This is a genomic window from Pantoea eucrina, from assembly GCF_020079945.1.
GTDB lineage: Bacteria > Pseudomonadota > Gammaproteobacteria > Enterobacterales > Enterobacteriaceae > Pantoea > Pantoea eucrina.
In genome coordinates this window covers 2,870,927-2,928,597 of record NZ_CP083448.1, presented here as the reverse complement: position 1 = coordinate 2,928,597, position 57,671 = coordinate 2,870,927, and the positions used below count along the sequence as shown (strand labels likewise).

The following is a 57,671-nucleotide window of genomic DNA, read 5'->3' as shown; positions in this document are numbered from 1 at the left end:
CGGCCCTGCAGCAGCAGATCGATCGCCAGCATAATCAGCACAACAACGGTAAAGCTGCCCCAGAGTAACGGTGTGCCTATCGATTGCATAATGGTGTCCTGTGCGAAAGTTAAAAAAAACGGCTCCGTCAGAAGACGTAAGCCGCTTTCATTACGCTGCAAGCGCTCCTCGCCTTCCGGCAAGGTCTCACTTACAACACAGAATCACTTCCGGGTTGCCTGACGACCGGATGCGCTACACATCGTAATGACGATCAATCAGCTGACAAGTTACTCCCCTTTGCTTAGAAAAAAATAGCGCAGCCGCACTCCGATGCAATGCAGGACCAGTCATATTTAGCAATATTTACACTTCCTGGCGATCGGCGGGAAATATCACGCCGGTCTGCTGGCGGATGGTGGTCAGCAGCGCTGCTGTCAGCCGCGAAATTTCAAGGCCAGGGTGTGCGGTCTGCTGCGTTTCCACCAGACTGGCAAACACCTCTGCTTCATAGCGCATCGTATTGCTGTGCTGCGGCTGCGTCAGATTCTGCTCAACACCGCTGCGTGGCAGTAGCCGCAGCTGCTGGCACTCTGCCAGTTTCTCAATAAGCAGCGAACCCTCCTCTCCCTGAATTTCGCTCGGAATAGCGGAGTTGCTGACTTTGGAGTGCAGCAGAGTGACGTCGAACTCGCCATAGTGAAGTATCACGGTGCCGTGCGCATCTGTGCCGCTCGCCAGCAGCGTGGCTTCAGCCGTGACGCGCTGTGGCGCACCCCACAGCGTGACGGCAGCAGCGAGGCAGTAATAGCCGATATCCATGATGGAGCCATTGGACCAGCGCGGGTCAAACGTATTCGGGTTTTCACCGGCAAGATAGCGCGGGTAACGGGAAGAGTACTGACAGTAGCTGAACAGCGCCTTACGCAGCGTGCCCAGCTGCGGCAGGGTGCGCTGCAGCTGCAGAAAATTAGGCAGGCTGGCGGTTTTAAAGGCTTCAAACAGCACAACCTGATGCTGTTGAGCGCAGGCGATCATCGCTTCGGCTTCACGCAGCGTGGAGGCCAGCGGTTTCTCGCAGATCACATGCTTACCGTGAGACATAAACAGCAGCGCCTGTTCGCAGTGCAGTGCATTCGGGCTGGCGATATAGACCGCGTCGATATCCTGGCATGCCGCCAGAGCCTCCAGTGAGGTGAACGTGAGCGGACAGGCGTAATCTGCGGCAAAGGCGTCAGCCTGCTGCTGGCTGCGTGAATAGACTGCGCTGAGCGTAAACCTGCCGCTCTCATGTGCTGCGTCAATAAACTGACGGGTAATCCAGTTGGTGCCGACAATGGCAAAGCGAATCACAGGTCTGCTCTCCTGACAAAATAAAGCCGCAGGGTAGCACGCGGCGGCAGGAAACCTGCCGGCACTATTTGATCCTGCGATCCGCATTCCAATATAGTGAGCCCCTGTGTCTGAAAGCCTGCGAACGGGAGAGCCGGGTGAGCGGAAGCAAACATGCATTAAACTGGACCACGCTGCTGATCGCCATTCCGGTGGGGCTGATGGCCTCGCTGGTGACGCTGGCGTTTCGTGGCATTATCGATGTGATTAACCAGCTGCTGTTTAACAGTGACCATGAGATCACCGTGGCGATGCACGTCTGGCCGTGGATCTTCTGGCCGCTGCTGGTGGGCGGCGGCGGCGTACTGGCGGGCTGGTTCCTGCGCTATGCCGTCGCAATTGAGCAGCAGCAAACGGTAAAAACAGACTACCTGGAAGTGATTAACGCCAGGCTGGATGCCGTGCCGACGCGCACCTCACTGTTTCGCGCGCTCTCTTCAATCGCCAGCATTGGCAGCGGCGCTTCAATCGGTAAAGAGGGGCCGATGGTACAGCTCTCAGCGCTCAGCGGCAGTCTGCTGGGACGCTGGCTGCCGGCATCGCTCAATCTGCGCAACAGCGACATTGTCGCCATGGCGGCAGCAGCGGGCCTCTCCTCGGTTTACCACGCGCCACTTGCCTCGGCGATCTTTGTTGCTGAAATTGCTTTTGGTATTTCAGCCCTGCAGCGACTGATCCCGCTGATTGTCGCCTCTGCGGTGGCGGTGATGACCATGTGGGCGCTGGGTTTTCGCAATGCGCTTTATCCGCTTGCCGATACGCTGTTTCAGATGGATGGAGTGAGCCTGCTGATGACAGTGCTGATTGGTCTGGTAGCAGGCGTTGCCGGCTGGCTGCTGATCGCGCTGATTGGCCGCAGCCGGCGGCTATTCAGCCGCGTGCGATCGCTGCCGCTGCGGCTTGGCGCAGGAGGCGTCGCTGTCGGCCTGCTGGCGCTGCTCTCCACGGATATTCTCGGCAACGGCTATGAAGTGATTGTGAAGATCATTGAGGGGCACTATGTCATCACCGGACTGCTGCTGCTGCTGCTGCTCAAAACCCTGGCGACAACCCTCTCCGTAGGCTCAAATGCCGTCGGCGGACTGTTTACGCCCTCGCTGCTGATTGGCGCCCTGCTCGGGGTGATTCTGGCGCAGAGCGCAGCCGCGCTGCAGCTGCCGGTGGGCGATACGCTGCTCTATGCAGCAATAGGCATGGCCGCCGTGCTGGCCGCTGTCAGTCAGGCTCCGCTGATGGCGATGCTGATGGTACTGGAGATGACGCTTAACAGCAGCCTGCTGTTTCCGCTGATGATCGCCTCGGTCCTGGCTTCAATGGTGGTCTACCGCCTGCAGTCCGCCAGCACCTATCCGGTGGTCAGCCATCACCTGAGCCGTTCTGAAGCCTGGTATGATTTTGACCATATGCGTGTCGACCAGCTGATTATTCCCGGTGCAGCGCTGCAGCCGGAAGAGTCGGTCGGACAGGCGCTGGCGGTCAGCTCGCTGAAGCGTGAACGCTATGTTTACGTACTGAATCAGGCGGGGCAGTTTCTGGGCGTGGTCTCCATTCACGAGATCTCGCGCAAGGTACTGGCGCAGGAGATCACTCTGGACTCGCCGGTCAGCACCGTCATGGATAGCAACTTTCCCTGCATTTTTCAGGGACAGAGCATGCGCGAAGGGTGGGAGGCATTTTCACGCGTGACGCTCGAGCGGCTGCCGGTGCTGAATAATCCGCAGGAGCGTCGTTTTATGGGCGCCCTGACCAAAACCAGTCTGATTCAGAAAGCACAGGAGTTTCTTTAAGCTGCGTTGCCGCGCATCGCCTGATCGGTCATCCACAGGCGCGCGTCAAATTCCAGCTGATGATAGTCAGGCTCCATATGGCAGCAGAGCTGATAGAACGCTTTGCTGTGATCTTTCTCTTTGAGGTGGGCGAGTTCGTGCACCACAATCATGCGCAGGAAAGGCTCAGGAGCAAGGCGGAAAAAGGTGGAGATGCGGATCTCCGCTTTAGCTTTCAGGTTGCCGCCCTGTACGCGGGAAATGGCCGTGTGCAGCCCCAGCGCATGCTTCATCACTTTGATTTTATTATCCCAGAGGATTTTGCTTACCGGAGGTGCGCTGCGCATATAGCGATTTTTTATCGCCTGCGTGTAGTCATACAGCGCGCGATCGCTGACCACATCATGCGTCTCGGGATAGCGCTGCTGCAGGAACGCGCCTAATCGCTGATGATCAATCAGCATTTGCACCTGTTCGAGGATATTTTCAGGGTAACCCTGCAGATAAATTAATGACATTGGGATTCCTGACGAAAGACAGTATACTGCGCCCCCCTTTTCAGGGCGAAAATTGCGCAAAGTGTACCACGCCGGAGATCCCATGAGCCAACTTGAACTGACCCATAGCACCCTTATGCTGGAGCGCTTTCCGCCGATGCGCGAAGAGAGCCCGTTACAGGCGTGGGATGCTGCCGATGAATATCTGCTGCAGCAGACGCTGCCGGAAGGTCCGGTGCTGGTGTTCAATGACAGCTTTGGGGCATTAACCTGTGGCCTGCAGGATCGGGAGATCTGGCACGTCAGCGACTCCTGGCTGAGCCAGCAGGCAGCCAGACAGAATCTGCGCTTAAATGGTTTGTCTGACGATCGCATTCACTTTATTGACAGCCTGAGCGCGCTGCCTGCGGCGCCTGCTGCTGTCTTAATCAAAATTCCCAAAGCGCTGGCGCTGCTGGAGCATCAGCTGCGTGCGCTGCGCAGCGTGGCCACGCCAGAGACGCTGATTCTGGCGGCAGCCAAAGCAAAAGATATTCATAACTCTACCCTGCAGCTGTTTGAGCGAATTCTGGGTGAGGGTAAAACGTCGCTGGCCTGGAAAAAAGCGCGTCTGATCTACAGCCGTTACAGCGCCCCGGCGCTGGCTGAGGCGGCGGACACTACCGTCTGGCCACTCGATGAGACGCCTTACCAGATCCATAACCACGCCAACGTCTTTTCACGCACTTCGCTGGATATTGGCGCGCGGCTGTTTATGCAGCATTTGCCACACAATATTGAAGGCGAAATCATGGATCTCGGCTGCGGCAACGGCGTGATTGGCTTAATGGCACTGGAGCAGAATCCGCAGGCTGAGGTACTGTTTTATGATGAATCTTATATGGCGGTCGCCTCCAGCGAGCTGAACGTCAGGGTTAACCGCCCGCAGGATCTGTCGCGCAGTCAGTTCCGCGTTAATAATGTGCTGAGCGGCTTTCCCTCCGACCGGCTGCATGCGGTGTTGTGCAATCCGCCGTTCCACCAGCAGCATGCGGTTACCGATCACCTGGCGTGGCAGATGCTGCGCGACGCAAAGCGCTGCCTGCAGTATGGCGGTGAGCTGCGCATCGTGGGCAACCGGCACCTCGGCTATCACCAGAAGATGAAGAAGCTGTTTGGTAACTGCGAACTGGTGGCGTCCAGCGCCAAGTTTGTGGTGCTGCGCGCGGTCAAACTGCGCTGATCACAGACTCAGCGCCAGCGCGGTAGCCTGTGCAATAGCCCGCCGCGCGTCCAGCTCCTGCGCCACATCTGCGCCGCCGATCACCCGCACCGGTTTGCCGCGTGCGGTCAGCTCGTCAGCCAGCAGGCGCAGCGGCTCCTGACCGGCGCAAACCACAATATTATCCACGGCCAGCGTGACCGGTTTACCCTGGTGACGCAGATGCAGCCCTGCATCGTCAATGCGCAGATATTCCACATCCCCCCACATCTCTACGCCGTGCGCCTGCAGGCTGGCGCGGTGGATCCAGCCGGTGGTTTTCGCCAGGCCCGCTCCGGGCTTCCCGCCTTTACGCTGCAGCAGCCAGATTTGCCGGCCGGGAGAGGGTGGCCGGGCAGGAACAATGCCACCGCGCGCCTGCAGCGTGCGATCGATTCCCCAGCGCTGGTAAAAATCCTCTGATGAATGGAGTAAATAGGCGGCCGTATCAAAACCGATACCGCCTGCGCCGATAATGGCGATGCGCTGACCCACCGGTTTTTTATGGCGCAGAAGATCCAGATAGCCGATCACGCTGGCATGATCGATGCCAGGAATAGAGAGCTGACGCGGCGTTACGCCGGTAGCAATGATAATTTCATCCGCGTCTGTCAGCTCTTCGGCACAGACCCGGTGGTTAAGCCGCAGCGTCACCTTCGCTGCCGCAAGCTGATGGCGGAAGTAGCGCAGGGTTTCGCTAAACTCCTCTTTACCCGGGATCTGTCGGGCGATACCAAACTGCCCGCCAATCTCCGCCTCCGCTTCATAGAGCGTTACTTGATGCCCGCGCTGAGCCGCCTGCAGGGCAAAAGCCATACCTGCCGGACCGGCGCCAACGACAGCCAGCTGCTTCGGCTGCGTGGCTGGTACAACCGGCATCAGAGTTTCGTGGCAGGCGCGCGGATTGACCAGGCAGGATGTCACGTTGCCTGCAAAAATCTGATCGAGGCACGCCTGATTACATGCAATACAGGTATTGATAGCTTCAGGCTGACCCTGCGCTGTTTTGGAGACAAACGCGGCATCCGCCAGAAACGGCCGTGCCATTGAAACCATATCAGCAGTCCCGTCGCGCAGCAGGGCTTCAGCCACGTCAGGGTGGTTGATCCGGTTGGTGGCAATCACCGGTACGGATACGCGTTCGCGCAGGTGGCGGGTTACCCAGGCAAAGCCGGCTCGCGGGACACAGGTGGCTATCGTCGGGATGCGCGCTTCATGCCAGCCAATACCGCTGTTGAACAGCGTCACGCCACACGCTTCCAGCGCTTCAGCCAGCATCAGCGTTTCATCCAGCGTGCTGCCGTGCTGCACCAGGTCGAGCAGCGACAGCCGGAAAATAACAATAAAGTCTTCGCCTGTGGCGTGGCGTACCGCCTGCGTCACTTCACGGACGAAGCGCTGCCGCCGCTGCACATCGCCTCCCCAGGCGTCAGTGCGCTGGTTAGTCTGCGCCGTCAGAAACTGATTAATCAGATACCCCTCGGAGCCCATGATCTCTACGCCATCATAGCCCGCCTGCTGTGCCAGACGGGCGCAGCGGGCAAAATCGGCAATCGTCTGTTCAATTTCTGCTTCGCTCAGCGCATGCGGAGTAAAAGGATTAATAGGCGCCTGGAGTGCGGAAGGGCCTACCAGCGCACGCTGATAGCTGTAGCGTCCGGCATGCAGTATCTGCAGCGCGATTTTTCCGCCCTGCGCATGGACCGCCGTCGTGATCTGACGATGCCAGCCGCACTGACTTTCATCGGTCAGCATCGCACCACCCTGTGCCACCACACCCTGCGCATTCGGCGCGACGCCGCCGGTTACAATTAGCGCCACGCCCTCGCGTGCGCGCTCAGCATAAAAAGCGGCCAGTCGCTCCGCCCCGTCAGGGTGCTCCTCCAGTCCGGTATGCATTGAGCCCATCAGAAAACGATTTTTTAACCGGGTAAATCCCAGATCGAGAGGCGTAAATAAGCAGGGGTAGTGCTCGATCATGATCGGGTACTCGAAAGTGGTCGGATGAGTTAACTCTAACGGTAATCGCGCATGATGGAAGAGGGGGACGCTGAGCTTGTGAGAGACGTCAAAAAAAGCAGGGCGGCAGGTTACGTACGAAGTATCAGCTTGTCTTCGTTACGCACGGGAAGGACCGGCGCGCCCTGAAAGGGCCAGAGTACAGGGCTAATGACTTAGCACTTTTTATATATCATCATGGATTCCTTTTTCCGGAAACGCCGGGTAATTATCAGACCGCGGCAACCTGTGTTCATCGCAACTCGCCTGAGTTTTAAATATTATAGCGGGAAAGTAATCTGGAAATAAGTCTTCAGATAGAGTCAGACAGAGAATTTATCATTTTAACCGCTATTTTAATGTTATTAATGATGCTTGTTAATCATAGCGCGCAGCTGAATGGTGCGATCGGATGAGTGATATATTTATTGCGCGCCAGCCCGCACAGTTAGCGGCAGCCAGCAGCCGGGGTGCCTCTTTTTCTGGATGGATTATCCTTTATTTTATTTGTGAAGCAGTTAATTCCATATCTTAATAATTTTTTATTTATCGGTTTTATATAATTACCTGAATAATCACATTGTGAAGGTGATTTTCCTGCTATTACCACTGAGTTAACTGAAAAGGTTAAACGATATAGCCCTTTTACCTGTCATATACTTTTAGAGGAGAGGCAGATTGGATTTAAACACTCAGCCAGTCCGTATTGCTGTTCTTGACGGTCATCCTATGATTCGTCTGGTTTTTGAGCTATGTCTGAAAAACCATCCCGATATTCACCTTGTTGCTGCCTGGTCTTCCGGCAGCGAGCTTTTCAGCGCGTTAAGTACGCACAGTGTTGATGTTCTGATTCTGGATTTCCTGCTAGGCGAGCGTGAAATTGATGGCCTGACGCTAATAAAGCAAATACGTAATCACTATCCGATGCAGAAAATGCTGGTTTTAACCTCTGCCGAAAGCCCGGCGGTAGCAAGAATGGTACTCCGGGCCGGCGTAAACGGGTTTATCGGTAAAAGCCATCCCTTTGAAGAGGTACTGGCGGCGGTCAGATCCGTTGCTGAGAATAACCTGTTTTTAGCCACGCACCTTGCTGAAGAGATCCAGACGCTGTATGCCATTTCCGGAAAAAAGGCGGACGATGATTTCTGTATCAGCTGTAAGCCGGTTCTTCACGAAAAAATAAGATTATTAAGCCCGCGTGAAGCAGAAGTGATCCGCTGCTTTCTTGATGGCATGAGCGTTTCACAGATTGCGGCCAAGTTCAGACGAAGCCGGAAGACGGTAAGCGGACAGAAGCAGTCGGCGCTGAAAAAGCTCGGCGTCCGTTCAGATTCGGAACTATTTAAATATAGCCGGGAGCTGCTGTCAGCCCGGTAATCGCGCAGGGCGGCCGCGCCCGAGCGCAGCAACCTGATAGCCAGTTCACGTTCCCGGTAACATCTTTTCTGTAACATCGTTCTGAGTGATGTTCATCACAGTTTTATCCTGTTTAACCCGTTTTTATAGTCGTCACATCATCAGACTCACAGGATAAACATGAATATTGAAACGCAATCCTGCGTTATTACCGGCAAAAAGCAGGTCAGTGTCGCACAGCAGCAGGTGCAATGGGATGGCTCCGGCACGCTGGTGCGCATTACGCGCGGCGGAATCTGCGGCTCCGATCTGCACTACTACCAGGAGGGAAAAGTGGGCAGCTTTGCGCTGCAAATGCCCATGATACTCGGGCATGAAGTGATTGGTTACGTCATTGAAAGCGACGATCCCCGCCTGCAGCCGCAGCAAAAAGTGGCTGTCAATCCGGCTAAACCCTGCGGTGAATGCAAATATTGTCAGCGCCAGCAGGAGAACCAGTGTACCGCCATGCGCTTTTTTGGCAGTGCAATGTATGTCCCGCACGTCGATGGCGGATTTACCCGGCACAAAGTGGTGGCGAGCAGCCAGTGCGTGCCTTTTCCACAGGATGCTGATGAAAAGGTGATGGTGTTTGCTGAGCCGCTCGCGGTCTGCATTCACGCCACGCATCAGGCTGGCGATCTTACCGGTAAGCGTATCTTTATCTCCGGCACCGGGCCAATTGGCTGTCTGATTGCCGCTGCCGTGCAGGCGCGTGGTGCTGCAGAGGTTGTCTGCAGCGATATCAGTGAACGTTCGCTGGAGATGGCGCAGCAAATGGGTGCCACGCAAATAGTTAACGCGGCAAGCGGCGATTTCACCGGCTGGATGGCGGATAAGGGCTACTTCGATGTTACGTTTGAAGCGTCCGGCCATCCGGCGTCACTGCAGCGCTGCCTGGAAGTTGTGTGTGCCAGAGGCACGGTGGTGCAGGTAGGAATGGGCGGCGCATTTCCTGATTTCCCCCTGATGACGCTGATTGCCAAAGAGATAAATCTGACGGGATCGTTCCGTTTTACGCATGAATTCAATACGGCAGTTGAGTGGCTGGCGCAGGGCGTTATCAACCCGCTGCCGCTCTACAGCGGGGAATACCCGCTTCAGGATATCGATGCGGCGCTGCAGTTTGCCAGCGATAAAACCCACGCGGCAAAAGTTCAGCTGACTTTTTAGGGAGATACTATGAACGCACTCTTTTCTCTGGCCGGCAAGCGTGTACTGCTGACCGGTTCAGCACGCGGTATCGGGTTTCTGCTGGCGCAGGGCCTGGGTGAAGCCGGCGCCGAAGTGATTATTAACGCGACCACAGCTGAAGGGGCAGAGCGCGCCGCCGCCGCCCTGCGCGAGCAGGGGATCGTCGCCCGGGCCAAAGCGTTTGACGTAACCGATTCCGGCGCGGTGCATCAGGCGATCGATGAAATTGAAGCACAGTGGGGCGCCATCGATATTCTGGTAAATAACGCCGGCATCCAGCGTCGGCGGCCTTTTCTGGAGTTTCCTGAACAGGACTGGCACGACGTAATTGCGGTAAACCAGACCGCCGTGTTTTTTGTCTCGCAAAAAGTGGCGCAGCAGATGGTAACGCGCCAGCGCGGCAAAATTATCAATATCGGTTCAATGCAGAGTGAGCTGGGCCGCGACACCATCACGCCTTATGCGGCCTCTAAAGGGGCGGTCACCATGCTGACGCGGGGAATGTGCGTCGAGCTGGCGCGCTACAACATTCAGGTTAATGCGATTGCGCCGGGCTACTTTGTCACCGAGATGACGCAGCCGCTGGCTGACGATCCCGCGTTTACCGGCTGGCTGACTAAGCGTACGCCTGCTGCGCGCTGGGGTAAGCCGGAAGAGCTGATTGGTGCCGCCATCTTTCTGGCCTCTGCCGCCTCAGATTTCGTTAACGGACATCTGCTGTTTGTCGATGGCGGTATGCGCGTAGCCGTGTAGTGCGTGGCCCGAGAGCCTGCCTGGCAACATTTTAAACAGTGGAGATTCAGAAGGAAGCGCCAATCTCGCCGCCTGGAGCCGCGGCTCTGCTGACGCTTAGCGCGCTTATCCACGGGCCGGCTGCTCACAGGGCAGCAAAGCGATTAACGACGGCGGATCCACGAAAAGCGCGACTGGTATCCACTACTGAAGTGGGTATTGCGCCGGTAGCTGGATCCCGCCTCGGCCATACAGTAGGTACATACGTTGACCGCATCAATCTGTGCCGGCCCGAGTCCGCGCTCTAGCAGGATGCTGCGCGCCAGCCCGGGCAGGCTGAACCACGCCCCCTGCTGCTGCGCCTGCGCCTGCGCACGTACCGCCTGCGGATTCACGGGTTGCTGATGCGTCCACTGCAGCGGCGGCAGATCGCTGCGCTGCTGCATCTGGCGGATACGATCCTCGCCCAGCTCATAACAGCAGGGGCCAATGGCCGGACCGATAGCGACGCAAAGCGTATCGATACTCGCGCCGCGTGCCAGCAGGGCATCCAGCGCGCTTTGCAGAATTCCGCTAAGCGTGCCGTTCAGCCCGGCATGGATCGCCGCCACCTGCTGCTGCACGGGATCGGCAAACAGCACCGGCAGGCAGTCGGCAGTATAAACCGCTACCGGACGGTTATCTTCAGCAATCACACCGTCAGATTCACAGCTTTTTGGCGGCCGGTTTTGTCCCGATAACACCACGCGGGCGCTGTGACGCTGATGTCCGTAAGCGGCAGCCTCAGGTGCAGGCAGACCCGCAGGCTGAAAGGCATACTCCAGCCATGTCAGGCTATCCAGCAGCGCTGAACGCGGACCGCAGATTTTACTCTCCATACTTCTCTCCTGTGACCTGAACGTAACCGGCGACTGCGCACAGCTTACGTTAACCGGTACGTTTTTACAGCGCTCCGGCAGATATCTTTCTCATCACGGCTAACGTCATGCGTTCAGCTTATAGCTGCCCGTATCAAAGCGCTGTGTTTCACGATGGCCTGCGCTGAGATTGCCGGGCAGAGCCGGAGTAACTGCATAAAAGAGTGGAACGGTAAATAATTTGACCACTGAAAAAACACCCGGCGGCGCAGGGGATTACGTTTTACCGTCAGAGCCACGCATATTTACATTTTGCGTTAGCTGCCAGGCGCTGGCGGCATTTCATGATATATAACCTGATTTTACGCCAGCGATGAGTGGATAATTTTGATGTTTTCCGGGTAATACAGATTATTGCGCTAAGCATTAATTTTAATAACTAAGAACTATCCTGGTTATAGTGCGATTATTAGCCAGCGCGGTGCACGCTGCTGCCAGATAATATGTATATTTTTGTCAGCCAGCTTCTTGCGTTATTTTTTATAGATTTTTATCCATTGAAATATAACCGCTTTAACTAATTATCCTCTTTTAAATATGCTTGCTTAAACTGACTTATTAATTACCTTTCCTGACTTTTATTTTACAAAACGGCTGCCGTCCCGCGGCGTTAAATAATAAAGATGCAACTTAAATCTTAAGCGGCTATAACCAATTTTTGTGAGGTGAAGCTGCTTTGTCTCCGCTGCGGAGGTTTACGGCCTCCTGCTCAGAGGGCATTTATTATCTGCAAATCAGATACGCAGGCATAAAGAGAAGATGATTGTGATGATACAAAAACCGTTATCAGTGAAATATCGCGGCGCCGTTTTACCCTGTCATGAGCACCGCTCAGGCTATGTTAAATACCCTCTGCGTCATCTGTACCGCAATCAGCTAAGGAGCATGTGCCATGAACGTTAAAACACTGCGGCAGGATATTCCGGCCGGGCTGGTGGTATTTCTGGTGGCGCTGCCGCTTTGCCTGGGCATTGCTCAGGCCAGCGGTCTGCCGCCTTTCGCCGGTCTGCTTACCGGTGTAATTGGCGGGCTGCTGGTAACCGCGCTGAGTCCGTCGCGCTTTGCGGTCAGCGGCCCGGCAGCAGGGCTGGTAACGATTGTGGTGGCGTCCATCCAGACGCTGGGCAGTTTTTCTGCTTTTCTGACCGCGCTGATTCTGGCGGGTGTCCTGCAGTGCCTGCTGGGCCTGCTGCGCGCCGGGCGGTTTATCGCGCTGGTGCCCGGCAGCGTGATTAAAGGCATGCTGGCCGCAATCGGCATTTTGCTGATTATGCAGCAGATCCCGGTGGCGCTGGGCGCAGCCGGAGAGGGCGGGCTGGGGGCGCTGATGTCAGGCAATGTAGCGTTCTCAGCCAGTGCTATTGGGGTAGCAGCCGCGGGCCTGCTGACGCTCTGGCTCTGGACCACGCCGCTGGTTAAGTCAGTCAGGGTGCTCAGCTGGATCCCCGGTCCGCTGGTGGCGGTGCTGATTGGCTGTATGGCAACCTTCGCCGGAGACCGGCTCTTTCCGGCGCTGGGCGACGGGTTACCGCGTATCGTACTGCCTGCGTTTGACAGCCTTAGCGCGCTGGCCGCTGAACTGGAAACGCCGGACTGGCTGGCGTGGCAGAATCCCGCCGTCTGGGTGGTAGCGGTTACGCTGGCGCTGGTCGCCAGCCTGGAGACGCTGCTCAGCCAGGAGGCGCTGAAAAAACTGCGTCCGCAGTATCCTGCTCCCTCGCCTGATAAGGAGATGTTTGCGCAGGGAATAGGTAACTTAACGGCAGGCTTACTGGGCGCAATGCCGATTACCGCCGTCATTGTCCGCAGTTCGGTGAACGTCAGCGTCGGTGCACAGAGTAAACTCTCAATTCTGATCCATGGCGTCCTGCTGCTGGTCTGTGGCCTGTGGTTCAGTTCGCTGCTCAACGCGATCCCGCTGGCCAGCCTGGCCGCTGTGCTGCTTTACACCGGCTACAAGCTGGCGACGCCGCGCCTGTTTGCTGAGCAGATCCGGATGGGGTGGGCGCAGTCGGTGCCTTTTCTGGCCACGATTGGCGGCATCATCCTGCTGGGGATGCTGGCCGGTATTTTCCTCGGGATCGCCGTGCAGATCCTCTGCAGCATCTATCAGAGCCACCGCAATGCGCTGCAGCTCACCCGCCATGACGATCACTATGTGCTGCACTTTCATCAGAACCTGACGTTTATGCATAACCCTAAGCTGCAGGGCGTGCTGGCAGAAATTCCGGAAAACAGCCTGGTGATTGTGGAGCAGGGTAACGCGGAATATCTCGATCCGGATGTGAAAGCGGTTCTGCGCGACTTTGGCGAAAATGCGCCGGAGCGGGGCATACGGCTGAGCCAGTGGCCGGTAGCCGTTAAGTAGGTGATTATGCCCGGCAAAAATCGGATATCACGGGTAGACGGTTTTTGTTCGGGCGCGGCATAATCGGCGGCAGAACGTCTGCAGGCCGGATGCCTTAGCCAGCCGAACAGGAGAGTAAACCCGAACCTGTTCGCTGAATTGGCACCGCACGATCTGATGTTCAATAAAAGGGGGTGCCACTGCAACGCGGCAACGATTTCAGGTTACAGGATGCGGATGAATGCGCGTTTCGCTGTTTGATGAACATAACGATAAGAAAAATGCTCTCACGCTTTTCTTGATTACGCTCTTTTTCTGTTTTCTTGGCAGCCACCTGCGGGTCCCTGAAGAGTTTTCACTGTTCTGGCCTGTTAATGCGCTGATTGCCGGGCTGATTGTCCGTCAGCCTTTTCTGCATACGCCCTCCACTTATCTTGTTGCTCTGGCCGCGATGATTTTTAACGACACGGTATTTTCAGGCTGGGCGTTTGCTGCTGTCACGATCAATATCGCCAATATTCTGTTTACGCTTGTCGCGGTCTGTATGCTGATCAGACCGCTGCAGACACCGGCTGCCAGCAGTCAGGTCGTCAATGCGATGCGCATTTTTCCCGCCTGTTTACTCGGGGCCGCTGCCTGTGCGACCTGGGGCGCCTGGGCGCAGGGCATCGATTTCAATGCGCGCTTTGTGGTCGCATGGGCTGACTGGTTCAGCGAACAGATCTCGACCTCGCTGATGCTGCTGCCCGTTATGCTGGCCCGCCCGCTGCGCAGCGTCTCTCTGCGTCAGCTGCTGACGCCGGCGACGCTGCTGCCGCTGCTCGCCGTGGTGCTGTCGCTGACAGCGGGCGCGCTGATTGGCGGCGCCGGCAGTCTGACCTTTCCGGTGCCGGCGCTGATCTGGTGTGCGATTGTGCTGCCTATGCCGGTCACCAGCGTGGTGATCCTGCTGACCGGTATTACAGAGATTGTGCTGGTTTCTCACGGCGTGATGAATATTCAGGGTAACGACGCGCTGTTGCCGATTGGCCACCTTACGTCGGCACGCCTCGGGGTGGCGACCGTTGCGCTGAGCCCGCTGCTGGTGGCGGTCAGTATGGACGCTATCCGTCAGCTTAATCAGCGTCTGGCGCTGCGGGCAAACGTCGATGTGCTGACGCAGCAGCTGTCGCGCTCCGGCCTGTATGAACAGCTGAAACAGATGCCGTTTTCTCTGCAGCGCCATACCGGCGTGATCATGCTGGATGTCGATTACTTCAAAACCATTAACGACAACTTCGGACACGACGCCGGTGACAGCGTGCTGGAAGAGATTGGGCGACGTATCCAACAGGTGGCGCAGCAGCAGGGCATGATCTGCCGCTTTGGCGGCGAAGAGTTTGTGATTGTGGTGTTTGATGCCGTGCCGGAACAGCTCTACCGGCTGGCGGAGTCCGTGCGCCAGGCGCTGGCGCGCGAAAAGTTCTGGATCAAAGGAAACAGCGTGACGGTGACGGCCAGCATGGGCCTGGCGTGGGATTGCGCGCGGCACGAGCGGGAGTGGCCGGAGGTGATCAACCGGCTGATTTCTGCAGCAGATAAACATCTCTATAGCGCCAAGCGCAACGGACGTAACCAGGTGGCGCCCGCCGCCGCGCTGAGCGCCAGTCATGTGGCCTGAGCGCCGCTTACATCGTGCTGGCTAAGCGCTGACGCTGCTGATGTCGCGCCTGCGCCAGCTCAATCAGGCGGCTGATCAGATCGCGATAACTCAGATCCGCCGCCTGCCACAGCTTGGGATACATGCTGATATTGGTAAAGCCGGGCAGGGTATTCACTTCGTTCACCACGATCTCGTCGCGATCCGTCAGAAACACATCGACACGCGCCATGCCAAAACATTCGAGCGCTTTGAAGGCGGCCAGCGCGGTTGCCTGAATAGCCGCGCTGTTTTCCCGGCTGATGTTTGCCGGCACTACCACCTGCGCACCGCTGGCGTTGATATATTTGGTGTCATAGGCGTAGAACGCATCCTGCACCACTACTTCTCCGCACGGGCTCGCTTCCGGCGCGTCGTTACCCAGCACCGCACACTCAATCTCACGCCCGTTAATCCCTGTTTCAATCAGGATTTTGCGGTCAAAACGAAACGCTAAATCGGCAGCAGCGTTAAACTCAGCGGCATCGGTAACTTTGCTGACGCCCACCGACGATCCCTGATTAGCCGGTTTGATAAACAGCGGCAGGCCCAGCTGCGCAATGACCGCTGCCGCGTCCAGCGTGTCGCGCTCTGCCTGGGTCACGCTGATCCACGGCGCAACGCGAAGGCCGGCATCACGCAGCAGACGCTTGGTAAAATCTTTATCCATGCTCACTGCGGACCCCAGTACATCCGAGCCGACAAACGGGACATCCGCCATGCGCAGCAGCCCCTGCAGTGAGCCATCTTCCCCCTGCGTACCGTGCACAATCGGAAAAATGACATCCAGATGAGGCAGCGGCTCCGCCTGCTCACAGCCGATAAACTGCGCCCGCTCGCCTCCGGGTATCAGCGCCACGGCTTCTCCCTCCGGGTGCAGCGCAATGCGCGCCGGATCCGTAGCGTTGAGCAGAAAGCGGCCGGCGTCATAGCGCCGCCAGCGGCCCTGTTTATCAATGCCCAGCAGCACCGCGTCATATTTCTGCGGGTCCAGCGCATCCAGAATATTTTTTGCTGATTGTAATGAGACTTCATGCTCAGCAGATTTGCCGCCGAAGACAATCCCTACGCGCTGTTTTGCCATTGTTTCTTATCCGATTGCAGTTAAGCGAGCAGCTAAGATAGCACGCGTATTCCGGGTCAGGGGAGCGCAAATCGCATCAGAACGGCGCGCCTGCTGCCGTGCTCGCGCTGTTGCAAAAAACGGTCAATCATCCCTAAACAGACGGGAAATCAGTTTGATTACGCGACTTTCTGTGCTTAAAATCGCGGCGGTTTACTTAACAGGAGCACTCTCTTGGACAACTGTCCCAAACGATCGCAAAAGGCGTCCGCGCTAAGATAGTGTTCCCGCTGTCTTAACCGCGCGTTGAGATGGCGTATTCCCTCCCGAATGGCCTCTGTTCATCTGCTGCCTCACGTGCAGCACGTCGCCCGCTGCGATCCATTCTTTCATTCTGAGCTGTTGTCAGCGTCTGCTGACATGCGGAGGATAAAATGGACTGGAAAATTTTCCTGCTGCGGGTGACTGCAGCACTGATTCTGGGTGCGCTGATCGGCAGCGAACGCCAGCTGCGGCAGCGCATGACCGGCCTGCGCACCAACGCGCTGGTCAGCACCGGTGCCTGCCTGTTTGTACTGATGACGCAGAGCGTACCTGGTATTGCCCATGACGCATCGCGCATCGCCGCCTACGTGGTCTCCGGCATCGGCTTTCTCGGTGGCGGCGTGATTATGCGTGATGGCCTGAACGTGCGCGGACTCAACACCGCTGCCACGCTCTGGTGCACGGCGGCAGTAGGGGTGCTGTGCAGCATGGGGCTGCTGCTGGAGGCGGCTATCGGCACCCTGATCATCCTGTGCGCTAACATTCTGCTGCGCGAACTGACGCGGAGCATCAACCGTCAGACGCTGGTGCCGGCCGCCGAAGCGGTGCAGCACTATACGGTGCAGATCACCTGCCTGGCGCAGGATGAGGTGCAGGTACGCAGCCTGATGCTGCACAGTTTAGGCAACAGCGATCTGCGCCTGCAGTCGCTGCAGAGTGAAGATATCGACAGCTCGTAGCGCATGATGGTCAGCGCCGAAGTGCTGGGTAAGCCCAATCTGACCCAGCAGCTGGAAAATCTTGTCAGCCGCATCAGCCTGGAGAAGGGCGTCAGTGCGGTGCGCTGGCAGGTGTGCGGTATGGAGCGCGATTAAAAGCGTCTGGTTTTACCTGCTTGTTAATTACATCGAGGAACTGTTCCATAAAACAACAGTTAAAAGATAGTGATCAAGTTAACTGCGCAGAGGTCTCATAACCTGGCGGAATGAAAAATACAATCGATTAATTTTCAGATAAATCTGAACAATGTTTTAAAAATCAATTTCAATGACTTAAGTCGAATTTTCGCTTTTTTTCTATATAAATCAATTATAAGAATTTAACCCACGCGGTTGATTTATTAATCCGGCCTATTTTATATTCACGCCATACCCCTAAGGAAGCAGAGGGGTTATCTGTTTTTTTCGCCATTTTTACAGGAGTAAATATGAGCAATTCTTATCAAAACGAGATCCCTAAAGCACGTATTAATCTGCGCCTTGACCTGCATACCGGCGAGGCACAGAAGAAAACTGAGCTGCCGCTGAAACTGCTGGTGACAGGCGATTTCAGCAACGGCAGAGATAAGCGTGTAGTTTCTGAACGCGAAAAAATCAGCGTCAACAAAAACAACTTTGACAGCGTGCTGAGCGAGTTTTCACCTGCGGTACATTACGCTGTACCAGACGCCGTCGCCGCTGACGGTAGCGAACAACAGGTCAGCCTGACATTTCGCAGCATGAAGGACTTCGAGCCGGAACAGGTTGCCCGTCAAATCCCGCAGCTCAATGTGATGCTGGCCATGCGCAACCTGCTGCGCGATCTGAAATCCAACCTGCTCGACAATGCGACCTTTCGCAAAGAGTTTGAAACCATTCTCAGAGATCCGGCCCTGAGCCGTGAACTGCGCAGCGAGCTTTCTGCCCTCGCCAGTAACCACGACTGAATTCTCCCCTTAACGGACTAATACGAGAGACAATCCTGATGTCAGTTCAGAATGAAACCCTGTCTGCGGGCAGTGCCGCCGTGCCGCAGCGCCCGGCAGCGGAGGGCGTTTACGCCTCGCTGTTTGATAAAATTAATCTCAATCCGGTCTCTGAACTCAGCGATCTGAACGTCTGGCAGGATAGTCAGGCGCTGTCAGACGCCTCGGCCGATGAGCGCGTTACCGCGGCCATACAGGTGCTGCTTACCCGTCTGAAAAGCAGCAACACACAGGTTGAGAAACTCGACAAGCATCTGCTGGATCACCACATTGCTGAGCTTGATGCGCAGATTAGCCGTCAGCTGGATGCAGTGATGCACCATGAGGCGTTTCAGAAGGTTGAGTCGGTGTGGCGCGGCCTTAAATCCCTGGTAGATAAAACCGACTTTCGTCAGAACGTGAAGCTCGACGTGCTGGACATATCGAAAGATGACCTGCGCCAGGATTTTGAAGATGCGCCGGAGATTGTCCAGAGCGGTCTCTATTTGCAGACCTACGTTGCCGAATACGACACGCCAGGCGGTGAACCGATTGGCGCAGTCATTTCAGCCTATGAGTTTGATGCATCCGCACAGGATATCGCGCTGCTGCGCAACATCTCTAAAGTGGCAGCCTCTGCGCATATGCCGTTTATCGGTTCAGCAGGTCCGGCGTTCTTCCTGAAAGACTCCATGGAAGAGGTCGCGGCCATTAAGGATATCGGCAACTACTTTGATCGCGCTGAGTACATCAGGTGGAAATCTTTCCGCGAAACCGATGATGCCCGCTATATCGGCCTGACCATGCCGCGCGTGCTGGGTCGTCTGCCCTGGGGCCCCGACACCGTGCCGGTACGCAGTTTTAACTACGCGGAGGAGGTGAAAGGCCCGGACCACGAGAAATATCTGTGGGTAAACGCCGCGTTCGCTTTTGCCGCAAATATGGTGAGAAGTTTCATCAGCAACGGCTGGTGCGTACAAATTCGCGGTCCGCAGGCGGGCGGCGCAGTAGATGACCTGCCTATTCATCTTTACGATCTCGGCACCGGCAACCAGGTGAAAATCCCGTCAGAGGTGATGATCCCGGAAACCCGCGAGTTTGAGTTTGCGAACCTCGGCTTTATTCCGCTCTCGTACTATAAGAATCGCGACTACGCCTGCTTCTTCTCGGCAAACTCCACGCAGAAACCGGCGCTGTATGACACGGCTGACGCTACGGCAAACAGCCGTATCAATGCCCGCCTGCCCTATATCTTCCTGCTGTCGCGTATTGCGCACTACCTGAAGCTGATTCAGCGCGAGAACATCGGAACCACCAAAGATCGTCGCCTGCTGGAGCTGGAGCTCAATAACTGGATAAAAACGCTGGTGACGGAGATGACAAATCCGGGCGATGCGCTGCAGGCTTCGCACCCGCTGCGTGAAGCAAAAGTGGTGGTGGAAGACATTGAGGACAATCCAGGCTTCTTCCGCGTGAAGCTGTTTGCGGTGCCGCACTTTCAGGTGGAAGGCATGGACGTCAACCTGTCACTGGTATCCCGGATGCCAAAAGCGAAAGCGTAAGGCGGCCATCCGGAATGAAAATTTACCGTCCGTTATGGGAAGAGGGCGCGTTTCTGACGCCGCAGCAGTTCCAGCAGCAGGCGATGTGGGACGCGCATGTGGCCGGTACCGTCGCAGGTATGACGCTGGCTCATCCATGGGGAGTGCTGTGTGCAGAGTTCGATGACGGCGCGCTGGCACTCTCAAAACTGAATGCGACGCGCATTGCCGTCCGCTTTACCGATGGCACGCTGGTTGATACCCGCCTGGCTGATGCGCTTCCGCCAGTTTGTGACTTAACGAACGTCACAGATCGGGATTGTGTGGAGGTGGTGCTGGCATTACCGCTCATCAACGCAAGCGGCGGTAATCTGGTCAACGATGCCGAAAGCGAGCGTCCGCGCCGCTGGGTCGCCGCCCGGGAGCGCGTGCAGGAACTGGCCGGTCATGAGATCACGGAGATTGCGGTGCAGCGTTATGCCCTACGGCTGCGGCTGGCGCATCAGGAAAACGCTGCATATCTGACCTGTCCGGTAGCCCGTCTTAAGCGCAATGCGCAGGGAGAGTGGGTACGCGACGCGGCATTTATCCCGCCCATGCTGGCACTGACTGCCTGTCCGGCGCTGGTTACGGGGCTGGGTGACCTGCTGCACCGCCTGCAGGCGCGGCGTCAGCATCTGATGCAGCTGCGCCGCGAAAGCAATGAGCGTATGGCGGACTTTGCCGTATCCGACGTTTCTCTGTTCTGGCTGCTGAATGCGCTGAACAGCGCCGATCCGGTACTGACAGAGCTGCACCACGCGCCGTCACGTCATCCTGAACTGCTTTATCGCGAGCTGGTGCGGCTGGCAGGCAGCCTGCTGACGTTTTCCCTCAGCAATACGCCGGATGAGATCCCACGCTACCGGCATGAGCTGCCGGAGCAGGTTTTCCCGCCGCTCTTTATGCTACTGGACACGCTGCTGGAGGCGAGTCTGCCTTCCCGTGTTATCGCCATTGAGCTGGAGAATCAGGGCGTACTGTGGAAGGGAAAGCTGCACGATGCCCGTTTGCGCGAAGGGGCCGATTTTTATCTCTCTGTTCGATCGTCTCTGCCAAATCACGAACTTCAGGCGCGTTTTCCGCTGCTGTGCAAGGCTGGCAGCCACGCTGACGTTTCTGAAGTGGTGAATATTGCCCTGAGCGGTATGACCATCCGCCCGCTAGCCCATGTGCCTGCGGCTATTCCGCTGCGCCTTGAGAACCAGTACTTTGCGCTGGATCTTTCAACGGATGCGGCGAAGGCGATGCTTGCCTCCGGCGGCTGTACTTTTTATACCCCGGAATCGCTGGGTGAGCTGAAGCTGGAACTCTACGCGGTGCTGCGCTCATGAATAATCTTAACAAACTGACGGAACGACTCTTTTTTCAGGGCTGGCTGATGGTAAGCCAGCTGCGAGGCGGGCAGCAAATTGAAAACGGAGACGCGCTCTATCGTGAGGCGGTTAACTGGGTCAAGTCAGCCCGTGAAGCGCTGTCAGAAGCCGGAGTCAGCGAGGCCAGCTGCGACCATATGTTATATGCCTTCTGCGTGTTGCTGGATGAGGCGGTACTGAACCGGGGAGTTCAGGATGATGGCTGGGCTCGCTGGAGCCGTGATCCGCTGCAGGTGCGTTTTTTTGGCTCCCTGAACGGCGGGGAAGCGTTATGGGATCGCATCCGTACCGTGCTGCATGAGCCAGCGCCGGAGATCGCTGTCCTGACCTGCTTTTACCGCACGCTGCAGCTGGGTTTCGTCGGGCACTATCGCGCTCAGGATGATGAACGCCGTGAGGATGTGGTGAATGCGCTGGCTGCGCGGGTGCCGCCGTTTACGCTGCCGGAAGATGCACCGCTGGTTATCCGGCCCGCAGGTCTGCGCACCGGACGCCGCGTTTACTGGCTGAGCTGGGGAGTGGCCGTGATGCTGCTCGCCGGACTCTGGTTCGTGCTGGAGTCAGCGCTGGCAGATATGGTGTCGCACATTGCGGGGGCGCAGTAATGTTCCGACCCGATTCACGTCAGGGCCTGGTGCTGCTGGGGAGCGGACTTGCCCTGCTGCTGGTAGTGGAGTACTGGGGTCTGAAGCCGCTGAACAGGGCGATGTTCTGCGGACTGATACTGCTGGTATCTGCGTTTATTCTGTGGCGGTTGCAGCGGTCCACCTCTGACAGTCACTCTGCTGCAGATGCCAGCCTGCCACCTGAAACCTGGCGCCGGCCGGTGATCCTCGTGACAGGAGACACCGCGCTGCTGTTTGGCGATCGGGACCACCATGAGAGCGGGCAGGGATGGTATCTGAACGTTCGCCAGCCCGGTGAGTTATCCGCGCTGGCGGAACGGCTGGCTCTTCACTCTCCGTCACTGATGCCGCAGCTGTCAGTAATGCTGGCAATCGTCCCCGGACTGCACACCTCCGCAGAGATATTTACACAGCAGCAGTGCGTGTGGCTGCGGGCATTTCTGCAGTGCCGCCGCGTGCTGAACGGACTGCCGCCGCTCCGGACGGTGATATGGAATTCGTCCGGGGATAGCGGCACATACTGGTTCAGCCTGACGGCCGACCATCCAGAGCTGCAGTTTCATCCGGACAAACGTGCCCGCCTTTCACTGAGTGAATGGGCAGCACAGGATGCGCACTCTGTTCACCACGCGCTCAGGCTGCAAAGCGTGATGCAGTGGTATGCGGGGCAGTTTGCCGCTTCGCACTCAGCGCGCCCCTGCCAGATCGGTCTTTGCCTGACGCCGTCGCCGGCGCTGGCGGACAACCTGTGGCAGCAGCATGTTGCCGGGCTGACCACGCTTTCATCTGAAAACAACGAATCCCCGCTTTCACTACCGCTGCCGGATCGCCTTCTGTCCGGCCTGGCGCGGCGGCCGGGTATCAGCCGCTGGCTACGCAAATTGCGCATAGCTGGCCTGATGCTGGGTCTGTTTCTGGCACTCGCCATGCTTTTTTCTTTCATTCACAACCAGCGCCTCACACGCAGCGTGACCGATCACCTTGACCTGTGGCGCAGCCTGCCTGATGACGCCATTGCGGCGAAAACCCTTGCGCGCAATGCGCTTATCCGCGATCGCGCGCTGCTGGATGAGTGGCAGCGCAGCGGTGAGCCGATGCGGTTTGGTATGGGGCTCTATCAGGGCATGCGGCTGACCGCACCGGTGAATGCGGCCATACACCGCTGGGCACCGCCCCCGCCGCCGGCCCCGGTTATCCGGCAGGTCGTACAGGGGCCAGAAACGGTGCGCCTTGACATCCTGTCGCTATTTGAATCGGGCAGGGCAACGCTAAAAACCGATTCCGGCAAGGTGCTGCTCCACGCGCTGGTGAATATCAAAGCCCGGCCCGGCTGGCTGATTGTGATAGCCGGCCACACCGACAGTACCGGCAGTGCACAAGGTAATCAGCTGCTCTCACTGAGACGCGCCGAAGCCGTGCGCAACTGGATGCGCGACACCGGCGACGTGCCGGAGAGCTGTTTTGCGGTGCAGGGCTACGGTCATGACCGCCCGCTTGCCGCCAACAACACGGCGGCGGGGCGCACGCGTAACCGTCGCGTCGAAATCAGTCTGGTACCGCAGGCTGACGCCTGTCACGTAGCGGACGGACCCACCCGGTCATCGCAGGATGATGGCCATTCTCAATCTGAAAAGGAGCAATACCATGGCAATTCCGGTTTATCTGTGGCTGAAGAATGATGGCGGAGCGGACATCAAAGGGTCTGTAGATGTGAAGAGTCGCGAGGGCAGCATTGAGGTGGTGGCACAGGAGCATAACCTGTACATCCCTACCGACAACAATACCGGCAAGCTGACCGGCACCCGTATTCATACGCCCTTTCTGCTCACTAAAGAAATCGACGCGTCAAGCCCGTATCTCTACAAAGCGGTAACCACCGGACAGACTCTGAAATCGGCGGAGTTCAAATGGTATCGCATCAACGACGCGGGTCAGGAAGTTGAGTACTTCAACACAAAGCTTGAGAACGTGAAGGTGGTGAAGGTGAATCCGGTGATGCACGACACCAAAGATCCGGCAAAGGAGAAGCACAACCATCTGGAGCACGTTGAGCTGCGCTACGAAAAGATCACCTGGACCTATAAAGAAGGCAACATCATCCACTCCGATTCCTGGAGCGAACGCGCTACCGCGTAACTGATTCACCCTGCTCAGGGCGTTGTGCTCTGAGCACCTGCAAATGGAGGCGTTATGTCGCATCTCGCTAACTGGGCGACCAACTGGCAGAAAGATCCGCGTTTCAGCAAGAACTATACGGAACGCCTGATTGAAAAAGCGTGCGCCATCGATTCTCAGCTTAATGATGCTTATTGCAGCGGTACGCTCAAGGTGATTGCCGGACCACACCGGAAAGCGGGGCCAAATGGCGGCGGTGATGCCCGCTGGCATATGACACTGCAACCGGATACGGGCAGCTCCTGCTGGCACGTCATTCTGGATAACAGCGTCACCCGGCCAATTGATATCAATAAAAGAGAGCACCTCGGCCACAGTTTTTAACCCCTCTGTGGCGACACCTGTCGCCACGTTCAGTGAGCGTTTTTACACCAGCGCTCAGCCAATCCTGTTTTTAAGCCTTATGGGCCTCGGTGAACGGCCAGGGGCGGTAGCGTGCCTGAAACGGAGAGAAAATATATGGAACATGCGTCTGCAGCGCTGCTGCGCCGGCTTAACCCTTTCTGCGCGCGTGCGCTGGAGGCCGCTGCCTCACTGTGCCAGATCCGCGCACATGCAGAAATCTTACCTGAGCACTGGCTGCTTAAACTGCTGGAGCAGGGAGAAGGGGACATCACGGTCATCGCGCGTCGCTACGAGTGGGACATGGATGACGTCTGGCAGGATCTGCTGAGCTTTCTCAACGATCGGCCACGTCAGGTGTGTGGCCGGCCAGCGCTGTCGGCCCGTCTGCACCATCTGCTAAAGGAGGCCTGGCTGGCTGCCTCGATGGCCGGGGAGGAGCGTATCCGCAGCCTGCACCTGCTGCTCGCCATGGCCGATCATCACGGGCTGATGTGCTGTGCTGCACTCTGGCCGGTTCTTACCCTGGATCGGCCCCGGATAACGGCGCTGCGCCCGCTGCTGGATGCGCAATCGGATGAAAGCCAGGCGGAGCCGCAGCGTATACCGGATATCACCGTTCAGCCGTCCGATCTTCCCGGAGAAAAAAAATCCGCTGCCTCAGAGGCGCTATGCCGCTTTACCCGCGACATGACTGCTGATGCGCGCGACGGCAAGATCGACCCGGTATACGGGCGCGATAATGAAATCCGCCAGATGGTGGATATTCTCTCCCGCCGCCGCAAGAACAACCCGATTCTGGTGGGCGAGCCGGGCGTGGGTAAAACTGCGCTGGTGGAAGGGCTGGCGCTGCGCATTGCCGAAGGCAACGTGCCGGAGAGTCTTAGCACGGTCAGCGTGCGCACGCTTGACCTCGGTATGCTGCAGGCGGGGGCGGGCGTAAAGGGCGAGTTTGAGCAGCGCCTCAAAACCATCATTAATGAGATACAGCAGGCGGAGCAGCCGGTGCTGCTATTCATTGACGAAGCGCACACCCTCATCGGTGCCGGTAATCAGGCGGGTGGCGCAGATGCGGCTAACCTGCTCAAACCCGCGCTGGCGCGTGGCGAGCTACGTACCATCGCGGCTACCACCTGGAGCGAGTACAAGCAGTACTTCGAAAAGGACGCCGCGCTGGAGCGTCGCTTTCAGAGGGTAAAAGTTGATGAACCGGATGATGAAACCGCCTGCCTGATGCTCAGAGGCCTGAAATCGCGTTACGCAGAGCATCATGACGTACATATTAGCGATGCCGCCGTCCGCGCGGCCGTTACGCTTTCCCGGCGTTACCTGACCGGACGACAGCTGCCTGATAAGGCAGTAGACCTGCTGGATACCGCGAGCGCCCGCGTACGTATGAGTCAGGATACGGTGCCGGAAGCCATCACGCGGTTACGTGCCCGCACGGACGCGCTGAACGTTGAAAAACGCGCCATTCTGGATGATGAAGCGCTGGGCGGTCCCGTCCAGGCAGGGCGCATGCATGACATTCTAAGCGAGCTGGCCCGCGCTGAGGAACGCCTTGAACAGCTGGAGCTGCGTTACCAGGCCGAGCGCGAAATGATGGAGACGCTGCTGGCCTGTCGTCAGGACGCGACGCAGAACGTCAGGCGTGGCACGTTACACTCTGCCCTGCAGACGCTGCAGCAGGGTGAGCCGCTGATCACGCTGGACGTAGACGCGCGTACGGTAGCGGGCGTCATTGCCGACTGGACCGGCGTACCGATCTCTTCCTTAATGAAGAATGAGCAGACGGCGCTGCTGACACTGGAAAAGACGCTGGAAACCCGCGTGGCAGGCCAGCCGGCAGCGCTGAATGCCATCGCACAGCGACTGCGGGCGTCGAAAACCGGCCTGACCGCTGAGAACGGCCCGCTGGGCGTGTTTCTGCTGGTGGGCACCAGCGGAACTGGTAAGACAGAGACGGCGCTGGCGCTGGCTGACACGCTGTACGGCGGCGAAAAGTCGCTGATCACCATTAATCTCTCCGAGTACCAGGAGGCGCATACGGTGAGCCAGCTCAAGGGCTCGCCGCCGGGCTACGTGGGCTATGGTCAGGGCGGCGTACTGACCGAAGCAGTGCGCCAGCGCCCGTATAGTGTGATCCTGCTTGATGAGGTGGAGAAAGCGCACCGCGACGTGGTTAACCTGTTTTATCAGGTATTTGACCGGGGCTTTATGCGCGACGGCGAGGGACGGGAAATTGATTTCCGCAATACGGTTATCCTGATGACCTCCAATCTCGGCAGCGACGCGCTAATGCGGTTGCTCAGTGAACAGCCGGACGCCAGCGAGGCGGATCTGCAGCAACTGCTGCGTCCGATTATCCGCGACCATTTCCAGCCGGCACTGCTGGCACGCTTCCAGACGGTAATTTACCGCCCGCTGAGCCGTGACACGATGCGTATCATCGTTGAAACGAAGCTTGAGAAGGTCAGAGATCGCCTGCAGCGTCACTACGGCCTGCATACGGATATCACAGACGCGCTCTGTGATGCCCTCACCGCCGCCTGCCTGCTGCCGGATACCGGCGCGCGCAACGTTGACAGCCTGCTCAGCCAGCAGATTTTGCCGGTTGTGAGCAGGCAAATCCTCGCCTGGCAGGCGGCGGGCTCTTGTCCGCAGCAGCTATCTATGACGTGGACAGAAGATGAAGGTTTCGTGCTGGTGTTTAGAGAATAGTAACTTATGGACAGTACAAAAAAGATTGCCAGAGATATGCTTGATGCGATTAATCTTGATGACTCAGGACTATTGGTGAATTTCACCAAAGGATTTATTTCTTTTTCGGTGAGCATGGCTTACCTGAGTTATGATTACATAGATACTGAACATCGCAGAAATAACAGTAACGATAAATATCGGATAGCAGAGTTAGTTAAGCGGGGCGTTTTCAGAAAAGAGGTTGTTGAGAAAATCGTCAGCGTTTTTATTGATGATTTTACTTCAAGAATCAATTTTGAAAAGGTAAGGGATGTTGCAGACAAAACTGGCGTTAATATTATGGGCCGATTGTCTTTCTCCCATCTGACAGGTGTCAATCTGGGACGTGCTCTGACAGCTAATGCTACAAATGCTATATTCTCTGGCACGATAATTGGCTCACTATTATACCTTGGTAGCGAAGCATCGAGAGCAATTTATACATCAAGAAATCTTGAGTCAGCTAATCCGGTCATTTACTCCAGACTAAGACGCATGGGTAATCTGGATTTACTCTATTTTGTTGTTAAAGATACTGTTGCTCCCTTTGAAAGAGCCTGCAATATACATAAAGAAAACCCTCTTGAGTTTGACGAGTTATGTAGACATTTTTTTAATGGTTTAAAAGGTTAATTTTATCTGCCTGAGAGTATGGTAAGAGGAGTCATGAAAAATTCTTTGATAAAACGCATAGGCTTAACTTTGGCATCACTCGCTGTCAGGGCAATAGGCTCAATGCTGATGGCGACAGGTTTGGTTATGTCAATCTGGTATGTTTTCTTTTCAACTAGCGATTATCGCTATGTCATAATTGCTATTTTGTTCTTGCTGGTATATGCAGGTTATAGTTTGATTAAATTTAGCTTTGAAAAAATGCATAATGAATTTGATATTCACTATTAAGTTTTTCTCATGCGGAAATTTAATTATTTAAACACTTTAGCTGACCTGCGTTTTTCCACTGGCTATGAAAGCACACAGGCACCCCCGGTGGGAATTGATCTTATCATGGAGGATAAATGGTCCCTTATAATAACCTCATTAAATCTTCTCCGCTTTCACTCAATCGATTTCATCTGGAAATTCCTGACTGCCTCTTTCAAATGGATGTCGAAGAATTTGATGCTCAGGAGGGGTTGAGTGAAATCTATCGCTATACAATCAGGTTTACCAGTGACAAATCAAATATTCCTTCTCAGAAAGTGCTACGTAAACATATCTGGCTGTATATGTACGACATGCCAGGTGCGCGGGATAAAATGCTGCCTTTGAAAACGCGAAAAACTGTGCATGGCATTGTCACAGGTTTTCGACGCCTGCAAAGCTCCGTCGATCAGGTTTTGTATGAAGTGGAGATAAAACCCTTCATTGCATTACTTGATAAAAATTTTCGCACTCATCGTTTTTTTGTTAATAAATCCGTTACTGAAGTCGTTTCTCAGATATTAGCAGAGCATGGACTGGAGAGCTGGCAATATCAATTCAGCCTGAAGCGGGATTATCCGAGGCGTGAACAAATTAATCAGTATCAGGAAAGCGACCTTGCTTTTATCCAGCGGATATTAGCTGAGGTCGGGATTTTCTACTATTTCCGGTTGCAGGAAGAAGTATGTACTGAGGTTATTCATTTTGGCGATAGTCAGGCAGCATTTGAAGCGGGAAAAGTATTACTGTTCACCACACCCTCAGGCATGGAGGATGGAGGCATCGACTCAGTCTGGGGCTTAAACCAGCAGCATCATATTGTACAAAAAAGCGTGACGACGAAAGATTATAATCATCGCACAGCTCAGTATATTTTGCGTTCTGAAGAAGCAGATATGATGCGGGGGGATGGCGACAAAATAAATTACGGGAAGGCTTATCATTATCGCGCCCGACATCTTCAGGCAGGCGATAAAATGTTTCCCTCCGCAGAAACCGCCAACTTCTATGCGCAACTCGATCACGAACGGTTTCTGGCTGCTCAGTCTGTTATCGTGGGTACAAGCAGCGATCCTGGCCTTGCTGCAGGGCAGGTTATTACTGTAACCGATAATAATATTCCCCCTTCTTTGCCGGAACAGCTTCTCAATCCACTTGTTATGATCAGACTGGGGTTTGTTGCCAGCAGAAAGTCAGCAATGCGCGTAACGCTTAGCGCCGTTCCCTATAGTGAAACCCTCTGCTGGCGTCCCGATTTACTTGAACGCCCAAAAGTCAGCGGCACCATGACGGCGCGCGTGACCAGCGCAAAAGATAACGATATCTACGCCTGGCAGGATGCAGCGGGATTATACCGCGTGGTATTTGACGCCGACGAGGAGAGCCGGGAGCGCGGTCTGGAGAGCATGCCGGTGCGCCTGGCGAAACCGTACGGCGGCGATATGTACGGCTTCCACTTCCCGCTGATACAGGGCACCGAGGTAGCGATAGCGTTCCGCGAAGGCGATCCGGACCAGCCTTATATCGCGCATGCGTTACACGATTCAAGGCATGTCGATCACGTCACTGAAGAGAACAGCACGCGCAACGTCATCCGTACGGCAGGCTTTAACAAGCTGCGCATGGAGGATAAGCGCGGTGAGGAGCACATCAAGCTCAGCACGGAGTATGGCGGGAAGACGCAGCTGAATCTGGGGCATAACGTTGACGCGAGCAGGGTTCTTCGTGGTGAAGGGGCTGAACTGCGGACGGATAAGTGGGTAACCGTTCGTGGCGGAGCCGGTGTATTCATCAGTGCAGACAGCCAGCCATATGGCAGCAATAAAATGCTCTCCATGAAAGAAGCTGAGGCACAGCTTGAACATGCGTTGAGTATTGCCAGAAGCCTGTCAGGTGCGGCAGAAGGTGCACAGGCATATCCAGCGGATATTCAAAGCCAGAAATTAATGACAGACGCACTGACAGAACTGGTACAGCCGGGGATGGTATTGAATGCACCGCAGGGAATAAGTATCAGCAGTCCGGAAGGCGTACGCGTCTCCTCGGGAAGCGCCAGCGTAGGGATCGTAGCGCAAAAAAATGCTGATATCAGTGTGATAAAGCGCTTTACGGTAGCGGCAGGTGAAGCCATCAGTATGCTGGCACGTCAGGCTGGTATGAAACTATTTGCGGCGAAAGGAAAAGTTGAAATCCAGGCGCAGGATGATGCGCTGGACGTCATAGCGAAGAAAGATGTCACCGTAACCACCACCGAAGGTAAAATTAATATTACAGCAACAACGGAACTGGTCATTAACTGCGGCGGTGCTTACATCAGGTTAAGTGACGGAAATATTGAACTGGGCTGCCCGGGAAATATTCTGCTGAAATGTGCCAATGTGCAGAAAATGGGAGCAGCTTCTGTAGACACTCCTGCTCCTGAATTTCAAAAAGGCTATGGCGGTGTTTACTCCCTGACTGACGAAGCAGGCAATATTATCCCCCGGACTGAATATAGGGTAACAACTGCTGATGGGCAGGTATTCCATGGAGTGTCAGATGACAGCGGAAAGACGTTGCCGATATATACCGCAATGCCTGGGAAATTAAAAATTGAGATCCTTGGCACTGGCAATTCAGTAGCAGGGAGTAAATAACTATGCCTGATTATCATGCATGGGAAGCCACTGAATGCGAGCATTTTACTGATGTAAACATTTCAGAGAAAAAAGTTGTCTGTAAGCGTAAGCCTGTTCCAGGAATAACAATTATTATTGGGGTTTTCTTTGATGGTACGGGAAACAACACATTTAACACTCAGAACCGCATTCTGGAGTCATGTTCTCATCTTGATGTTGGAATGAAGGCAGAAGATGCAAAAGCTTGCGCCAGGAAACTGGGCTGGAATGTCAGCAGTGCCGGAAGTTATATTGGGTATTATTCTAATATCCACTGGCTGAATACGCTTTACGCTACCGATGACGAAGTGATTGAGGGGCAGGCAGTTTATCAACGAGCAGTCTATGTACAGGGCATTGGTACTGTCAGAGGTAGTAGCGATAGCTCGATAAGTATGGCGACAGGCGGCTGGTTTTATGGCGTAGTTGATAAATCTGATGAAGGCGTCGCTCTTATCACTGAGCAAATTTCGAAATTCCTGGAGCTTAACCAGGAAGTAAATTTTGCAATTGAGAAAATTCAGTTCGATGTTTTTGGATTTAGTCGTGGAGCAGCAGCAGCCCGCCACTTTGTAAACCGTGTAAGAAACGACGATAAAGCCATACGGCTGGCAATAGCTAAAGGGCTGGGCGGTCGAAATCACCATGGTAAACCTGCAGGAGAAACCCGCTTTCTGGGGTTATTTGATACTGTGTGCGCGGTAGGTACGGTAAGTAATTTATTTGATGTACATAATGGTGTGAACCCTGGCGTTGAGCTGGATTTACCTCCGGGTATTGCACAGAAAGTCTTTCAAATTACGGCGATGCATGAGTGCCGCTACAACTTTAGTCTTAACAGCATCAGGGAATCGTGGCCGGAACTGGCCCTGCCAGGCGTGCATTCAGATATCGGCGGTGGCTATAACCCGAGGGAAAAAGAATATCTTTACCTGACCAAACCCCGGAACGAAACTGTTAATGAAGGTATTTCTTCTAAAATGACCAATGTCTATCGGCGTTCAGTGGCAGAAATATCCGATCTCAATAGTAATCCATTGTTAAGTGCAATAATTCCGAACGGTGAGGTAAAGACAGAGACCTGGTATGACTATCTGGTCAACGAGGATAAAAAACGTGGTGGCACCCTACAAAAACGTGTTGGGGCGGCAATAACTATTGAGAGAGTAGTGACTAATGACTGGAGCAAAGTGAGTTTACGGGTAATGCTGGACGCGGCTCAGGAGGCAGGAGTAATGATGAAAGAAATTGAACCTACAAATGAATATTTGAATTTACCGGATGATCTTATCTTCTTATGCCAAAAAGCAATTGATCAAGGAAAGGAAGTAAGAAAAGGCAATCACCCAATGCCATTTGTCTCACCAGAACTAAAATTGATTGGAAAGTATATTCACTGCTCCGCTCACTGGAACCCTGTAGTTGTTAAAGATGTCTGGCTGGACGGGAAGAAAGTAAAAACTATCTATGGCGCTGTCAAATCATCTGATTTGTTTTTTTATATCAATCGTCCGAATCCCGGCTGGGTTCGCGCTGTGTGGAATATGCAGGGAGGAAAATCATGAGATTAATTACCAGACCAATTCAGCTTTTATTGCTTGTGTGTACTGCTACCGCCTGTACCAGCAATAAACCTGACAGTTACAAGACTCCCTGGGAGAGGTGGTATTTTGCTTTTACCACCCCTAAATCTTTGCCGGCACAGGTAACACTGTTAAGGCTGCTGGACATAGATGGCTATGCAACTACATATCGGACTATTGATCAACCTCGGGGTATCAGCACAGGACGCTGGAGTGAAAAGAATTCAGCAGGAAATACGCAATTTAACCAAGCCGAAAGATTGCCGCAAATAATGATATTTTGCTGGGACTCAATTATAGATAAAAAAATTTACCAATCCACTCTGTTTTTCACTCAGGATACATGGAAAAAGATGATTAGCCCTTACCCTGACGTTCTGAAACCAGGAAAAAATGCATACCGACAGACGATGCTGATAGGTCTGGCGCCTGAGGGGAAAGTCCGCGTCTGGCTGAGGCAATATGGTCATTCAGATATTCCATTAATCGATACAGAAATAATAACTGTTTCAGGTAAAGAACTAGATATGTGCAAAGGTGTCACAGGAAGTGATTTTTCCTATGGTTACAGCAATGAAACAAAAGCGTTTATTTCAAATAAAAAATACCCTTATGGCTCTTGGTAAATTTGATTAAATGCGGTTTGATTATTCATTCAATATATTATTATTTCTTAGCGCTCAGCCTGCGATAATAAGGTGAGGGTGAGTATGAAAAATACATCTAGGTTAATTTCGTTTTTCTTAATTTTGTTTTTTACTATTTCTTGTGCCAGTAGTAAATCTGACAGCCTAAAAACTCCCTGGAAGAGGTGGTATTTTGCTTTTACCACGCCTAAATCTTTGCCGGCTCAGGTAACATTGTTAAAGCTGCTGGACATAGATGGCTATGCATCTACATATCGGACTATTGATCAACCTCGGGGTATAAGCACAGAGCGCTGGAGTGAAAAGAATTCAGCAGGAAATACGCAATTTAATCAGGCAAAAAGATTGCCGCAAATAATGATGTTTTGCTGGGATTCAATAATTGATAAGAAAACTTACCAATCCACTCTGTTTTTCACTCAGGATACATGGCGAAAGATGATTAGCCCCTATCCTGATGTCTTAGATCCGGGAAAAAATGCATACCGACAGATTATGCTGATAGGTCTGGCGCCTGAGGGGAAAGTCCGCGTCTGGCTGAGGCAATATGGTCATTCAGATATTCCACTAATCGATACAGAAATAATAACTGTTTCAGGTAAAGAACTGGATATGTGCAAAGGTGTCACAGGGCATCCAGATGGATATGTATACTATGGGGATGCTCCTGATTTTATTAAAGATAAAAAGTATCCTTATGGGATCTGGTAAGTCACTATATTTTAAATAAAATTAGTCAGGCAGCTTCCTTCTCATCTAAATGTATTTTCTTATGAAATCATAAAATAGATTATTTATTATTTTTATCTCTGCTTGTTTATTTTCTTCAACAACCATTGCCGATACCATATCAACAACCAGGGCGGACGATGCAAATAAAATAGCTAAGATGTATCATTCAGGCATGGGAGTTCCGCGGGATATGAAAAAAGCCTTCGAGTTCTACCAGATCGCTGCTGAACTCGGAAACACGGATGCTCAGGTTGATTTAGGTGATATCTATTATTACGGAAAAGAAACCGCGCAAAGCTACGAAAAGGCGAATTACTGGTATGAGAAAGCAGCGAAAAATGGCAATGCCACTGCCCAGATGAATTTAGGCTACGCATACCTCAATGGTGAGGGAGTTGAAATGAACTATGCCAAAGCCAGAAACTGGCTTGAGATTGCAGTAAAACAAGGCCAGCCTTCGGCGATGTATCACCTGGGCACGATATACTTCGATGGCAATGGGGTTGCTGAAAACAAGGAGCTGGCCGTCGAACTGTTCAAAAATAGTTGCTCTAAAGGTGATTACAATGCGTGTGATAAGTTGAAAGATATTAAGTAAAAGAACTAATAAAATTATATGCATAATGAAATTTATATGCGGAATTAAATATGGGTCTCAATATGTCGAAAGGTTTTGTTTTGCTGGGTGATAAAACCACACATGGTGGACAGGTCATTTCCGCCTCATCAACAATAGTAATCAATGGAAAGAGTGTCGCCCTTGTTGGCGATAAAATAAGTTGCCCGATAAATGGCCATGGCATTAATGCTATTATCGATGGCTCGCCAGAATGGATATCAGATGGTAAAACCGTGGTTGTTAATGGTTGCCACTGCGAATGTGGCTGTCAGGTTATTTCCAGTGCGATGGATTGCGCAGTAGGATAAATAATGAGTTGGGAGCGTCAAAAGTCAACAATATCAGCTAAGCCCGAAGAGCCTTCATTCACCCTGTGGATAATGGCAGGGATTCTGGCACTGGTTGGGTGCATACTATTATTTGTTCTGCATGCTAATAAACTGGCAGGGGTACTTCAAGCATATAATCTTTGGGCTGCCACCTCATTTCCTGCTGTTATCTGGATATTCTTTCTCTGCCTGCGCAGCTGGCTCTACAGCAACGCGTTTAACAGACATGAATTTGAATTAAATGAAGCAGAATTTGCACAACAGCAGTGGGAAGAGTGGGCTGGCCGCAACATCGCAGTTCTGCACAGCGGTGTTATATTGCCTGCAAATCTGACATCTAAAATTCTTTTGGCTTCTCCGCCAACGCTGGAGCAAAGCACATTTTTATCCCGACGAATCGCTCTGCACACTCCTGAGGCGCACTTTTCTGTTTTGCTTGCAGGGGTAAATCAGGCTTTGGCAACGTTGCCTTCAGGTATCGTACCTGTCGTCACACTGCTGACCGACTTTTCCGATGATATGCCTGCGTTGCAGGCTGCATTTATGAAGGCCTGGCAGAGAACTATTCCCGATCGCCCGAGCCCCCGGTTGACCATTCTTAAGTCAAAGTCCTTCCTTTCACTGGATGAGCGAATTCGGGCACCTGTGCTGGATGTAGAAATAATCCTGATTCATCAGACTCAGGGAGGAGATGCGTATAGTGATGCGCTGGCTCTTCTTATGTTGACCTCCGATGATGTAGTCACGAAATTCAACCTCTCTTTTAACGCCCGTATTTTGCGTCCAATGACACTTGATAGGGCGATATCAGAAACGTCGCTGAATACGTTTTTCTCAACGCAAACACAGGCCTGTTCAACGGTCAGTATCGTTGGTGACAAAGTGGATTGGGGTAGTGCATTTTTTCGTTTGCTCAATTCAGCCAGAGAATATGGCGGTTGCTGGAAACCTGAACAGCTCCACTGGCTGGAAAAATATGCCGGAATAAGTGGCCCTTTCTCTCCATGGATATTGGCTGCTGTAGCCAGCGATATCGTCAATATACAAAAAGCGGACTGCCTGATGCTCTCAAAGGATGATGAGCAGAAATTTATTAATACGGTGCAAACAGGGAATATAACTAATGAAAACAGGTGACTCTTTATGGCGCGGAGAGTGGGGCCGGCTGGGATTCTCCGCCCTTATTGCAGGAGGGATTGTCTGGCTGATATGGCACTTTGGCGACAGGATTGGGCTGCATACTACGCTTATGAAAAGTCTGGTACTTGCCGGTGCGTTATTTCTGTTGATGATGCTTCGTCATAGCAGAACAATGAGTCTGGTTATTCAGCAGAGCTGGCATCGCTTAGAGGCTAAGCGAAAGAATGCCCTTCCTGCTGATGAAAGCCGTGTTGCACAGACCGTACCACGCAACGTCACCGTTGATGCTATCCGCCTCACCCTGCGCAACTTCCACGGTCGCCGCTGGGCAGGTAAAACGCGCATCCTGCTGATAACCGGCGCAGTTGATGAAGTGGAACAATTAACCCCTGGGCTGCCGGATCAGCTCTGGCAGGAAGACCGTGGCACGCTGCTGTTGTGGGGGGGCGATCTCAGCGCACCTGCTGACATTACCTGGCTGACGGCGTTACGCAAACTGCGCCGCCGTCCGGTTGATGGAGTAGTATGGGTGACCCGGGCATTCGACCAGCTGTCAGCGCCGGGACTGGAGCAGCGGCTGTCGCTGCCTTCTGAGAGCACCATGGCTCCCCCGTTTTATGCCATTCGCGCCCGGATGGATGCGCTGGGCTGGAAGCTTCCGCTATATGTCTGGTCCCTGCATACGCATGCCGGTAAGCCGGAAACTCGCATCACGCAGGCCACTGGCTGTCTGCTACCTGCCGGCTGTCATAGTGAGGCTTTAACAGAAACGCTGACTGTCCTGACGCCGGTCCTCATCTCGCAGGGGCTGCAGCAAACCTGTGGTGAGGTAAACCATCACTTTCTTTTGACACTGGCTGACCAGCTCAGCCGCAGATCGGAGAACGTGACCGCGCTCCTCTCAGTGATGTTCAATCCTTCCAGCCCACTATCGCTTGCGGGGCTGGTGTTCAGCCAGCCTTCTGCGGGGGCCAGGCAAGCTGCTATGCACCACTGGCGCATGGATAAGTGCTGGGATGTTCTGCCTGCGTCAGTCCAGATGCTTCCTGCAGAGCTTCGTCCACGTAAGCCGGGCATTCCATGGCAAAAGATAATGGCATCTTGTGCTTCTCTGGCAATGGTGGGCTGGGCTGCGTGGATATGCATTGCATACATAACTAATTACAGACAGATAGCGGATGTAAATGCCCAGGCCGCGCTTGCCGTCAGGCCGAACCAGTCGCCTGAACAACGTATGAAAGCGCTAACTGAACTTCAGCATGCGCTGGCTCGCCTGGAGCATCGCTCAGAACATGGCGTGTCATGGTATCAGCGCGCCGGGCTTAGTCAGAACGAAAAACTGCGTTCTGCTCTGTGGCCCCGCTACCTTGAAGCAGCTCAGCCCCTCCTGCGCGACGCTGCCGCAGCCTGGCTCACCGGTGCACTGCAGACGTATGCCGCACTCCCGCCTGACAGCCCGCTGCGTGAAACGCAGTCAAAGCAGGCCTATGTGCATCTCAGACTCTATCTGATGCTGACGCGTCCTGAACGTATGGACGCCAGCTGGTTCAGTCAGACGCTGATGCAGAACCGGACACAGCGGCAGGGGCTGGATGAGGCTTACTGGCAGGGAGCCGGGGAGACGCTGCTGGCCTTCTATGCAGAGCATCTGATCACTCACCCCGAATGGGCGCTGAAAGCAGACCCGGATCTGGTCGGGCAGGTACGCACCCTGCTGGTGCGTCAGATGGGGGTAACCAACAGTGAATCGCGGCAGTATCAGCGGGTGATCTCCAAAGTAAAACACCAGTACGCCGATATGCGGCTGGCCGATATGACCGGCGATACGGATGCCGCTCGCCTCTTTATCACTGATGAAATTGTGCCCGGCATGTTCACCCGTCAGGCGTGGGAAGAGGGCGTTAAACCTGCCATTGAAAAAGTGGCGCGTGAGCGGCGTGAAGAGATGGACTGGGTACTGAGTGATGCACCGCCGCCTGCAGGTGAGGCGGCTTCGCCTGAGGCACTGGAGACGAGGCTCGCCAGCCGCTACTTTGCCGATTACAGTGCAGCCTGGCTGCACTTCCTGAATAGTCTGCGCCTGCAGCCCGCGCCGACGCTCTCAGATGCTATTGATCAGCTCACGCTGATAGCGGACGTCAGGCAGTCGCCGCTGGTAGCGTTAATGAACACGCTCAATGTGCAGGGGCGTACCGCACAGAGCGGCGGCGCGATGAGCGACTCGCTGGTGAAATCTGCACAAAACCTCTTTAACCGGGAGAAGCGCCCGGTGATTGATCAGCGCAGCGGCCCGCAGGGGCCGCTTGATGCCACGTTCGGCCCGCTGCTGGCGCTGACCGATAATCAGAGCAGCAGCACGATGAACCTGCGCACCTTCCTGACGCGCGTAACGCAGGTGCGCCTGCGCCTGCAGCAGATCACCAGCGCGGCAGATCCGCAGGCGATGACGCAGGCGCTGGCCCGAACGGTATTTCAGGGAAAGAGCGTTGACCTGACGGAGACACGCGACTACGGCAGCCTGGTCGCCGCCGGACTGGGGCAGGAGTGGAGCGGGTTCGGGCAGACGGTGTTTGTGCGCCCGATAGAACAGGCGTGGCAGCAGGTGCTGATGCCGGCTGCAGGCAGCTTCAACGCACAGTGGCAGCAGGCCGTAGTGAATGAGTGGAACCGCGCATTCGGCGGCCGCTACCCGTTCAAAAATGTCAGCAGCGAGGTATCACTGCCGCTGCTGGCGAAATATCTGAATGCGGACACCGGACGCCTTACCCGCTTTCTGCACGCTCGTCTGGGTGGCGTACTCCATCGCGAAGGGATCCGCTGGGTACCGGACCGCATTAACGCCCGCGGACTGACATTTAATCCCGCTTTTCTGCAGGCGCTTAATCAGCTCAGTCAGATTGCTGACGTGGTATTTGCCAGCGGTCATGCCGGCCTGCATTTTGAGCTGCGTCCGGGAACGGCAGCAGACGTAATGCAGACTGACCTGATAATCGACAGCCAGAAGCTGACCTACATGAATCAGCAGCCGGTCTGGCGGCGCTTTATCTGGCCTGCTGACACCGACGCGCCAGGCGCATCGCTGAGCTGGATCAGCACCAAAGCAGGCACTCGTCTGTACGGTGAGATGCCGGGCAGCTGGGGGTTGATCCGCCTGCTGGAAAAGGCGCACGTCAGCGCCAGACCAGGGCTGGGCAGCAGCTGGCAGCTGACCTGGCATGCCCCCGACGGGCGGCCGTTAAACTACATCCTGCGTACCGAAGCCGGCGAGGGGCCGCTGGCGCTGCTGAAGCTGCGCAACTTTACGCTCCCGTCCGATATTTTTCTCACCAGCAGCACCCAGAACCCGCCTGGTAACGCTGAATTCATTGAGGAGGAGTGATGCCTCTGCAATCTCTGATTAGCGCCTGCGGCATGGATGCGGAACCGCTCCGCGCGCAGGCTGCTGAGCATATTCTCTTATGGGAGCACTGGTTGCAGCCTGTAAGCACCAGCCATCCTGCCGGTGAAGACCCGACCTATACCGATACGTTTCAGCGGATGCAGGAGGAGATGAACCGCCTGTCCGGCACGGATATGGCACTGATCTGTTCGCTGGCGGAGCAGATACTGACTTCGGAAGCGAAAGATATCCGCGTAGCGGTCTGGTACTGCGTGGCCCGCCTGCAGCAGGATGGCGAAGAGGGGTTTGCTGAGGGACTTGCCTTACTGGCGGGCCTGCTGCAGCGCTTTGGTGACAACCTGCATCCGCAGCGGACGCGCAGTCGCGAGGCGGCGCTGAATTTTATATCCAGCGCGCGCGTGCTGGATACGCTGACGCTCTATCCGGAGGTGACGACCGCCACGGCGCAGCGCACCGTGGCGGCGCTGCTGGCTATTGATGACATCTGCAGGGCGCAGGGCGGCACCCATTCCGCAGGGCTTTACAGCGCGCTGGAGTCCCGGCTGCTTAACGCCGGTGGTCCTGATGCGATAGTGCCGCTGACGGCAGCAGACAGCCTGCAACCAGACGCGTCTTCAGCCTCAGCTGCGCCAGCGCTGGCTGCCATCAGCTCCGGGCGGGAGCTGATGGAACAGGCGCGAACGCTGGCAGCTTATCTGCGCGAGCAGCCAAATGGCGCGCTGGCCGCACACCGGCTGATGAAAACCCTCCGCTATGACACGCTCAGTCAGCTGCCGCTGCTGTCAGGTAACGGCAACAGTTGTGTGACGCCACCAAAATCTGACCAGCGCGCGCTGCTTAAACGCCTCTGGCTTCAGCAGAGCTGGGCCGAGCTGGCTGAGCAGGCGGACAGTCTGTTCAGTCGGGGAACAAACCACTTCTGGCTTGACCTGCAGTGGTATCAGCACCAGGCGCAGCTGCGATCGGGACATGCGGAGTTTGCGGCTATTGTGCAGGACGATCTGAAAGGGCTGCTCTCCCGCCTGCGCGGACTGGAAACGCTGGCCTTCAGCGACGGCATGCCGTTTGCGGATGAGGTGACGCTGAGCTGGATCCGGCAGCAGGTCATGATAACGGAGAGTGCGTTCGGACCCGATCCCGCCGCTGCGGCGAGCGTGCCGGAAGATGAGGTGCTGTTGCTGGAGAGCGAGGCGACTGAGCTGGCAGACAGAGAGGGCATTGCCGCTGCGCTGACCTGGCTGCAGCAGCGACCCGGTATCCACTCTCCGCGCCAGCAATGGCTCCTTCGCCTGCTGATGGCACGGATTGCTGAGCAGTCTGGTCGGCAGGAACTGGCACTGCAGCTGCTGGGCGCGCTCGATGCTGGCGCAGAGAGTATGACGCTGGCGGAGTGGGAGCCAGCGCTGTTATTTGAAGTCAAGTCCCGCCGGCTGAAGTTACTGCGTGCCCGCGCAGGCCGGAGTGAAACAGATAAAGCCCGCCTGCAGTCTGACATGGAACAGCTGCTGGCCGGGCTGGTGACTATCGATGCGGCGCGAGCGTCAGTACTCTTTTCTTAATAGGGTCTGACCTCTTTCTTTAATTTAAATATAAATGGTTCAAAGGAATGATGACATTAACTGAAACACAGAATATGCAGCCGACAGGCTTTCATTATTTTGATAATACGTTTGTCAGCAGGAAAGAAATAAAAGGCGTCATCAATCACGCAGAGCTCATCAATTTAAAAGGCGCTCAGCTGAGTAAAACTGCCAGTCAGTACGAAATTGAATTGTGGACCGATAAACAGGTCATCAATATTCATGCCGGTAATATTCTGACCAATGTGGTTTTTACCCCGGTTGCGGCTGCAGCGGACATTATTTTCTTCCCGATATCGCTGACGTTTCTCCGGTTTATGACTGGTCTGGGTGCGTTCAAATAAGAGAGGCTCGTCAGAATATGAAAGACTTAACGCTGCGCTATTACGATATTGAAATGCGCTATTTGCGCGACGCCGCAAAAGAGTTTGCCGAAACTCACCCTGACCGCGCTGCTATGCTCAACCTGGATCGTGCCGGAACGCCGGATCCGTTTGTGGAGCGCCTGCTGGAGGGTTTTGCCTTCTCGGTAGGACGGCTGCGTCAGAAGATCGATGATGACCTGCCGGAGCTGACCGAAGGCCTGGTCAGCATGCTCTGGCCGCACTATCTGCGTACCATTCCATCGCTCGCAGTGGTGGCACTGACGCCGGACCTGCCGAAAATGAAGATGGCAGAGACGGCGCCGGCAGGACTGGAGATCTTTTCCCGTCCCGTGGGGCCTAAAAATACTGTGTGCCGCTATCGCACCACGAAGCCGGTCACGCTTAACCCGCTGGCGGTCACCGGGGTTGCTATGGGCACTGAGCCGGATGGGCGCTCTGTGCTGCGCCTGCGCCTGACCAGCAGCGGGCAGGCGGACTGGAGCCAGTGTGACCTGCGCCAGCTGAGCCTGTGGCTGGGAGAGGATCTGCCCGTGGCGACGGCACTGCATCAGAGGCTGACCCGCTGCCAGGCGGCGCTGTACATTCGCGAGGCGGGGCAGCCGGAGCGCAGGGCCTTTGACGGCTGGTTCAGCCCCGGCGGATTTGACGAGGATGACCGGCTCTGGCCAAAGGGGGAGAGCGCTTTCAGCGGCTATCAGCTGCTACTGGAATACTTCACCTTTCCTGAGAAATTCCGTTTTGTGAATCTGAATGGGCTGGAGACGCTCGCGCTTCTGCCCGGGCTGGCATACGTCGATATCGAGGTGGTCTTCAGCGAGCCGTGGCAGAGTGATCTACCGGTCAAAGAGAGCTCTCTGCGCCTGCACTGCGTGCCGGTGATTAACCTGTTTGCACTGGAAGCCGATCCGCTGATTGTGAACGGACTGGAGAGCGAGTATCTGCTGCGCGCAAAGCGCCTGCAGGATGGGCACACGGAAATTTACTCGGTGGATACGGTCAGCGGTTCAGGACTGACCGGTGCGGCTGAGTATGTTCCGTTCACCAGCTTCCGGCACCGGGGCGGCATGATGCGTCGTCTTGCTCCGGAACGTTACTTTCATACCCGCGTGCGCCGGGGCGTCACCGGCCTGCATGACACCTGGCTGATCCTCGGCGGTCAGCAGTGGGAGAAAGACGATCTGCTTTCCCGCGACACGCTCTCGCTGCGCATCACCGGTACCAACGGCCAGCTTCCGCGTCGCGCGCTGCAGAGCACGCTGCTGGATCGCTGCGAACAGGTGCTGCAGACGCCGGTGACGGTGCGCAATCTCACCCGCCCGACGCTGCCTGCTTATCCACCCGCTGAGGACCGCTTTCACTGGCGGGTGCTCAGCCATCTCGGCTCTGGCTTTATCAACATGATGAACAGCGCGGAGGTGCTGCGCGGCACGCTGGCGCTCTATAACTGGCAGGATGATGAACGCTGTAACCGCAGGCTGGAGGCGATCCTTGACGTGCAGCAGCATCGTCTGCAGCGGTTTGAGTCGGGTTATCTGCTGCGCGGTCTCGATGTTGAAGTGACGCTCGACAGCAGCGGTTTTACCGGTGACGGCGATATCCACCTGTTTGGTGAAATGCTTAACCGCTTTCTGTCGCTGTATGCGGACATGAATCAGTTCATTCAGCTTTCGCTGATAGTCCGGCCTGAAGGAAAATGTATCCGATGGAAAGAGAATCACAGTCAGCGTCTGCCCGGCTGATCGCACGGCTGGGCGACCAGCTTTCCCATATAAATTTTTACCGTTTTTGCCAGCTGCTGGAGAGGTGCGATCCTGAAGCGCCGGTCCCGGGCAGCGTCTGGCAGGTGCGACACGAGCCGGTACGGTTCAGGCCGCACCCGGGCATGGGATTTCCGGCCGGCGAAATTCGCGCGGCTGAAACCGCCGGGTATCCGCACCTTCCTCCCACGGTACGCATCAATTTTATGGGGCTGTATGGCACGGCATCTCCGCTGCCGACGCACTATCTCGACGATATCGTCCGGCAGCGTGAAGGGCATGAGGCGCTGCAGGATTTCCTGGATATCTTCAGTCACCGGCTGACTACGCAGTTTTATCGTATCTGGCGCAAATACACCTATCCGGCCACGTTCGCCGCCGGCGGCACCGATGAAACCTCTCAGTACCTGCTGGGGCTGGCTGGCCTGGGAATAGACGGCTGCGCGCAAAACATCGCCACGCCGGTTTCGCGCTTTCTGGCGCTGCTGCCGGTCATGATGTTGCCTGGCCGGACCGCAGAGGGTCTCTCCTCGCTGGTGGCGCTGCTGGCACCGGATACGCGCGCGCAGATAGTGCCGTGGGATCCGCGTCGTATTCCCCAGTCCTGCCGTTTACGTCTGAGCACGCAACAGCCGGTCAGCCTGATGCGTCGTCCGGTCATGGGAACGCATGCCACCGACGTTAACGGACAGGTACTACTGCGACTGCTCACCGATAACCCGGAGGAGATGCGCGGCTGGCTGCCCGGCGGACAGTTACACGGCGATCTGATGGCGCTGCTCCACGTCTATCTGGGAGCAAAGCTGGATGCACGGCTGGAGCTGTGCGTTGACCGCGCCCTGCTGCCGGATGCGCAGCTGAGCTGCCGGAGGGAAGCGGCACAGCAGCTGGGCCGCACCGCGGTGCTGCCTCAGCGGAACCTTAACGCCTCGCATAAACCCGATTTACTCACTATACCGCTCGGGCGTTATCAGCGTATCCGGGAACAACCTTCAGGGACTAAAACAGATGAACAGGGCGACTACCGCTGGTAAAATAGTTATTCCTCTGATGCTGGCGCTGAGTGCCAGCGGCTGCGGCCTGACGCAGAAAGTATCCGAAGGCACCGCGTCCGTCACAAAATCTCTTTTTTACAAACAAATACGCACCCTGCACCTCGACTTCCGCGCCCGCGAAGGCGCCAACCGCAACGCGCAGGGCGCTGCGCTCTCAACCGTGGTGCGCATCTGGCAACTCAGCGACCGTCAGGCCTTTGACGCCTCCGACTACCCTTCACTGTTAGCAGCTGACAGTCAGGTTCTGAAAGCGGATCTGCTGGCGCAAAAGGCTATCCGGGTGCGCCCCGGCGAATCGGTCAGTATTGATGTACCCATGGAGGAGCGAACAGCGTTTGTGGCGGTGGCCGGGCTGTTTCTGTCGCCAGATACTCAGGATGAGACGTGGCGAATACTGCTGACCCGCGCAGACCTCCACCCGGACAAAGCCAGGGTGATTGAGCTGGGTGACGGCACGCTGACGCTGGTAGCGGAAAAAGGGGAAAGACTCTGATGCAGCCTTCACTTTACGACATGCTTTACGGCAATTTCAGCGGCGGCCTGGATCTGGATGCGGTGAGCGAACGGGAACAGGTGATTTTGTCGGTGCTGGATAACCTGCAGCGCATTCTGAACACCCGCGCCGGCGCCCTGGCTCATCTGCCCGATTATGGCCTGCCGGATATGACGCTCATCCTGCAGGGGCTGCCCGGCACTGCACATCAGCTGGTACATATTCTTTCTGACGTATTACTGAAGTATGAGCCCCGGCTGAAACAGGTTGATGTGGTGATGCTGGAACAGACGCAGCCCGGTGAGCTGCGTTATGCCATTGATGCCGGACTGGACGTCGTAGGTATGGTGCGCTATAGCACTGACTTTATGCCGGGAGGAAAGGTACTGCTGCGGCATCTGCGCCAGCAGAACGTGATGCGTTAAGCCATAGCCACCAGCCAGATAAGATCGCCGGCCTGGCGCTTCGCCTTTACCTTCCCGCTAACACTCTGATAACGGACCTGCTTCCGGCAGGTCTGCGGATAACTATGACCTTTTCATCTCAGAAACCGCACGTGCTGATGACCGGCGGAGACCCTCGCCTGCATCCCGAATTTATTTGTCTGCAAAACGAAATCAAGAAGCTCAGCCATCCCGCCCGGCCCGATATTAACTGGCTGCAGGTGATGGAGAGCTGCACCCGGCTTTTCGGACAGGCTGGAGCAGATCTGCAGTCTGTTTGCTGGTTTACGCTGGCGCTTTCTCATCTTGACGGCGCTAAGGGGCTGCAGGAGGGGCTCAGGGTCACGGAGGCACTGATGTGCTCACGCTGGCAGACGCTCTGGCCCCACCAGCCTGCAGACCGGATAGCGATCCTGAGAATGCACTTTCAGCGTCTGCAGTTTCTGTTACGCACCTGGCCGGCGGAGAAGCCTGATACGCAGATCGCGCTGAAGGCGTGCGCCACATATCTGGATCTGATTGAGCAGCATCTGGCGCAGGCGGGCCTCAACGCCGCGAGCGGTATCCGCCAGCTGTGCGATAAAGTCAGAACAGCAGCCGAAAACGCGGAGACGTCACCGGGCCAAAGCGACATGGCGACCGCACGCAGAAGCCGCCCGCGCGAGCCGCTTTCCGGCCCGGATCCGGCAACGGCAACGCCTCCGACCTTTATCATTCATCCCGAATCAGAGCCTGAACAGACATCATCAGGGCGTTATATCAGGCCTTTTATCGCCGGCATGGCCGCTATGCTGGTGGTTGTTGCAACAGGCACAGGCGGCTGGCTTTATGCCCGCCAGCCCGGTGAAAATACGCGTATGCTCTCTGCTGCCGTACCCGCGCTTCCTCATTCGCTGACGGAAGAGCAGCGGGCAGGCATCCGGCAGGATCGGCGTATCAACGCAGCAGAGTGGATCAACACGATCAAAACACAGTCTGAACGGCTTGATGCCGCCGGGATTGGCAGGACAGGAAGCTACGGCGCCGACGTTGCGCTGCTGGCCGGCTCGATCTGGCCGGCTGAAGAGTTAACGCGCCGGCTGCTGATGGACGCGCTCGCCAGGAGAGAGGCGATGACAGCCTCGCCGGAAGCGGCAGGTGCCTGGCAGCAGGGGATGGAAAAACTCAGCCTGCTCAGTGAAAAGCTGAATGCGCTTGATGAGAAACGGGGGCGTTACCTGACCGTCAGCGAGCTGAAGTCAGCAATATTTTCCACACAACAGGCATTCAGCCTGCATATCCCCGCTGAAGAGTGGCTGCGCCGCTATGAAGATTCTGCCTCTCCGGCCGGGGAGGCGCAGTTTAAACGGGCAATCAGTGAACTGCAGGCGCGATACGACATGATTCGCCTTCGCAGGGCAGCCGCATTGAGAGGCTCAGCGGCACAGGAGAGCGGATCTTAAATAAAACCGACGATCTGCTTATTATCAGCGAGTGAATGACAATGATCCCGACTGATCTACCCCGACATGCTGCACTGGCAGTGAGCGCTGCGCTCATCGTTATTTTTATCGATTTCGTCCGGTGCTTCTCCGGGTGATGTGATAAATCTGACTGGTACAGAGAGCCTGGGTGAGAACAATCTTTACAGCATGCCATAAAGATTTTCACAACAGTAATTCAATCGCTGGATCGTCTTTTCTCGCATTAAGTGGGGAAGTTCTGATATGGCATTGACTCCTGCCATCGCCATTTTGCCGCCACTCTAAAATCAGGAAACAAAAAAGCCACCCTGAAAGGTGGCTTAAATGTATGATTTTCATCATTAAATTTGGTGGCCCCTGCTGGGTTTGAACCAGCGACCAAGCGATTATGAGTCGCCTGCTCTAACCACTGAGCTAAGGGGCCAGTAGTGCGGGGATTATAAAGTATCTGGCAAAGGCGATCCAGCGTTCACCGATCGGTTGATGAAAATTAGCACAATGGTGAGTGATTGATATTAATGAAAAAATCAGCGTACTGCTGTGACAGGAGTGATTGCCACAGCAGTTTGAGCGTTTTTTTACTGCACAGGCGGTAAAAGAAATCGTTAACTCGTTGGGCGGCTGGCGCAGGGTTTTCACTTATCGCAATCGCCATGCTTTCCCCATCCCGCTGAATAACCTACGCTTTAAGCACGTTTACCAGGTATTCAGAGGCGTATGCAACCCGACCACGACATTCGCGATATTCTCTCGCACGATCTGCAGGTGCTGTTCTGCGGCATCAATCCCGGCAAGTCATCTGCGCATACCGGTTACCATTTTGCGCATCCCGGCAACCGCTTCTGGAAAGTGATCTATCTGGCTGGCTTTACGCGCGAGCTGCTGAAGCCGGAGCAGGAGCGGCGGCTGCTGGAGACCGGCTGCGGCATCACCGCGCTGGTTGAGCGTCCCACCACGCAGGCGAGCGAGCTGAGCGGCGATGAGCTGCGCGACGGCGGGCTGCGGCTGCAGGATAAAATTTTACGGTATCAGCCGCGGGCGCTGGCGGTGCTGGGCAAGGATGCGTATCAGCGTGCGTTCCGGCAGCGTAAAGTGGAGTGGGGCGAGCAGCCGCAGCCGCTAATGGAGACGCGCATCTGGGTGCTGCCAAATCCCAGTGGCCTTAACCGCGCTTCACTGGAGGAGATGGTGGCAGCGTATCGCCAGCTGGCGGATGCGCTGGGTCTGCCGGAGCGCGGGCAATAAAAAACCCCGGCGTGCCGGGGTTTTTGTTTTCCTGCAGACGATTAATCGTCGAGGAAGCTGCGCAGCACTTCCGAGCGGCTCGGGTGACGCAGTTTGCGCAGCGCTTTGGCTTCAATCTGACGAATACGCTCACGCGTTACGTCAAACTGCTTGCCCACTTCTTCCAGCGTGTGGTCGGTGTTCATATCGATACCAAAACGCATACGCAGGACTTTCGCCTCGCGCGCGGTCAGGCCCGCCAGCACGTCGTGGGTCGCAGAACGCAGGCTCTCAGAGGTAGCAGAGTCCAGCGGCAGCTCCAGCGTGGTATCTTCGATGAAATCGCCCAGATGCGAATCTTCGTCATCACCAATCGGCGTCTCCATGGAGATAGGCTCTTTGGCGATCTTCAGCACCTTGCGGATCTTATCTTCCGGCATCAGCATACGCTCAGCCAGCTCTTCCGGCGTCGGCTCGCGGCCCATCTCCTGCAGCATCTGGCGCGAGATACGGTTGAGCTTGTTGATGGTCTCAATCATATGCACCGGAATACGGATGGTACGCGCCTGATCGGCAATAGAGCGGGTGATCGCCTGACGGATCCACCAGGTGGCATAGGTTGAGAACTTATAGCCACGGCGATATTCAAACTTATCAACCGCTTTCATCAGGCCGATGTTGCCTTCCTGAATCAGGTCAAGGAACTGCAGGCCGCGGTTGGTATATTTTTTCGCGATAGAGATAACCAGACGCAGGTTAGCTTCAACCATCTCTTTCTTCGCGCGGCGCGCTTTCGCTTCGCCGATCGACATGCGACGGTTGATGTCTTTAACCTGTTCGATGGTCAGGCCGGTCTCTTCCTCAATCTGCAGCAGCTTCTGCAGCGAGCGCATGACATCTTCTTCAACATCTTTCAGCTTTTCAGACCACGGCTTGTTCATCGCCAGGGCTGCTTTAAACCAGCTCTCACTGGTTTCATTACCGGTGAACAGCGTAATGAAGTTCTTCTTCGGCATTTTGCACAGTTCAACGCACAGCTTCATGATCAGGCGCTCTTGCGTACGCACGCGCTCCATCATTTCACGCATGTTGTTTACCAGGTAGTCGAACTGCTTCGGCACCAGGCGGAACTGCTTGAAGACTTCAGAAAGGTTGTTGATTTCGGCAACGGCATCAGCGTGGCTGCGGCCTTTCGCCTTAATAACGGTGCGGGCTGCTTCATACTGGGTGCGCAGCTCAAGGAACTTCTCGCGCGCCAGTTCCGGATCGATAGAGTTGTCGTCGTCGCTGCTGTCGTCGTCGTCGCTCTCTTCATCTTCCTCTTCGTCGTCATTGCGATCTTCTTCAGACAGCTCAGAACCAACGTGGGTGGCAGTGGGGGCGAGATCTTCTTCAGCGTTAGGATCGACAAAGCCGGTGATGAGATCGGACAGGCGCGATTCGCCCGCTTCCACACGATCGTACTGATCGAGCAGGTAGGTAATAGCTTCCGGATATTCGGCAACAGAGCACTGCACCTGGTTGATACCGTCTTCGATACGCTTGGCGATGTCGATTTCGCCTTCGCGCGTCAGCAGCTCTACGGTACCCATTTCACGCATATACATGCGCACCGGATCGGTTGTGCGCCCGATTTCAGATTCAACGCTGGATAAGACCTGCGCGGCCGCTTCTGCAGCATCTTCATCTGTATCGGAGCTGTTCTCATTCAGCATCAGATCATCGGCATCAGGGGCTTCTTCCACCACCTGGATACCCATATCGTTGATCATCTGGATGATGTCTTCGATCTGATCGGAGTCGACGATATCTTCCGGCAGATGGTCATTGACCTCAGCATAGGTCAGATAGCCCTGCTCCTTACCACGGGTGACAAGCAGCTTAAGCTGTGACTGCGGGTTTTGCTCCATAAGACGGTATCCACACTTCTGTTAATTAGATTGGTGTCGGTCGGCAGCGAGCCAACTATAACAGTGAAGGCATTATGTTTTTGCCGCTGCCTTCAACGCGGCCAGGGCTGCAGCCCCTTTTAGTTCGGCACTTAAGCCGCTTGATATTCGGTCTGAAATCGTTGTGCTCCGGTTCCGCTTATATGGCGTGTAAACCGAAAGCCGCAGGCCAGAACGGGGAATACTCCGCCATTCTGGCCTGGCTGAATCTTATTTTTTCGCTAATGCCTGGCTTAATGCCCAGAATTCGCGCCGCTCAGCGGCACTGAGCCCTTCGGTGCGCTCACGCGCAATCAGCGCTTCCAGGCGCTGCTCCAGCGCAGCATCATATATGCTTGCCAGCGAGTCCTGAAACACCGCTTCGGCTTCCTCATCCACTATCATGTGGTTCCAGGTGGCCAGTGTTTCAAGGGGCTGGCTAAAATTTGTCCCGCGATATAACTCTAGTAGCTGTCCGGTCGTCAGGCCAGGATTCTCTGTGCAGCGGCTGACCAGGTCAACAAACAGCGACAGGCCGGCAAGTTTTGACTGCGCCAGCCCGTCAAGCGTGGGCACAATCGTCGCAAACTGCGGATTCTGCACCAGCAGCGCAATCAGTACGCGCATCGTGGTGCGCTTCAGCGGCGGCGCGACGGGCGGCGTCGCGTTTTCTGCCGCCTTTGGCATCAGCTTGTCTAACTGGTTATCGTCCAGAATGCCGAGTTTATTACCCAGCGTCTGGCGCATATAGATCCGCAGCGTTTCGCCCGGGATCTGACTAATCAGCGGCAGAGCGAGCGTCGCGAGCTTGGTACGACCATCGCGGGTGCTCAAATCCACTTGTGGCATCAGGCTGTCGAACAGAAACACCGAGAGCGGCATCGCCTGCTCCATGCGTGCTTCAAACGCTTCTTTTCCCTCTTTGCGCACCAGCGTATCGGGATCTTCGCCATCAGGCAGAAACATAAAGCGTAGCTGACGCCCGTCATTCATGTAGGGCAGGGCGGTTTCCAGCGCGCGCCAGGCGGCTTCGCGACCGGCCCGGTCGCCGTCATAACAGCAGATAACCGTGTCAGTCGAGCGGAACAGCAGCTGAATATGTTCAGCCGTGGTGGAGGTCCCCAGCGACGCCACGGCATAATCGATGCCGAACTGTGCCAGGGCGACCACATCCATATAGCCCTCCACCACCAGCAGGCGCGCCGGCTGAGGATGGTTTTTTTGTGCTTCATACAGGCCATAGAGCTGGCGGCCTTTATGGAAAATCGGTGTTTCCGGCGAGTTCAGATACTTAGGCGTATCATTACCCAGCACGCGTCCGCCAAAGCCAATCACGCGACCACGCTTATCGCGGATCGGGAACATCACGCGATCGCGGAAGCGATCGTAGCTGCGGCCTTTATCGTTGGTGACCAGCATGCCCGCTTCCATCAGCGACTCGCGGTCTTCCTGCTGCTCTCCGAAACGCTTCAGCACGTTATCCCAGCCGGCGGGTGCATAGCCAATCGCAAAGTGATCGATCACCTGCTGGCTGAGCCCGCGCGAGCCTAAATAGCGCTGGGCCGCCTCTGCTCCCGGACTGCGGAAGCTTTGCTGATAGAAACCATCCAGTTTCTCCAGCAGCTGGTAAAGACTCTGACGCTGATGACGCTCAATCGGGCTGGGGCCGCTGCCTGTTTCGTACGGCACTTCAAGGCCGTGCTGGGTGGCAAGTTCCTCAACGCTTTCCACAAATTCCAGACGATCGTGATTCATCAGGAAATCGATAGCGTTGCCTTTGGCACCACAGCCAAAGCAGTAGTAAAACTGCTTTTCACCGCTGACGGTAAAAGAGGGGGTTTTTTCGTTATGGAATGGACAGCACGCGTGATAGTTCTTACCCTGCTTTTTCAGCTTAACGCGGGCATCGATAAGATCCACGATATCCGTGCGGGCAAGTAAATCATTGATAAAAACGCGTGGAATTCGTCCAGCCATAAGCCCCGATTTTTTTCAGCTCTTAAACGGCAACAAGCCGCGCTTCCTTTCGGAAAGCACGGCCTCTTACTTGACTCTGTCTGCGTTTAACACGCGGCGGAAGCGAACTTCCGAAAGAAATTAGTACAGACGAGTGCGGCGTGCGTTTTCGCGAGCCAGTTTCTTGGCGTGACGCTTAACTGCTGACGCTTTAGCGCGCTTACGCTCGGTCGTTGGTTTTTCATAAAACTCACGACGACGAACTTCAGCCAGAACGCCTGCTTTCTCGCAGGAACGCTTGAAGCGACGCAGTGCTACGTCGAATGGCTCGTTTTCACGTACTTTAATTACCGGCATGTAACTCTCACCTCGATAAAATTCGGTTTTTGCTGCTGACTGCGGCGTCAGCACATCTCAAAATGGTGCAGCATTTTACTCCAGCCGGGGCCAGCTTGTAAAGCACCATGGACAATTTAGAACCAACAGGAGCGTTTGCCTGTGCGGCTGCCGGTTTTTTCAGGCCGTGGAGTATAGCGCACTCTTTGTGCGGCAGAAAAACACTTTTTCCCGTCAAAGTAGTCCGGCGGCAGATTTGCCTGTGCTACACTGCGCGCCGCAAGAAGAGGGTAATAAAGCTATGCGAGTTCTGGGTATTGAAACGTCCTGCGATGAAACCGGCATCGCGATTTATGACGATGTGTCCGGTCTGCTGGCGAATCAGCTGTATAGCCAGGTGAAGCTACATGCTGACTACGGCGGCGTTGTGCCGGAACTGGCATCGCGCGACCATGTACGTAAAACGGTGCCGCTGATACAGGCCGCGCTGAAAGAGGCAAACCTGCAGGCCAGCGATATCGATGCAGTCGCCTATACCGCCGGTCCGGGTCTGGTGGGTGCACTGCTGGTCGGCGCCACGATTGGCCGCGCGCTGGCGTTCGCCTGGAATGTGCCGGCAGTCCCGGTACATCATATGGAAGGCCATCTGCTGGCTCCGATGCTGGAGGAGAATCCGCCGGCGTTCCCGTTTGTCGCGCTGCTGGTCTCCGGCGGACATACGCAGCTTATCAGCGTCACCGGTATCGGCGAATATACGCTGCTGGGCGAGTCAATCGACGATGCGGCGGGTGAGGCGTTTGATAAAACGGCCAAGCTGCTGGGTCTGGACTATCCGGGCGGCCCCATGCTGTCGCGCATGGCGCAGCAGGGTGTTGCGAACCGCTTCCGCTTCCCGCGTCCGATGACCGATCGCCCGGGCCTCGATTTCAGCTTTTCAGGGCTGAAAACCTTTGCGGCAAATACTATTCGCGAGCATGACGGCGACGAACAGGCGCGGGCAGATATCGCCCGCGCATTTGAAGATGCGGTCGTGGATACGCTGATGATCAAGTGCAAACGCGCGCTGGAGCAAACCGGCTTTACGCGGCTGGTGATCGCCGGTGGCGTCAGCGCCAACCGCACGCTGCGCGCGCGAATGGCAGAGATGATGAGCGCACGCGGCGGCGAGGTGTTTTATGCCAGGCCTGAGTTCTGCACCGATAACGGCGCTATGATCGCCTATGCCGGCATGGTGCGTCTGAAGGGCGGCACACGGGGTGAGCTCGGCGTCAGCGTCCGTCCGCGCTGGCCGCTGGCGGAACTGCCCGCTATCTGAAAACAAAAAACCGGCGCGCAGCCGGTTTTTTTTATTCTTTCTTTTTTTTCCGTTTCCAGACGCGATTTTCCTGTCCGCGCCAGAGCCGCTGAATATTGTCATGATGCCGCAGCAGGATCAGGCAGGAGAGCATGGAAACCGGAAACGTAAACTGCGGCTTGAACCACCAGACGTAGAACGGGGCGATCAGCGCGCTGACAATGGCACCCAGCGAGGAGTAGCCGCTCAGCAGCACGGTCAGCAGCCACGTCCCGGTCATCAGGCCGGTAAGATCCCAGCCAATCGGCGCAATCGCGCCAAACGCCGTCGCCACGCCTTTGCCACCGCGAAAGCGGAAAAAGACCGGATAGATATGACCCAGGCAGGCAGCTATCGCGGTCAGGCCAAGATACATAGGCGTCACGTGCAGCATCCAGGCGATCCAGACCGGAACCATTCCTTTGGCCACATCAAATATCAGTACCGCTGCTGCTGACGCTTTGCCGCCGATGCGCAGGACGTTTGTGGCGCCAGGGTTACCGGAGCCTGAGATACGCGGATCGGGCAAGCCTGCGAGTTTACAGACCAGTATCGCACTGGAAATCGAGCCGCAAAGATACGCGAAAATAATCATACCAAGCGCGATAGCACTCATAGCGTCGTACCGTTCCTTTTGGGTCGTTTTGTTGCCGGTAAGCGTGGATAATACGCATAATCCGCCGGAAGTGGTATCCGGCCTGGCCAAAAACAGAGAGTGACATCATGGATATCGTATTTATAGAACAACTCACCGTGTTCACCACCATTGGCGTATACGACTGGGAACAGGGCATGCAGCAGAAGCTGGTGCTCGATGTCGAAATGGCCTGGGACAACCGGCGTGCCGCGGCCAGCGACGATGTCAGCGACTGTCTGAGTTATGCCGATGTCACCGACGCCATCCTCTCGCATCTGCAGGGAAACCGGTTTGCGCTGGTCGAGCGCGTCGCAGAAGAAATCTGCGATCTGTTGATGAATCGTTTCAAAACGCCCGGCGTGCGTATCCGGGTAGGTAAGCCGGGTGCAGTAGCCCAGGCGGCGAGCGTTGGCGTGCGTATTGAGCGCGGGACAATTCCTAAATAAACCCCCTGTGATTGCCATCACAATGAAACCAAATCAAATTATGGTGTGTCTTAGCTGAGGCCGTTGCGTTAAGCGAAACGAAGTGGCAGAAAACCCTAAGGTTTTCTTCAGATCAACGCCGGCATAATTTCAGGCGGTAGCAGTTTGCGACCGCCTTTTTACTGTTTAAAACGGATAGGGGAAAATTTTGATGGCAGATATGCATCAGCTATGGGTCGCTGCGATCCTCGGGGTCGTTGAGGGGCTGACCGAGTTTCTGCCGGTCTCATCCACGGGCCATATGATTATTGTCGGGCACCTGCTGGGATTTGAGGGCGATAAAGCAGAGACGTTTGAAGTGGTGATCCAGCTCGGATCGATTCTGGCAGTGGTCGTAATGTTCTGGCGACGTCTGTTTGGCCTGATCGGTATCCATTTTGGTCAGGAGCGTCATGAAGGCACCGGTACCGGTAAGCTGACGCTGATCCACATTCTGCTCGGGATGATCCCGGCGGTGGTGATCGGTTTACTGCTGCACGATCAGATCAAAACGCTGTTTAATCCGATCAACGTCATGTATGCCCTGGTGGTAGGCGGTGTGCTGCTGCTGGCGGCAGAGTTCCTGAAGCCAAAACAGCCAAAAGCAGTGGGCGTGGATGATATCACCTATCGTCAGGCGTTTATGATTGGCTGCTTCCAGTGTCTGGCGCTGTGGCCGGGCTTTTCCCGCTCGGGTGCGACGATTTCGGGCGGTATGCTGATGGGCGTCAGCCGCTACGCAGCGTCGGAATTCTCTTTCATTCTCGCCGTGCCGATGATGATGGGAGCGACCGTGCTGGACCTCTACAAAAGCATGGGCTTCCTGACGATGCAGGATTTCCCGATGTTCGCAGTGGGCTTTATTACCGCGTTCATCGTGGCGCTGCTGGCAATCAAAGTCTTCCTTGAGCTGATCAAGCGTATCTCGTTTGTATCGTTCGCCATCTATCGCTTTATCGTTGCAGCAGCGGTTTACGCCGTGTTTATGTAACAGCGGTTGCGCGGCGGGTTATGCCGGCCGCGCACCAATCAGCGTCTCTTCAATAGCCGCAATCCGGCGCCTGCCCAGCTCTTCCCGCACCTCTGCGCCTTTAAAGCCTGCTGCAATCACCTGCTGCACCGGTACCGCCTGCGCGAGCGCAAACGCCTGACGCAGATAGTTACCCTGCGGATAGGGCATACTCTCGAGCGTGGCGCGTCCGCGCGCGTCCGCCTCACTGGTCAGCGCCATCTTTTCCACCCGCTCCGGCTTACGCCAGGCGTCGATGCGATCAAACAGCGCCACCAGCGCCGCCGCTGACTGCCGCTCAATGGTGTGCACGATGTCATGGAACTCTGTCACGATTAGCGCCAGATCGCGTACGTGATTAGGGACGCGCAGCCGCTGGCACAGGGCGGCGACAAGCGGGACACCCGCCGGGCCATGACCGTGATGCGACGGCCACTTCTCCGGAGGAGTCAGCGCCTTGCCGACATCGTGAAACAGCGTAGCGAAGCGCACGTCGAGCTCATCAGAGAGCGCGGCCGCCAGCGTCAGCGTCATCAGCGTATGCACACCGGTATCGATCTCAGGGTGCCACTTCGGCGGGGCAGGAATGCCGTACAGATTATCGATCTCCGGAAAGAGCACCTGCAGTGCGCCACAGTCGCGCAGTGCCTGGAAATAGACCTGCGGATTGCGCGTCAGCAGTGCATTTTCCGTCTCTTTCCAGACGCGCTCTGCCGTCAGATGCGCCAGTTCGCCGCTGGCAGCCATCTCTGCCATTAGCGCCTGCGTTTCAGCGGCAATGCGAAAGCCAAGGTGGGCATAGCGGGCGGCAAACCGCGCCACGCGCAGCACGCGCAGCGGATCTTCGCTGAACGCTGCCGAAACGTGACGCAGCGTGCGACTGGCAAGATCGCGCTGGCCGTGGCAGGGATCGATCAGGCTGCCATCTTCCGCCTGCGCGATGGCGTTAATGGTCAGATCGCGCCGCTGCAGATCCTGCTCCAGCGTGACGTCGGGCGCGAAGTGCGTGATAAAGCCGGTGTAGCCGCTGCCCTGTTTGCGCTCGGTGCGCGCCAGCGCATACTCTTCACGGCTGTGCGGATGTAAAAAGACCGGAAAATCGCGGCCTACCTGCTGATAGTTCTGCGCCAGCATCTCATCAGGCGTGGCGCCAACCACCACCCAGTCACGATCTTTTACCGGCAGCTGCAGTAAGGCATCACGCACCGCACCACCGACCAGAAAGGTTTTCACTCAACAACTCCAGAGGTATTCAGATAACTGCGCGTCAGGCGCCTGTTTCGTAATTGTTGCATACTTTGGTGGAAAAGCGGGCATGCGAAAGGGGGCATCTGGCGATCCCCCCGGACAAACGGCTGGCATGCGGCAGATTAATTCATCCAGCGATCTTTCTTTTTACGGCGCGGCACCATATGTGGCAGCAGCAGGCCCAGCAGCAGGCCAACGCCCAGTACGCCGCCCCCGTACATAAACCACTGCATAATAATGGTGCGCTGTTTGTCATCCAGCTGTACGTTGGCTGCGCTCACTTTTTTCTGCGCCACGATCAGCTCATTTTTGAGCTTCTGGTTTTCCTGTTTCAGACCATCAATCGTGCCGTCGCTGTTAGCGACTTTGTTCTGCATTTCTGACGTGCGCTGATTCCAGCTGTTGTCGATATTAGCCAGCTTGTCAGTCAGATCTTTAACCTGCTGCTCCAGCTGTGGCACGCGGGTGCGCAGGCTTGGGGTCACGCTGAGCTGCGACAGCGGGATCCAGTTGGTTTTGCCTTCTGCATCGCGGATTTGCGCATACTGCGCATCGCTGTTGGTCTGCAGTACGGTAACTTCTTCCCCGGCGTTCAGCTTACCGACCAGGCGATACTGATCGCCCGGACCGCTGCGTACCCAGGTTGATAACTCATCGGAGATATAACGCTTTTCATCAGCAGCGTGAGCGGGGGTGATGGCGCTGAAAGCCAGCAAAGAAAGGGCGGCAAGTGTAATTTTTTTCATTCGATGTCGTATTTTCTTGATGGGCGTAAATTTACCGGCACAGTCTGGAGTTGCCTCGCATAAATCTGAATGAGAACTATCCTGGTCTCAATCCGGCGCGAAAAGGGGCGTAAAAGCACAAGAAAGCCGAGACAGCGTGCTTGTGGTGCATTACTCTCGCCAGATTAACCGTATAAGTGCCAGCAGCGTAGTAAATAAAAAATTATGACCACTGAAATCGAATTAAAGTTCATTGCCACCCCGCAGGCTGCCGCCACCCTGGCAGAGACACTGGCCGCCTGGCCGCATCAGCATGAAGCCGCCCGCGAGCTGACGAATATCTATTATGAAACGGACGACAACCAGCTGCGCCGCTGGGATATGGGGCTGCGCATCCGGGGTGTGGACAAGCGTTATGAGATGACGCTTAAGGCAGCGGGTCAGACGCTGGGCGGTCTGCATCAGCGCCCGGAGTACAACGTGGATATAACGGCGCCGCAGCTTGATATCGCCCGGCTGCCGGCAGAGATCTGGCCGCAGGGTACTGATATTGCCACCCTGCAGCAGCGGCTGCAGC

Annotated in this window: 49 protein-coding genes, 1 tRNA gene and 1 pseudogene (2 of these 51 running past the window's edge); 38 read left to right on the top strand and 13 right to left on the bottom strand. The window is 55.6% G+C overall.

Annotated features, from left to right (window positions below; all coding sequences use genetic code 11):
* On the bottom strand, positions 1-89 hold the start of the coding sequence (locus LAC65_RS13835; protein WP_039385651.1) for a TerC family protein. It extends 880 nt beyond the left edge of the window; 89 of the gene's 969 nt are visible here — the first part of the coding sequence; it begins with the start codon at positions 87-89; its stop codon lies beyond the left edge, outside the window.
* A gap of 256 nt (positions 90-345) precedes the next feature.
* Entirely contained in the window at positions 346-1,332 is a 987-nt protein-coding gene (locus tag LAC65_RS13830; RefSeq protein WP_039380502.1) for a Gfo/Idh/MocA family protein, read from the bottom strand.
* A gap of 137 nt (positions 1,333-1,469) precedes the next feature.
* Between LAC65_RS13830 and LAC65_RS13825 the strand changes: the two genes are divergently transcribed.
* Positions 1,470-3,158, top strand: a complete 1,689-nt coding sequence (locus tag LAC65_RS13825; protein WP_039380500.1) for a chloride channel protein — start codon at positions 1,470-1,472, stop codon at positions 3,156-3,158.
* Here LAC65_RS13825 and LAC65_RS13820 read toward each other — a convergent pair.
* A complete protein-coding gene (locus LAC65_RS13820; protein ID WP_039380498.1) occupies positions 3,155-3,655 on the bottom strand; it encodes a M48 family metallopeptidase in 501 nt (166 codons plus the stop codon). The two genes, LAC65_RS13825 and LAC65_RS13820, sit on opposite strands and share 4 nt — an antisense overlap.
* Before the next feature lie 82 nt (positions 3,656-3,737).
* On the opposite strand from LAC65_RS13820, the gene rlmG reads away from it, so the two are divergent.
* Positions 3,738-4,856, top strand: a complete 1,119-nt coding sequence (rlmG, locus tag LAC65_RS13815) for a 23S rRNA (guanine(1835)-N(2))-methyltransferase RlmG (protein WP_039380496.1) — start codon at positions 3,738-3,740, stop codon at positions 4,854-4,856.
* Here rlmG and LAC65_RS13810 read toward each other — a convergent pair whose 3' ends face one another.
* On the bottom strand, positions 4,857-6,854 hold the full coding sequence (locus tag LAC65_RS13810) for an NADPH-dependent 2,4-dienoyl-CoA reductase (RefSeq protein WP_039380494.1): 1,998 nt from the start codon (positions 6,852-6,854) through the stop codon (positions 4,857-4,859).
* Positions 6,855-7,550: 696 nt separating this feature from the next.
* Here LAC65_RS13810 and LAC65_RS13805 point away from each other — a divergent pair.
* The 3 genes from LAC65_RS13805 (at position 7,551) to idnO (ending at position 10,214) form a co-directional block, all read left to right on the top strand.
* Positions 7,551-8,249 carry a response regulator gene (locus LAC65_RS13805; protein WP_039380492.1) on the top strand — a complete coding sequence of 233 codons (699 nt, stop codon included), beginning with the start codon at positions 7,551-7,553 and terminating at the stop codon, positions 8,247-8,249.
* Between the two features lie 159 nt (positions 8,250-8,408).
* The gene (gene idnD, locus LAC65_RS13800; protein ID WP_039380489.1) at positions 8,409-9,440 is read left to right on the top strand and encodes an L-idonate 5-dehydrogenase; all 1,032 of its coding nucleotides are present in this window, start codon (positions 8,409-8,411) and stop codon (positions 9,438-9,440) included.
* A gap of 9 nt (positions 9,441-9,449) precedes the next feature.
* Entirely contained in the window at positions 9,450-10,214 is a 765-nt protein-coding gene (idnO, locus tag LAC65_RS13795) for a gluconate 5-dehydrogenase (RefSeq protein ID WP_039380488.1), read from the top strand.
* 143 nt (positions 10,215-10,357) lie between these two features.
* On the opposite strand, the gene LAC65_RS13790 is transcribed toward idnO, so the two are convergent.
* On the bottom strand, positions 10,358-11,071 hold the full coding sequence (locus tag LAC65_RS13790; RefSeq protein WP_039380486.1) for a purine nucleoside phosphorylase YfiH/LACC1 family protein: 714 nt from the start codon (positions 11,069-11,071) through the stop codon (positions 10,358-10,360).
* A 931-nt stretch (positions 11,072-12,002) separates the two neighbouring features.
* On the opposite strand from LAC65_RS13790, the gene LAC65_RS13785 reads away from it, so the two are divergent.
* Positions 12,003-13,478, top strand: a complete 1,476-nt coding sequence (locus LAC65_RS13785) for a SulP family inorganic anion transporter (protein WP_039380484.1) — start codon at positions 12,003-12,005, stop codon at positions 13,476-13,478.
* Between the two features lie 220 nt (positions 13,479-13,698).
* Positions 13,699-15,117: a GGDEF domain-containing protein gene (locus tag LAC65_RS13780; protein WP_039380482.1), complete on the top strand. Its 1,419-nt coding sequence runs from the start codon at positions 13,699-13,701 to the stop codon at positions 15,115-15,117.
* A 7-nt stretch (positions 15,118-15,124) separates the two neighbouring features.
* On the opposite strand, the gene ddlA is transcribed toward LAC65_RS13780, so the two are convergent.
* The gene (ddlA, locus tag LAC65_RS13775) at positions 15,125-16,219 is read right to left on the bottom strand and encodes a D-alanine--D-alanine ligase (RefSeq protein WP_039380480.1); all 1,095 of its coding nucleotides are present in this window, start codon (positions 16,217-16,219) and stop codon (positions 15,125-15,127) included.
* A gap of 413 nt (positions 16,220-16,632) precedes the next feature.
* Between ddlA and LAC65_RS13770 the strand changes: the two are divergent.
* The 26 genes and pseudogenes from LAC65_RS13770 (at position 16,633) to LAC65_RS13645 (ending at position 46,213) form a co-directional block, all read left to right on the top strand.
* A pseudogene (locus tag LAC65_RS13770) lies at positions 16,633-17,337 on the top strand (MgtC/SapB family protein).
* Positions 17,338-17,669: 332 nt separating this feature from the next.
* The gene (gene tssB, locus LAC65_RS13765) at positions 17,670-18,167 is read left to right on the top strand and encodes a type VI secretion system contractile sheath small subunit (RefSeq protein WP_039380476.1); all 498 of its coding nucleotides are present in this window, start codon (positions 17,670-17,672) and stop codon (positions 18,165-18,167) included.
* Between the two features lie 32 nt (positions 18,168-18,199).
* On the top strand, positions 18,200-19,747 hold the full coding sequence (tssC, locus tag LAC65_RS13760) for a type VI secretion system contractile sheath large subunit (RefSeq protein ID WP_039380475.1): 1,548 nt from the start codon (positions 18,200-18,202) through the stop codon (positions 19,745-19,747).
* 14 nt (positions 19,748-19,761) lie between these two features.
* Positions 19,762-21,099 (top strand): type VI secretion system baseplate subunit TssK, encoded by a 1,338-nt coding sequence (gene tssK, locus LAC65_RS13755; RefSeq protein ID WP_039380472.1) that lies wholly within the window; start codon positions 19,762-19,764, stop codon positions 21,097-21,099.
* Positions 21,096-21,746 carry a type VI secretion system protein TssL, short form gene (tssL, locus tag LAC65_RS13750; protein WP_071669200.1) on the top strand — a complete coding sequence of 217 codons (651 nt, stop codon included), beginning with the start codon at positions 21,096-21,098 and terminating at the stop codon, positions 21,744-21,746. Before tssK ends, tssL begins: the two co-directional genes overlap by 4 nt.
* A complete protein-coding gene (locus tag LAC65_RS13745) occupies positions 21,746-23,446 on the top strand; it encodes an OmpA family protein (protein WP_052246454.1) in 1,701 nt (566 codons plus the stop codon). Before tssL ends, LAC65_RS13745 begins: the two co-directional genes overlap by 1 nt.
* On the top strand, positions 23,412-23,903 hold the full coding sequence (locus LAC65_RS13740; protein ID WP_039380468.1) for an Hcp family type VI secretion system effector: 492 nt from the start codon (positions 23,412-23,414) through the stop codon (positions 23,901-23,903). Before LAC65_RS13745 ends, LAC65_RS13740 begins: the two co-directional genes overlap by 35 nt.
* Positions 23,904-23,957: 54 nt before the next feature.
* The gene (locus tag LAC65_RS13735) at positions 23,958-24,266 is read left to right on the top strand and encodes a hypothetical protein (protein ID WP_039380466.1); all 309 of its coding nucleotides are present in this window, start codon (positions 23,958-23,960) and stop codon (positions 24,264-24,266) included.
* 135 nt (positions 24,267-24,401) lie between these two features.
* Positions 24,402-27,005, top strand: a complete 2,604-nt coding sequence (tssH, locus tag LAC65_RS13730) for a type VI secretion system ATPase TssH (protein WP_203025504.1) — start codon at positions 24,402-24,404, stop codon at positions 27,003-27,005.
* Between the two features lie 6 nt (positions 27,006-27,011).
* The gene (locus LAC65_RS13725) at positions 27,012-27,659 is read left to right on the top strand and encodes a hypothetical protein (protein ID WP_071669203.1); all 648 of its coding nucleotides are present in this window, start codon (positions 27,012-27,014) and stop codon (positions 27,657-27,659) included.
* A gap of 33 nt (positions 27,660-27,692) precedes the next feature.
* The gene (locus tag LAC65_RS13720; protein WP_139239687.1) at positions 27,693-27,929 is read left to right on the top strand and encodes a hypothetical protein; all 237 of its coding nucleotides are present in this window, start codon (positions 27,693-27,695) and stop codon (positions 27,927-27,929) included.
* Between the two features lie 116 nt (positions 27,930-28,045).
* Positions 28,046-30,586 (top strand): type VI secretion system Vgr family protein, encoded by a 2,541-nt coding sequence (locus tag LAC65_RS13715; RefSeq protein ID WP_039380462.1) that lies wholly within the window; start codon positions 28,046-28,048, stop codon positions 30,584-30,586.
* A gap of 2 nt (positions 30,587-30,588) precedes the next feature.
* Positions 30,589-32,172, top strand: a complete 1,584-nt coding sequence (locus LAC65_RS13710) for a T6SS phospholipase effector Tle1-like catalytic domain-containing protein (RefSeq protein WP_039380460.1) — start codon at positions 30,589-30,591, stop codon at positions 32,170-32,172.
* On the top strand, positions 32,169-32,816 hold the full coding sequence (locus LAC65_RS13705; RefSeq protein ID WP_039380458.1) for a DUF2931 family protein: 648 nt from the start codon (positions 32,169-32,171) through the stop codon (positions 32,814-32,816). Before LAC65_RS13710 ends, LAC65_RS13705 begins: the two co-directional genes overlap by 4 nt.
* 84 nt (positions 32,817-32,900) lie before the next feature.
* Positions 32,901-33,548 (top strand): DUF2931 family protein, encoded by a 648-nt coding sequence (locus LAC65_RS13700; protein WP_203025503.1) that lies wholly within the window; start codon positions 32,901-32,903, stop codon positions 33,546-33,548.
* A 178-nt stretch (positions 33,549-33,726) separates the two neighbouring features.
* A complete protein-coding gene (locus LAC65_RS13695) occupies positions 33,727-34,167 on the top strand; it encodes a tetratricopeptide repeat protein (RefSeq protein WP_039380454.1) in 441 nt (146 codons plus the stop codon).
* A gap of 62 nt (positions 34,168-34,229) precedes the next feature.
* The gene (locus LAC65_RS13690; RefSeq protein WP_071882920.1) at positions 34,230-34,496 is read left to right on the top strand and encodes a PAAR domain-containing protein; all 267 of its coding nucleotides are present in this window, start codon (positions 34,230-34,232) and stop codon (positions 34,494-34,496) included.
* A gap of 3 nt (positions 34,497-34,499) precedes the next feature.
* Positions 34,500-35,654: a hypothetical protein gene (locus LAC65_RS13685; RefSeq protein ID WP_039380452.1), complete on the top strand. Its 1,155-nt coding sequence runs from the start codon at positions 34,500-34,502 to the stop codon at positions 35,652-35,654.
* Positions 35,641-39,036 carry an ImcF-related family protein gene (locus LAC65_RS13680; RefSeq protein ID WP_039380450.1) on the top strand — a complete coding sequence of 1,132 codons (3,396 nt, stop codon included), beginning with the start codon at positions 35,641-35,643 and terminating at the stop codon, positions 39,034-39,036. Before LAC65_RS13685 ends, LAC65_RS13680 begins: the two co-directional genes overlap by 14 nt.
* Positions 39,033-40,616, top strand: a complete 1,584-nt coding sequence (gene tssA / locus LAC65_RS13675) for a type VI secretion system protein TssA (RefSeq protein WP_139239688.1) — start codon at positions 39,033-39,035, stop codon at positions 40,614-40,616. Before LAC65_RS13680 ends, tssA begins: the two co-directional genes overlap by 4 nt.
* Positions 40,617-40,663: 47 nt before the next feature.
* Positions 40,664-40,981, top strand: coding sequence for a hypothetical protein (locus LAC65_RS13670; protein WP_144380238.1), 318 nt, complete (start codon positions 40,664-40,666; stop codon positions 40,979-40,981).
* A gap of 17 nt (positions 40,982-40,998) precedes the next feature.
* On the top strand, positions 40,999-42,762 hold the full coding sequence (tssF, locus tag LAC65_RS13665; protein ID WP_039380443.1) for a type VI secretion system baseplate subunit TssF: 1,764 nt from the start codon (positions 40,999-41,001) through the stop codon (positions 42,760-42,762).
* Positions 42,717-43,814, top strand: a complete 1,098-nt coding sequence (gene tssG, locus LAC65_RS13660) for a type VI secretion system baseplate subunit TssG (protein ID WP_203025501.1) — start codon at positions 42,717-42,719, stop codon at positions 43,812-43,814. Before tssF ends, tssG begins: the two co-directional genes overlap by 46 nt.
* Positions 43,789-44,328, top strand: coding sequence for a type VI secretion system lipoprotein TssJ (gene tssJ, locus LAC65_RS13655; RefSeq protein WP_039380439.1), 540 nt, complete (start codon positions 43,789-43,791; stop codon positions 44,326-44,328). Before tssG ends, tssJ begins: the two co-directional genes overlap by 26 nt.
* Positions 44,328-44,753: a type VI secretion system baseplate subunit TssE gene (gene tssE / locus LAC65_RS13650; RefSeq protein ID WP_039380437.1), complete on the top strand. Its 426-nt coding sequence runs from the start codon at positions 44,328-44,330 to the stop codon at positions 44,751-44,753. Before tssJ ends, tssE begins: the two co-directional genes overlap by 1 nt.
* A 104-nt stretch (positions 44,754-44,857) precedes the next feature.
* The gene (locus LAC65_RS13645) at positions 44,858-46,213 is read left to right on the top strand and encodes a VasL domain-containing protein (RefSeq protein WP_039380435.1); all 1,356 of its coding nucleotides are present in this window, start codon (positions 44,858-44,860) and stop codon (positions 46,211-46,213) included.
* Positions 46,214-46,582: 369 nt separating this feature from the next.
* Here LAC65_RS13645 and LAC65_RS13640 read toward each other — a convergent pair.
* Positions 46,583-46,658: transfer RNA gene (locus tag LAC65_RS13640), tRNA-Ile, on the bottom strand.
* A gap of 293 nt (positions 46,659-46,951) precedes the next feature.
* On the opposite strand from LAC65_RS13640, the gene mug reads away from it, so the two are divergent.
* A complete protein-coding gene (gene mug / locus LAC65_RS13635) occupies positions 46,952-47,479 on the top strand; it encodes a G/U mismatch-specific DNA glycosylase (protein ID WP_039380244.1) in 528 nt (175 codons plus the stop codon).
* A 41-nt stretch (positions 47,480-47,520) separates the two neighbouring features.
* Here mug and rpoD read toward each other — a convergent pair whose 3' ends face one another.
* The 3 genes from rpoD to rpsU all read right to left on the bottom strand — a co-directional run bounded on the left by rpoD (position 47,521) and on the right by rpsU (position 51,699).
* Positions 47,521-49,368 (bottom strand): RNA polymerase sigma factor RpoD, encoded by a 1,848-nt coding sequence (gene rpoD, locus LAC65_RS13630; RefSeq protein ID WP_039380242.1) that lies wholly within the window; start codon positions 49,366-49,368, stop codon positions 47,521-47,523.
* A gap of 249 nt (positions 49,369-49,617) precedes the next feature.
* Positions 49,618-51,363, bottom strand: coding sequence for a DNA primase (dnaG, locus tag LAC65_RS13625; protein WP_039380239.1), 1,746 nt, complete (start codon positions 51,361-51,363; stop codon positions 49,618-49,620).
* A gap of 120 nt (positions 51,364-51,483) precedes the next feature.
* Positions 51,484-51,699 carry a 30S ribosomal protein S21 gene (gene rpsU, locus LAC65_RS13620; RefSeq protein WP_001144069.1) on the bottom strand — a complete coding sequence of 72 codons (216 nt, stop codon included), beginning with the start codon at positions 51,697-51,699 and terminating at the stop codon, positions 51,484-51,486.
* 280 nt (positions 51,700-51,979) lie between these two features.
* On the opposite strand from rpsU, the gene tsaD reads away from it, so the two are divergent.
* Positions 51,980-52,993 carry a tRNA (adenosine(37)-N6)-threonylcarbamoyltransferase complex transferase subunit TsaD gene (gene tsaD / locus LAC65_RS13615; RefSeq protein ID WP_039385641.1) on the top strand — a complete coding sequence of 338 codons (1,014 nt, stop codon included), beginning with the start codon at positions 51,980-51,982 and terminating at the stop codon, positions 52,991-52,993.
* Positions 52,994-53,024: 31 nt separating this feature from the next.
* Here tsaD and plsY read toward each other — a convergent pair whose 3' ends face one another.
* Positions 53,025-53,627, bottom strand: coding sequence for a glycerol-3-phosphate 1-O-acyltransferase PlsY (plsY, locus tag LAC65_RS13610; protein ID WP_039380238.1), 603 nt, complete (start codon positions 53,625-53,627; stop codon positions 53,025-53,027).
* 107 nt (positions 53,628-53,734) lie between these two features.
* On the opposite strand from plsY, the gene folB reads away from it, so the two are divergent.
* Together folB and bacA are read left to right on the top strand one after the other, a co-directional pair.
* Positions 53,735-54,094, top strand: coding sequence for a bifunctional dihydroneopterin aldolase/7,8-dihydroneopterin epimerase (folB, locus tag LAC65_RS13605; protein WP_039380236.1), 360 nt, complete (start codon positions 53,735-53,737; stop codon positions 54,092-54,094).
* 190 nt (positions 54,095-54,284) lie between these two features.
* Positions 54,285-55,103: an undecaprenyl-diphosphate phosphatase gene (gene bacA, locus LAC65_RS13600; RefSeq protein WP_039380233.1), complete on the top strand. Its 819-nt coding sequence runs from the start codon at positions 54,285-54,287 to the stop codon at positions 55,101-55,103.
* Between the two features lie 18 nt (positions 55,104-55,121).
* Here the strand turns inward: bacA and LAC65_RS13595 are convergent, their stop codons facing one another.
* Together LAC65_RS13595 and LAC65_RS13590 are read right to left on the bottom strand one after the other, a co-directional pair.
* Positions 55,122-56,354, bottom strand: a complete 1,233-nt coding sequence (locus LAC65_RS13595) for a multifunctional CCA addition/repair protein (RefSeq protein WP_039380231.1) — start codon at positions 56,352-56,354, stop codon at positions 55,122-55,124.
* Between the two features lie 137 nt (positions 56,355-56,491).
* Entirely contained in the window at positions 56,492-57,115 is a 624-nt protein-coding gene (locus tag LAC65_RS13590; protein ID WP_039380229.1) for a TIGR04211 family SH3 domain-containing protein, read from the bottom strand.
* A 204-nt stretch (positions 57,116-57,319) separates the two neighbouring features.
* On the opposite strand from LAC65_RS13590, the gene LAC65_RS13585 reads away from it, so the two are divergent.
* Positions 57,320-57,671, top strand: partial view of a CYTH domain-containing protein gene (locus LAC65_RS13585; protein ID WP_039380227.1) — the beginning only. It continues 959 nt past the right edge of the window; the window shows 352 of its 1,311 coding nt (coding positions 1-352); the start codon lies at positions 57,320-57,322; its stop codon lies beyond the right edge, outside the window.

Excerpts from the sequence above, each read along its gene's own strand:
- LAC65_RS13820 (WP_039380498.1), bottom strand. The coding sequence starts at position 3,655 with ATGTCATTAATTTATCTGCAGGGTTACCCTGAAAATATCCTCGAACAG.
- rlmG (WP_039380496.1), top strand. The coding sequence starts at position 3,738 with ATGAGCCAACTTGAACTGACCCATAGCACCCTTATGCTGGAGCGCTTT.
- LAC65_RS13810 (WP_039380494.1), bottom strand. The coding sequence starts at position 6,854 with ATGATCGAGCACTACCCCTGCTTATTTACGCCTCTCGATCTGGGATTT.
- idnD (WP_039380489.1), top strand. The coding sequence starts at position 8,409 with ATGAATATTGAAACGCAATCCTGCGTTATTACCGGCAAAAAGCAGGTC.
- idnO (WP_039380488.1), top strand. The coding sequence starts at position 9,450 with ATGAACGCACTCTTTTCTCTGGCCGGCAAGCGTGTACTGCTGACCGGT.
- LAC65_RS13790 (WP_039380486.1), bottom strand. The coding sequence starts at position 11,071 with ATGGAGAGTAAAATCTGCGGTCCGCGTTCAGCGCTGCTGGATAGCCTG.
- LAC65_RS13785 (WP_039380484.1), top strand. The coding sequence starts at position 12,003 with ATGAACGTTAAAACACTGCGGCAGGATATTCCGGCCGGGCTGGTGGTA.
- LAC65_RS13780 (WP_039380482.1), top strand. The coding sequence starts at position 13,699 with ATGCGCGTTTCGCTGTTTGATGAACATAACGATAAGAAAAATGCTCTC.
- ddlA (WP_039380480.1), bottom strand. The coding sequence starts at position 16,219 with ATGGCAAAACAGCGCGTAGGGATTGTCTTCGGCGGCAAATCTGCTGAG.
- tssB (WP_039380476.1), top strand. The coding sequence starts at position 17,670 with ATGAGCAATTCTTATCAAAACGAGATCCCTAAAGCACGTATTAATCTG.
- tssK (WP_039380472.1), top strand. The coding sequence starts at position 19,762 with ATGAAAATTTACCGTCCGTTATGGGAAGAGGGCGCGTTTCTGACGCCG.
- tssL (WP_071669200.1), top strand. The coding sequence starts at position 21,096 with ATGAATAATCTTAACAAACTGACGGAACGACTCTTTTTTCAGGGCTGG.
- LAC65_RS13745 (WP_052246454.1), top strand. The coding sequence starts at position 21,746 with ATGTTCCGACCCGATTCACGTCAGGGCCTGGTGCTGCTGGGGAGCGGA.
- LAC65_RS13740 (WP_039380468.1), top strand. The coding sequence starts at position 23,412 with ATGGCAATTCCGGTTTATCTGTGGCTGAAGAATGATGGCGGAGCGGAC.
- LAC65_RS13735 (WP_039380466.1), top strand. The coding sequence starts at position 23,958 with ATGTCGCATCTCGCTAACTGGGCGACCAACTGGCAGAAAGATCCGCGT.
- tssH (WP_203025504.1), top strand. The coding sequence starts at position 24,402 with ATGGAACATGCGTCTGCAGCGCTGCTGCGCCGGCTTAACCCTTTCTGC.
- LAC65_RS13725 (WP_071669203.1), top strand. The coding sequence starts at position 27,012 with ATGGACAGTACAAAAAAGATTGCCAGAGATATGCTTGATGCGATTAAT.
- LAC65_RS13720 (WP_139239687.1), top strand. The coding sequence starts at position 27,693 with ATGAAAAATTCTTTGATAAAACGCATAGGCTTAACTTTGGCATCACTC.
- LAC65_RS13715 (WP_039380462.1), top strand. The coding sequence starts at position 28,046 with ATGGTCCCTTATAATAACCTCATTAAATCTTCTCCGCTTTCACTCAAT.
- LAC65_RS13710 (WP_039380460.1), top strand. The coding sequence starts at position 30,589 with ATGCCTGATTATCATGCATGGGAAGCCACTGAATGCGAGCATTTTACT.
- LAC65_RS13705 (WP_039380458.1), top strand. The coding sequence starts at position 32,169 with ATGAGATTAATTACCAGACCAATTCAGCTTTTATTGCTTGTGTGTACT.
- LAC65_RS13700 (WP_203025503.1), top strand. The coding sequence starts at position 32,901 with ATGAAAAATACATCTAGGTTAATTTCGTTTTTCTTAATTTTGTTTTTT.
- LAC65_RS13695 (WP_039380454.1), top strand. The coding sequence starts at position 33,727 with ATGTATCATTCAGGCATGGGAGTTCCGCGGGATATGAAAAAAGCCTTC.
- LAC65_RS13690 (WP_071882920.1), top strand. The coding sequence starts at position 34,230 with ATGTCGAAAGGTTTTGTTTTGCTGGGTGATAAAACCACACATGGTGGA.
- LAC65_RS13685 (WP_039380452.1), top strand. The coding sequence starts at position 34,500 with ATGAGTTGGGAGCGTCAAAAGTCAACAATATCAGCTAAGCCCGAAGAG.
- LAC65_RS13680 (WP_039380450.1), top strand. The coding sequence starts at position 35,641 with ATGAAAACAGGTGACTCTTTATGGCGCGGAGAGTGGGGCCGGCTGGGA.
- LAC65_RS13670 (WP_144380238.1), top strand. The coding sequence starts at position 40,664 with ATGATGACATTAACTGAAACACAGAATATGCAGCCGACAGGCTTTCAT.
- tssF (WP_039380443.1), top strand. The coding sequence starts at position 40,999 with ATGAAAGACTTAACGCTGCGCTATTACGATATTGAAATGCGCTATTTG.
- tssG (WP_203025501.1), top strand. The coding sequence starts at position 42,717 with ATGTATCCGATGGAAAGAGAATCACAGTCAGCGTCTGCCCGGCTGATC.
- tssJ (WP_039380439.1), top strand. The coding sequence starts at position 43,789 with ATGAACAGGGCGACTACCGCTGGTAAAATAGTTATTCCTCTGATGCTG.
- tssE (WP_039380437.1), top strand. The coding sequence starts at position 44,328 with ATGCAGCCTTCACTTTACGACATGCTTTACGGCAATTTCAGCGGCGGC.
- LAC65_RS13645 (WP_039380435.1), top strand. The coding sequence starts at position 44,858 with ATGACCTTTTCATCTCAGAAACCGCACGTGCTGATGACCGGCGGAGAC.
- mug (WP_039380244.1), top strand. The coding sequence starts at position 46,952 with ATGCAACCCGACCACGACATTCGCGATATTCTCTCGCACGATCTGCAG.
- rpoD (WP_039380242.1), bottom strand. The coding sequence starts at position 49,368 with ATGGAGCAAAACCCGCAGTCACAGCTTAAGCTGCTTGTCACCCGTGGT.
- dnaG (WP_039380239.1), bottom strand. The coding sequence starts at position 51,363 with ATGGCTGGACGAATTCCACGCGTTTTTATCAATGATTTACTTGCCCGC.
- rpsU (WP_001144069.1), bottom strand. The coding sequence starts at position 51,699 with ATGCCGGTAATTAAAGTACGTGAAAACGAGCCATTCGACGTAGCACTG.
- tsaD (WP_039385641.1), top strand. The coding sequence starts at position 51,980 with ATGCGAGTTCTGGGTATTGAAACGTCCTGCGATGAAACCGGCATCGCG.
- plsY (WP_039380238.1), bottom strand. The coding sequence starts at position 53,627 with ATGAGTGCTATCGCGCTTGGTATGATTATTTTCGCGTATCTTTGCGGC.
- folB (WP_039380236.1), top strand. The coding sequence starts at position 53,735 with ATGGATATCGTATTTATAGAACAACTCACCGTGTTCACCACCATTGGC.
- bacA (WP_039380233.1), top strand. The coding sequence starts at position 54,285 with ATGGCAGATATGCATCAGCTATGGGTCGCTGCGATCCTCGGGGTCGTT.
- LAC65_RS13590 (WP_039380229.1), bottom strand. The coding sequence starts at position 57,115 with ATGAAAAAAATTACACTTGCCGCCCTTTCTTTGCTGGCTTTCAGCGCC.